Source organism: Streptomyces sp. NPDC013157, assembly GCF_042899865.1.
Lineage (GTDB): Bacteria > Actinomycetota > Actinomycetes > Streptomycetales > Streptomycetaceae > Streptomyces.
The window spans coordinates 283,174-339,112 of record NZ_JBIBAK010000003.1; the positions used below are offsets into that span (position 1 = coordinate 283,174).

Annotated in this window: 50 protein-coding genes and 4 pseudogenes (2 of these 54 running past the window's edge); 20 read left to right on the top strand and 34 right to left on the bottom strand. The window is 71.6% G+C overall.

Features of this window, described 5'->3' with window-relative positions; all coding sequences use genetic code 11:
• The 13 genes and pseudogenes from shc to ACFY6U_RS11490 all read right to left on the bottom strand — a co-directional run.
• Positions 1-1,641, bottom strand: partial view of a squalene--hopene cyclase gene (gene shc, locus ACFY6U_RS11430; protein WP_390036995.1) — the 5' portion only. 351 nt of this gene lie to the left of the window's left edge; 1,641 of the gene's 1,992 nt are visible here — the first part of the coding sequence; its start codon is at positions 1,639-1,641; its stop codon lies off the left edge, out of view.
• Positions 1,642-1,758: 117 nt separating this feature from the next.
• Positions 1,759-2,832 (bottom strand): polyprenyl synthetase family protein, encoded by a 1,074-nt coding sequence (locus tag ACFY6U_RS11435; RefSeq protein ID WP_351490679.1) that lies wholly within the window; start codon positions 2,830-2,832, stop codon positions 1,759-1,761.
• Between the two features lie 59 nt (positions 2,833-2,891).
• Positions 2,892-4,430 (bottom strand): annotated as a pseudogene (gene hpnE, locus ACFY6U_RS11440) (hydroxysqualene dehydroxylase HpnE); the annotation flags it as partial.
• Positions 4,421-4,498 (bottom strand): annotated as a pseudogene (locus ACFY6U_RS11445) (DUF6380 family protein); the annotation flags it as partial. The pseudogenes hpnE and ACFY6U_RS11445, both read right to left, overlap by 10 nt.
• Positions 4,498-5,451 carry a presqualene diphosphate synthase HpnD gene (gene hpnD / locus ACFY6U_RS11450; RefSeq protein WP_390036997.1) on the bottom strand — a complete coding sequence of 318 codons (954 nt, stop codon included), beginning with the start codon at positions 5,449-5,451 and terminating at the stop codon, positions 4,498-4,500. The pseudogene ACFY6U_RS11445 and the gene hpnD, both read right to left, overlap by 1 nt.
• On the bottom strand, positions 5,448-6,350 hold the full coding sequence (gene hpnC / locus ACFY6U_RS11455; protein WP_390036999.1) for a squalene synthase HpnC: 903 nt from the start codon (positions 6,348-6,350) through the stop codon (positions 5,448-5,450). Before hpnC ends, hpnD begins: the two co-directional genes overlap by 4 nt.
• Positions 6,351-6,708: 358 nt before the next feature.
• Positions 6,709-7,488, bottom strand: a complete 780-nt coding sequence (locus tag ACFY6U_RS11460) for an ABC transporter ATP-binding protein (RefSeq protein WP_390037001.1) — start codon at positions 7,486-7,488, stop codon at positions 6,709-6,711.
• Positions 7,481-8,410, bottom strand: a complete 930-nt coding sequence (locus tag ACFY6U_RS11465; protein WP_390037003.1) for an ABC transporter permease — start codon at positions 8,408-8,410, stop codon at positions 7,481-7,483. The genes ACFY6U_RS11460 and ACFY6U_RS11465 overlap by 8 nt, the downstream gene beginning before the upstream one ends.
• A 139-nt stretch (positions 8,411-8,549) precedes the next feature.
• Positions 8,550-9,422 (bottom strand): glycosyltransferase, encoded by an 873-nt coding sequence (locus ACFY6U_RS11470; protein WP_351490793.1) that lies wholly within the window; start codon positions 9,420-9,422, stop codon positions 8,550-8,552.
• Positions 9,423-9,430: 8 nt separating this feature from the next.
• Entirely contained in the window at positions 9,431-10,174 is a 744-nt protein-coding gene (locus ACFY6U_RS11475) for a CDP-alcohol phosphatidyltransferase family protein (protein ID WP_351490693.1), read from the bottom strand.
• Positions 10,175-10,187: 13 nt separating this feature from the next.
• Positions 10,188-11,249 (bottom strand): iron-containing alcohol dehydrogenase family protein, encoded by a 1,062-nt coding sequence (locus ACFY6U_RS11480; RefSeq protein ID WP_390037005.1) that lies wholly within the window; start codon positions 11,247-11,249, stop codon positions 10,188-10,190.
• Entirely contained in the window at positions 11,237-11,989 is a 753-nt protein-coding gene (locus ACFY6U_RS11485) for a sugar phosphate nucleotidyltransferase (protein ID WP_390037007.1), read from the bottom strand. The genes ACFY6U_RS11480 and ACFY6U_RS11485 overlap by 13 nt, the downstream gene beginning before the upstream one ends.
• Positions 11,986-13,755, bottom strand: coding sequence for a DUF5941 domain-containing protein (locus ACFY6U_RS11490; protein WP_390037009.1), 1,770 nt, complete (start codon positions 13,753-13,755; stop codon positions 11,986-11,988). The genes ACFY6U_RS11485 and ACFY6U_RS11490 overlap by 4 nt, the downstream gene beginning before the upstream one ends.
• Positions 13,756-14,180: 425 nt before the next feature.
• Between ACFY6U_RS11490 and ACFY6U_RS11495 the strand changes: the two genes are divergently transcribed.
• Complete coding sequence (locus ACFY6U_RS11495) at positions 14,181-15,122, top strand: cation diffusion facilitator family transporter (RefSeq protein ID WP_390037011.1); 942 nt, start codon at positions 14,181-14,183, stop codon at positions 15,120-15,122.
• Between the two features lie 204 nt (positions 15,123-15,326).
• Positions 15,327-15,920, top strand: coding sequence for an isopentenyl-diphosphate Delta-isomerase (idi, locus tag ACFY6U_RS11500; protein WP_351714331.1), 594 nt, complete (start codon positions 15,327-15,329; stop codon positions 15,918-15,920).
• A 27-nt stretch (positions 15,921-15,947) separates the two neighbouring features.
• On the opposite strand, the gene ACFY6U_RS11505 is transcribed toward idi, so the two are convergent.
• Positions 15,948-16,442 (bottom strand): ATP-binding protein, encoded by a 495-nt coding sequence (locus tag ACFY6U_RS11505; RefSeq protein ID WP_390037622.1) that lies wholly within the window; start codon positions 16,440-16,442, stop codon positions 15,948-15,950.
• A gap of 245 nt (positions 16,443-16,687) precedes the next feature.
• Here ACFY6U_RS11505 and ACFY6U_RS11510 point away from each other — a divergent pair, with 245 nt between their 5' ends.
• Positions 16,688-17,443 carry an enoyl-CoA hydratase/isomerase family protein gene (locus tag ACFY6U_RS11510; protein WP_390037013.1) on the top strand — a complete coding sequence of 252 codons (756 nt, stop codon included), beginning with the start codon at positions 16,688-16,690 and terminating at the stop codon, positions 17,441-17,443.
• Here the strand turns inward: ACFY6U_RS11510 and ACFY6U_RS11515 are convergent.
• A pseudogene (locus tag ACFY6U_RS11515) lies at positions 17,415-18,058 on the bottom strand (DJ-1/PfpI family protein). The gene ACFY6U_RS11510 and the pseudogene ACFY6U_RS11515 overlap by 29 nt on opposite strands.
• A 28-nt stretch (positions 18,059-18,086) precedes the next feature.
• Positions 18,087-18,355 (bottom strand): annotated as a pseudogene (locus ACFY6U_RS11520) (helix-turn-helix domain-containing protein); the annotation flags it as partial.
• Between the two features lie 282 nt (positions 18,356-18,637).
• Here ACFY6U_RS11520 and ACFY6U_RS11525 point away from each other — a divergent pair.
• The 4 genes from ACFY6U_RS11525 to ACFY6U_RS11540 all read left to right on the top strand — a co-directional run bounded on the left by ACFY6U_RS11525 (position 18,638) and on the right by ACFY6U_RS11540 (position 23,183).
• Positions 18,638-19,507 carry a hypothetical protein gene (locus ACFY6U_RS11525; RefSeq protein WP_390037015.1) on the top strand — a complete coding sequence of 290 codons (870 nt, stop codon included), beginning with the start codon at positions 18,638-18,640 and terminating at the stop codon, positions 19,505-19,507.
• A 201-nt stretch (positions 19,508-19,708) separates the two neighbouring features.
• Positions 19,709-22,087: a Tex family protein gene (locus ACFY6U_RS11530; protein WP_390037017.1), complete on the top strand. Its 2,379-nt coding sequence runs from the start codon at positions 19,709-19,711 to the stop codon at positions 22,085-22,087.
• Positions 22,088-22,265: 178 nt separating this feature from the next.
• On the top strand, positions 22,266-22,856 hold the full coding sequence (locus tag ACFY6U_RS11535; protein WP_390037019.1) for a DinB family protein: 591 nt from the start codon (positions 22,266-22,268) through the stop codon (positions 22,854-22,856).
• Positions 22,857-22,931: 75 nt separating this feature from the next.
• A complete protein-coding gene (locus ACFY6U_RS11540; protein ID WP_390037021.1) occupies positions 22,932-23,183 on the top strand; it encodes a hypothetical protein in 252 nt (83 codons plus the stop codon).
• Between the two features lie 13 nt (positions 23,184-23,196).
• Here the strand turns inward: ACFY6U_RS11540 and ACFY6U_RS11545 are convergent, their stop codons facing one another.
• The 3 genes from ACFY6U_RS11545 to ACFY6U_RS11555 all read right to left on the bottom strand — a co-directional run bounded on the left by ACFY6U_RS11545 (position 23,197) and on the right by ACFY6U_RS11555 (position 26,490).
• The gene (locus tag ACFY6U_RS11545; protein WP_390037022.1) at positions 23,197-23,670 is read right to left on the bottom strand and encodes a DUF1003 domain-containing protein; all 474 of its coding nucleotides are present in this window, start codon (positions 23,668-23,670) and stop codon (positions 23,197-23,199) included.
• A gap of 100 nt (positions 23,671-23,770) precedes the next feature.
• Positions 23,771-25,411: an ABC-F family ATP-binding cassette domain-containing protein gene (locus ACFY6U_RS11550; protein WP_390037024.1), complete on the bottom strand. Its 1,641-nt coding sequence runs from the start codon at positions 25,409-25,411 to the stop codon at positions 23,771-23,773.
• 56 nt (positions 25,412-25,467) lie between these two features.
• A complete protein-coding gene (locus tag ACFY6U_RS11555) occupies positions 25,468-26,490 on the bottom strand; it encodes an oxidoreductase (RefSeq protein WP_390037026.1) in 1,023 nt (340 codons plus the stop codon).
• Between the two features lie 65 nt (positions 26,491-26,555).
• On the opposite strand from ACFY6U_RS11555, the gene ACFY6U_RS11560 reads away from it, so the two are divergent.
• Complete coding sequence (locus tag ACFY6U_RS11560; protein ID WP_390037028.1) at positions 26,556-27,500, top strand: FAD-dependent oxidoreductase; 945 nt, start codon at positions 26,556-26,558, stop codon at positions 27,498-27,500.
• A gap of 4 nt (positions 27,501-27,504) precedes the next feature.
• On the opposite strand, the gene ACFY6U_RS11565 is transcribed toward ACFY6U_RS11560, so the two are convergent.
• Positions 27,505-29,475, bottom strand: a complete 1,971-nt coding sequence (locus ACFY6U_RS11565; RefSeq protein ID WP_390037030.1) for a Xaa-Pro dipeptidyl-peptidase — start codon at positions 29,473-29,475, stop codon at positions 27,505-27,507.
• Between the two features lie 223 nt (positions 29,476-29,698).
• On the opposite strand from ACFY6U_RS11565, the gene ACFY6U_RS11570 reads away from it, so the two are divergent.
• A complete protein-coding gene (locus ACFY6U_RS11570) occupies positions 29,699-31,177 on the top strand; it encodes a M1 family metallopeptidase (RefSeq protein ID WP_390037032.1) in 1,479 nt (492 codons plus the stop codon).
• Positions 31,178-31,274: 97 nt separating this feature from the next.
• On the opposite strand, the gene ACFY6U_RS11575 is transcribed toward ACFY6U_RS11570, so the two are convergent.
• The gene (locus tag ACFY6U_RS11575) at positions 31,275-31,766 is read right to left on the bottom strand and encodes a macro domain-containing protein (protein WP_390037034.1); all 492 of its coding nucleotides are present in this window, start codon (positions 31,764-31,766) and stop codon (positions 31,275-31,277) included.
• 42 nt (positions 31,767-31,808) lie between these two features.
• Positions 31,809-33,278 carry an amino acid permease gene (locus tag ACFY6U_RS11580; protein ID WP_390037036.1) on the bottom strand — a complete coding sequence of 490 codons (1,470 nt, stop codon included), beginning with the start codon at positions 33,276-33,278 and terminating at the stop codon, positions 31,809-31,811.
• A 252-nt stretch (positions 33,279-33,530) separates the two neighbouring features.
• Here ACFY6U_RS11580 and ACFY6U_RS11585 point away from each other — a divergent pair, with 252 nt between their 5' ends.
• Entirely contained in the window at positions 33,531-34,238 is a 708-nt protein-coding gene (locus ACFY6U_RS11585; RefSeq protein WP_390037038.1) for a MerR family transcriptional regulator, read from the top strand.
• 36 nt (positions 34,239-34,274) lie between these two features.
• On the opposite strand, the gene ACFY6U_RS11590 is transcribed toward ACFY6U_RS11585, so the two are convergent.
• From ACFY6U_RS11590 to ACFY6U_RS11605, 4 genes are read right to left on the bottom strand one after another with little or no spacing between them, the layout of a single operon-like run.
• Positions 34,275-36,452, bottom strand: a complete 2,178-nt coding sequence (locus tag ACFY6U_RS11590; RefSeq protein ID WP_390037040.1) for a 3-hydroxyacyl-CoA dehydrogenase NAD-binding domain-containing protein — start codon at positions 36,450-36,452, stop codon at positions 34,275-34,277.
• 40 nt (positions 36,453-36,492) lie between these two features.
• Positions 36,493-37,707 (bottom strand): acetyl-CoA C-acetyltransferase, encoded by a 1,215-nt coding sequence (locus ACFY6U_RS11595; protein ID WP_390037042.1) that lies wholly within the window; start codon positions 37,705-37,707, stop codon positions 36,493-36,495.
• Positions 37,708-37,757: 50 nt separating this feature from the next.
• Positions 37,758-38,771: an LLM class F420-dependent oxidoreductase gene (locus ACFY6U_RS11600; protein WP_390037044.1), complete on the bottom strand. Its 1,014-nt coding sequence runs from the start codon at positions 38,769-38,771 to the stop codon at positions 37,758-37,760.
• A complete protein-coding gene (locus tag ACFY6U_RS11605; RefSeq protein ID WP_390037046.1) occupies positions 38,771-39,922 on the bottom strand; it encodes a CaiB/BaiF CoA transferase family protein in 1,152 nt (383 codons plus the stop codon). Before ACFY6U_RS11605 ends, ACFY6U_RS11600 begins: the two co-directional genes overlap by 1 nt.
• 179 nt (positions 39,923-40,101) lie before the next feature.
• Here ACFY6U_RS11605 and ACFY6U_RS11610 point away from each other — a divergent pair, with 179 nt between their 5' ends.
• A complete protein-coding gene (locus ACFY6U_RS11610) occupies positions 40,102-41,280 on the top strand; it encodes a saccharopine dehydrogenase family protein (protein WP_390037048.1) in 1,179 nt (392 codons plus the stop codon).
• Positions 41,281-41,284: 4 nt separating this feature from the next.
• On the opposite strand, the gene mmpA is transcribed toward ACFY6U_RS11610, so the two are convergent.
• The 4 genes from mmpA to ACFY6U_RS11630 all read right to left on the bottom strand — a co-directional run bounded on the left by mmpA (position 41,285) and on the right by ACFY6U_RS11630 (position 43,752).
• Complete coding sequence (gene mmpA / locus ACFY6U_RS11615; RefSeq protein ID WP_390037050.1) at positions 41,285-41,431, bottom strand: morphogenic membrane protein MmpA; 147 nt, start codon at positions 41,429-41,431, stop codon at positions 41,285-41,287.
• A 60-nt stretch (positions 41,432-41,491) separates the two neighbouring features.
• The gene (locus ACFY6U_RS11620) at positions 41,492-42,184 is read right to left on the bottom strand and encodes an endonuclease V (RefSeq protein ID WP_390037052.1); all 693 of its coding nucleotides are present in this window, start codon (positions 42,182-42,184) and stop codon (positions 41,492-41,494) included.
• Between the two features lie 85 nt (positions 42,185-42,269).
• Positions 42,270-42,602 (bottom strand): plasmid stabilization protein, encoded by a 333-nt coding sequence (locus ACFY6U_RS11625; protein WP_351490758.1) that lies wholly within the window; start codon positions 42,600-42,602, stop codon positions 42,270-42,272.
• 46 nt (positions 42,603-42,648) lie between these two features.
• Positions 42,649-43,752: a WD40/YVTN/BNR-like repeat-containing protein gene (locus ACFY6U_RS11630; RefSeq protein WP_390037054.1), complete on the bottom strand. Its 1,104-nt coding sequence runs from the start codon at positions 43,750-43,752 to the stop codon at positions 42,649-42,651.
• A gap of 203 nt (positions 43,753-43,955) precedes the next feature.
• Between ACFY6U_RS11630 and ACFY6U_RS11635 the strand changes: the two genes are divergently transcribed.
• The 4 genes from ACFY6U_RS11635 (at position 43,956) to ACFY6U_RS11650 (ending at position 48,356) form a co-directional block, all read left to right on the top strand.
• Entirely contained in the window at positions 43,956-44,372 is a 417-nt protein-coding gene (locus ACFY6U_RS11635; RefSeq protein ID WP_351490762.1) for an SsgA family sporulation/cell division regulator, read from the top strand.
• Positions 44,373-44,641: 269 nt separating this feature from the next.
• Positions 44,642-46,279: an ABC-F family ATP-binding cassette domain-containing protein gene (locus ACFY6U_RS11640; RefSeq protein WP_390037056.1), complete on the top strand. Its 1,638-nt coding sequence runs from the start codon at positions 44,642-44,644 to the stop codon at positions 46,277-46,279.
• Between the two features lie 98 nt (positions 46,280-46,377).
• A complete protein-coding gene (gene ddaH, locus ACFY6U_RS11645) occupies positions 46,378-47,154 on the top strand; it encodes a dimethylargininase (RefSeq protein ID WP_390037058.1) in 777 nt (258 codons plus the stop codon).
• 227 nt (positions 47,155-47,381) lie between these two features.
• A complete protein-coding gene (locus ACFY6U_RS11650; protein ID WP_390037060.1) occupies positions 47,382-48,356 on the top strand; it encodes an acyl-ACP desaturase in 975 nt (324 codons plus the stop codon).
• Between the two features lie 121 nt (positions 48,357-48,477).
• Here the strand turns inward: ACFY6U_RS11650 and ACFY6U_RS11655 are convergent, their stop codons facing one another.
• A complete protein-coding gene (locus ACFY6U_RS11655) occupies positions 48,478-48,732 on the bottom strand; it encodes a WhiB family transcriptional regulator (RefSeq protein ID WP_174856072.1) in 255 nt (84 codons plus the stop codon).
• Between the two features lie 259 nt (positions 48,733-48,991).
• Between ACFY6U_RS11655 and ACFY6U_RS11660 the strand changes: the two genes are divergently transcribed.
• On the top strand, positions 48,992-49,783 hold the full coding sequence (locus tag ACFY6U_RS11660) for a VOC family protein (RefSeq protein WP_390037624.1): 792 nt from the start codon (positions 48,992-48,994) through the stop codon (positions 49,781-49,783).
• An 18-nt stretch (positions 49,784-49,801) separates the two neighbouring features.
• Here the strand turns inward: ACFY6U_RS11660 and ACFY6U_RS11665 are convergent, their stop codons facing one another.
• Positions 49,802-50,830: a LacI family DNA-binding transcriptional regulator gene (locus ACFY6U_RS11665; protein ID WP_390037062.1), complete on the bottom strand. Its 1,029-nt coding sequence runs from the start codon at positions 50,828-50,830 to the stop codon at positions 49,802-49,804.
• A gap of 98 nt (positions 50,831-50,928) precedes the next feature.
• The gene (ligD, locus tag ACFY6U_RS11670) at positions 50,929-51,948 is read right to left on the bottom strand and encodes a non-homologous end-joining DNA ligase (protein ID WP_390037064.1); all 1,020 of its coding nucleotides are present in this window, start codon (positions 51,946-51,948) and stop codon (positions 50,929-50,931) included.
• Positions 51,949-52,066: 118 nt separating this feature from the next.
• Between ligD and ACFY6U_RS11675 the strand changes: the two genes are divergently transcribed.
• Positions 52,067-53,131, top strand: coding sequence for an ATP-dependent DNA ligase (locus ACFY6U_RS11675; RefSeq protein WP_390037066.1), 1,065 nt, complete (start codon positions 52,067-52,069; stop codon positions 53,129-53,131).
• A gap of 108 nt (positions 53,132-53,239) precedes the next feature.
• Complete coding sequence (locus tag ACFY6U_RS11680; protein ID WP_390037626.1) at positions 53,240-54,232, top strand: DUF3048 domain-containing protein; 993 nt, start codon at positions 53,240-53,242, stop codon at positions 54,230-54,232.
• Here ACFY6U_RS11680 and ACFY6U_RS11685 read toward each other — a convergent pair.
• On the bottom strand, positions 54,229-54,693 hold the full coding sequence (locus ACFY6U_RS11685; RefSeq protein WP_390037068.1) for a MarR family winged helix-turn-helix transcriptional regulator: 465 nt from the start codon (positions 54,691-54,693) through the stop codon (positions 54,229-54,231). The two genes, ACFY6U_RS11680 and ACFY6U_RS11685, sit on opposite strands and share 4 nt — an antisense overlap.
• Positions 54,694-54,878: 185 nt before the next feature.
• Between ACFY6U_RS11685 and ACFY6U_RS11690 the strand changes: the two genes are divergently transcribed.
• Complete coding sequence (locus ACFY6U_RS11690) at positions 54,879-55,634, top strand: CoA transferase subunit A (protein ID WP_390037070.1); 756 nt, start codon at positions 54,879-54,881, stop codon at positions 55,632-55,634.
• Positions 55,634-55,939, top strand: partial view of a CoA transferase subunit B gene (locus ACFY6U_RS11695; protein WP_390037072.1) — the start only. The gene runs 339 nt beyond the window's last position; 306 of the gene's 645 nt are visible here — the first part of the coding sequence; the start codon lies at positions 55,634-55,636; the stop codon falls past the right edge of the window. The genes ACFY6U_RS11690 and ACFY6U_RS11695 overlap by 1 nt, the downstream gene beginning before the upstream one ends.

The following is a 55,939-nucleotide window of genomic DNA, read 5'->3' on the forward strand; positions in this document are numbered from 1 at the left end:
GGTCACCGCGCGCCGGATCGCCGGGTGCGAGACGGGCAGCCCGGCGGCGGTGAGCGCGGGTACCACGGACCCTGTGCCGTAGACGTAGTTGACGCCCCAGCGCCCGAACCAGGCGCCGTTCGGCTCCTGTTCGGCGAGCAGCCACTCGATGCCGCGCCGGGTGCGCGGGTCGTGGGACATGCCCTCGAAGGCGAGCATCTCCACGACGTGCGCGGTGACGTCGGCCGACGGCGGGTCGATGACCTCGCCGAAGTCGCAGAACGGCAGCCGGTTGGGGAACGGACTGGTGTTGTCGACGTCGAAGGCGCCCCAGGCCCCGTTCTTCGACTGCATGCCGAGGTTCCAGCGCACCCCGCGTCCGATCGCCTTCTCCATCCGCTCCGGGTCGTGGTGCCTGACCCGGCGCAGCGCGAGGACGACCTCGGCGGTGTCGTCGATGTCGGGGTAGTTGTCGTTGTGGAACTCGAACGCCCAGCCGCCCGGCGGGAGCTGGGGCCGTTTGACCGCCCAGTCGCCGGGGCGGACGATCTGCTCGCCGAGCATCCAGTCGGCGGCCTTGACCAGCTGCGGGTGGTCGGCGGGGAGTCCGGCGTCGGCGAGGGCGATGGTGGCCAGACAGGTGTCCCACACCGGGGACTGACAGGCCTCGATCATCCGGGCGCCGTCCTCGCGCCACACGGCGTAACGATCCAGCGATTCCAGCCCCGCGCGCATCACGGGGTGTTCGAGGTCGTACCCGAGCAGGTACAGCGCGATCACCGAGTAGACGGCCGGTGGCTGGATGCCGCCCCAGGCGCCGTCGTTCTCCTGGCGCTCGACGATCCAGCGGGCGGCGGACTTCAGGGCGGAGCTGCGCAGCCGTCCCAGCGCAACCTTGCGGTAGCCGCGGACAACCTTGTCGAGCCGCTGGAAGACGCCCTCCCAGCTCACCACCGGGGCAAGGGGCTGGGGCGGGTTGGGGTCGGCCGGGTCGGTGTGGAGCTCGTCCAGCGGGAAGGGGGCCGGGCGCACCGGGCGCTTGGCCGAGACCACGGTGAGCGGCACGATGGTCTGGCGGGCCCACTGGCCGAAGTTGTAGATGCTGAGCGGGAACCACTTGGGGAAGTACAGGAGTTCCGGCGGGAGTTCGGGCAGGTCCTCCCATTTCCACCAGCCGAACAGGGCCAGCCAGATCCGGGTGAAGACCCTGGCTGCGGCGATCCCGCCGCGCTCGCGGATCCAGGCCGACGCCTTCGCCATGTGGGGCGCGTCGGGCGCGTCCCCGGCCAGCCGCAGGGCGACGTACGCCTCGATGGTGGTGGAGAGTTCGCCGGGGCCGCCGTAGAAGGTGGCCCAGGTGCCGTCCTCGCGCTGCTCGCCGCGGATGAAGAGGGCGGCCGCGGCGGTCGTGGACTCGTCGCGGATCCCCAGGAACTGGCGGAGCAGCAGGTCCTCGGCGTCCATGGTGACGTTGGTCTCCAGGTCGCCCTTCCACCAGCCCTGCGCGTCCTGCTGGGCGAGCAGATGGTCGGTGGCACGCCGTACCGCGCGTTCGGCGGCTTCTTGTACCCCGGCCGCCACGGGGGTGGTGAGTTCGGTGCTGGCCGAGTCGGCCCGGGGCGGCAGGGTGGCCCCGGTGCTTCCGTCGGTCGTCGCTGTCATGGCTTCCCCTTCGTGCAGTCGTGCGAAATCGTTCTGCTGTGGGTCCGCCGTCGGCCGGTGCTGGCTGCGCGTTCGCACCGACCGGCGACTACGCGAGGACTATTCGACCGATAATGATCATCTCTTCCGTACGACGACGAAGTCCGCGAGCGCCGTGAACTGTGCCCGTACCCGGTCGGGCATGTCGACGGCGTGCAGGGCCTCGATGGCGATGGTGTGCTGACGGCGCGCCTCTTCGGCGGTCCACTCGCGGCCGCCGGCCTCCTCGATGAGGGCGGCACGGGCGGCGAACTCCTCCTCGGAGAAGTTCTCGAAGTCGCTGCTCTTGGCGTCGGCGGCGAGGATCTCGCCGAGCCGCTCGGAGGCGGGCCCGCCCGCGGCGAGCGCGGCGACGACCGGCAGGGACTTCTTGCGCTGGCGCAGGTCGCTCCAGGTCTGCTTGCCGGTGGACTCCGGGTCGCCCCAGATGCCGAGCAGGTCGTCGACGGCCTGGAAGGCGAGGCCGAGGTGGTAGCCGTACTTCTCCAGGGTGTCGGCGGTGCGGTCGTCGGCACCGCCGAGCACGGCGCCGATGGAGCTGGAGGCGGCGAGCAGGGCGCCGGTCTTGTTGCCCTCCATCTCCAGGCACTCCTCGACGCTGACCCGGTCGCGGTGTTCGTAGGAGATGTCCTGGGCCTGGCCGTCGATCAGGGCGCGGGTGGCGGTGGTGATCCGGCGGGTGGCGCGGCCGGCCTCGACGGTGCCGAGCTCGAGCAGGATCTCGTTGGCGAGGGCGAACAGGGCGTCGCCGACCAGGATGGCCTGGGCGGGGCCGTGCACCTTCCAGACGGTGTCGCGGTGCCGGCGCTGTTCGTCGCCGTCCATCAGGTCGTCGTGCAGCAGGGAGAAGTTGTGGACGAGCTCGACGGCGACGGCACCCGGGATGCCGACCTCGGGGGCGGCGCCGGTGACCTCGGCGGAGAGCACGGCGAGCGCGGGGCGCACGGCCTTGCCGCCGTCGCCGTCGGCGGGGTTGCCCTCGGCGTCGATCCAGCCGAAGTGGTAGGCGGCTACGGTGTCCATGGGGGAGGCCAGGCGGTCGACGGCCGCCCGCAGTACCGGTGTGGCAAGGGTCCGGCCGCGCTCCAGAAGCGCGGTCACGTCCACTGCGGTCTCTCGGGCGCCCTTCGAGGCCGGGGGCACAGTGGGCACAGTTTCTCCTCTTGTTGCGGTACCGGGGGTGCGGAGGCCTGCCGCCTGCTGATCGAGCGTCACGCCGCCTCCTCGACATCGAAGAGGTGACGGGGGCGGGGCCGGCCCAGAGTGCGCAACGCGGCATCGGCCGCGCTGACACCGCTGCGGACCGCACTCTCCATGGTCGCGGGCCACCCGGTGGCGGTCCACGCTCCGGCCAGGTAGAGGCCGGGTGCCTTGGTGCGGGCGCCGGGCCGCAGCCGCCCGACGCCGGGGGTGGGGGCGAACGTCGCGGTGCGCTCCCGGGTCACGAAGAAGTCCTGCACCCCGGCGCCGCGCGCACCGGGCAACAGCCGTTCCAGCTCGGGCAGATAGCGCTCGCGCAGGTCGGCCACGGGCATGTCGATCTCGTCCTGGGCGGCCGACTGGGACAGCGCGAGGTACTGTCCCGCGCGTCGCCCGCCGCCACCCTTATACGGAGGCCCTTCGGGCCCGCCTTTCAACAGCCCGGAGGCGTGGGTGCGGTCGAACACCCACTGGACGGGGGTGCCGAGAGCCGCGAAGAACGGCTTGGTGAGCACCGTACGGTCGTACACCACGTGGACGTTGAGGATCGGCGCGGTGCCGATCTCCAGCAGGTTCTCCGGGGCGTCCAGGGCACCGGAAGGCAGCAGGTCGTAGGCCTCGCGCTGGGCGACGGCCAGCACGACGGCGTCGGCGGTGAGCGTCTCGCCGGGAACCTGAACGCTCCACGTCCCGTTCTCGTTAGTGGAGACGGAGGTGACGCGTGTACGGACCTCGGTACGCACGCCCGCGGAGTCGAGCGCCTTGCGGGCCAGCCGGTCGTGCAGTTCTCCCAGCGGCACATGGGCCCAGCCGATGTCGGCCGCGCCCGGGTCGGACAGCAGACCGGTCTTGAACACCATCGCGGCGAGCCCCAGCGAGGCGTCGCCCGCGACCGCGTTGAGGGTGGCGACCCCGACCAGGTCCCACAGGGCCTCGACGGCACGCGCCGACTGGCCGTGGGCGGCCAGCCAGCTGCCGAAGTCCTGTGCGTCCAGGCTCGGATCGGCGAGGTCGAGCCCCTTGAGCGCGAGCGCGGCACGCCCCACCGCGGCCCGCTCGGCGAGCGAGAGGTGCGGATAGGCGGCCAGGCTGCGCCCCAGATGCAGGGGCACGGGCAGCGGGTCGCGACGGAGCCTGCCCAGGCGCCGCCCCTCGGGCTTGTCGAGATCGAGCACGGGCACGTCGAGGCGGTCCTGCAGCGGTGCCAGCGCCGTGCCCTCGATGCGGTCGAGGAACCAGCGGTAGGCGGTGCAGCAACGCAGGTACACGTGCTGGCCGTTGTCCACGGTCAGGTCGCCGCGCTGGAAGGAGAAGGCGAGCCCGCCGAGCCTCGGCCTGCCTTCGAGGAGGGTGACGCGTACGCCCGCGTCGGCGAGCGCGAGCGCGGCCGTGACACCCGCGAGGCCGCCGCCGATCACGACGGCGGTGCGCCCGGACGCGGTGTCGTCGTGCGTCCGCTCGGATCGCGTGCCGTCGGTCATCGTGCTTCCTCCCCTGCCCGCCCGCCGTGCCGGTGGAACGGGGCAGGTCGGGCCGTCGCAGTCAGGGACGCCACGCCGTGCCGGAGGGTTGCCTGCCGTTTTTCTCCGGTGGAGTCACCTTGACCCACTCTGTCCATCAGGCGCGCCTCCTGACGGTCAGGCGGGAGGTGTGGCGCCGGGTGTCGAGCCCGGACAGACCACGCACGGCGACGTACGCCTTCTCGCGTCCGGGCAGCGAGACCCGGCCGCGCAGTACCGCCTCCGGCTCGCGCTCGATGCGGTCGAGGAGGCGGCGGTAGATCCCCGCCATGGCGGCGACACAGGCGCCGCTGCGCCGGTCGAGCATGGGCAGCAGCCGGTAGCCCTCGGCGAAAAGGGCACGGGCGCGCCGTACTTCGAAGTGCACGAGCCCCGCGAAGTCCGAGCCCTCCGGCGGCGTCGGCCCGTGGAACCCGGCCGAGCAGCCGAACTTGGCGAGGTCGTCGGAGGGCAGGTAGGTACGGCCGTTGCCGGCGTCCTCGCGGACGTCCCTGAGGATGTTGGTGAGCTGGAGCGCGAGCCCGAGTGTGTCGGCATACTCCGGCGCACGCTCGGCGCCGCGCGCCCCCGGTTCCGTACCGAACACGCCGAGCGAGAGCCGGCCGATGGCGCCGGCCACACACCGGCAGTAGACCTTGAGGTCGTCCCAGGTCTCGTAGGTCTCGCCGCGGACGTCCATCAGGACGCCGTCGATCAGCTCGTCCAGGCCGCCCAGCGGGATCGGGAAGACCTGGGCGGCATGGGCGAGGGCGACCGCGACCGGGTCGGTGTCGTCCTCGGCGACCGCACCGTCCTGGACCCGGGCGAGCAGCGCCCGGGTGTCCTCCAGGCGGGCCGCCTTCACGTCGCCCGCCAGCTCGCCGTCGCCGATGTCGTCGACACGCCGGGAGAAGGCGTAGAGCGCCGACATGGCGCGCCGCTTGGGCGCCGGGAGCAGCCGGATGCCGTAGGCGAAGTTCCGTGCCTGCTGTCCGGTGACCGTCTCGCAGTAGCTGTAGGCGGCGAGTACCGGTGCGGACACGTGTGTGGGAGAGTCCACGGTCCGGATCACCCCTCTCCTCGCAGAGTCACGCCCACCTCACGCAGCAACCGGCCCTTGCCGGGCTTGGGCGGGCCGGGAAGTACGTCGTATTCGGCGGCGGCGATCGCGTGGACCGCTGCCCTTCCCCCCGCCACGAACCCCGCAAGCAGCAGCTTCAACCTGCCGTGGACGCTACCCACAAGGGGGGCGCCTTCATTCAGGAGATCGCGGGCGCGTTGTGCTTCGTATGCAACCAGTGCACGCACCGATGCGCCCGCGGTTTTCCTGGCGAGATCCGCCTCCTGGACGTGAAAGCGCTTCATGTCCTCGGCGGGCAGATAGATCCGGTCGCGGCCGAGGTCCTCGGCCACGTCCTGGAGGTGTTCGACGATCTGGAGTGCGGTGCAGATCGAGTCGGAGAGCCGGATCCGCCCGGGGGTCGAGGTACCGGTGACGGCGAGGACCAGGCGGCCGACGGGGTTGGCGGACAGCTCGCAGTAGGCGAGGAGGTCGTCATAGGTCTCGTACCGCTTGACGAGCTGGTCCTGGCGGTTGGCCGCGATCAGTCCGAGAAACGGCTCGGGGGCCAGTCCGCAGCGACGGACCGTGGGCTGGAGACGGCGCAGCAGGGGGTGGCGCGGGGTGGCGTCGAAGACGCGGCGCAGGTCGACCTCGAAGGCGTCGAGCAGGACCAGGCGGTCCTCGGCCTGCGCCGGGGAGACCCCGAGGAGGCGGGCGTCGGCGCCGCCGGGGGCCAGGTCGCCGTCGCCGATGTCGTCGACGAGGCGGGCGAAGCCGTACACCGCCATCAGGTCGGCGCGCCAGGCTTTCGGCAGGAAGAAGGGGGCCACGGGGAAGTTCTCGTCCGCGGCCTTGTCCAGGGTGCCGCGCTCCGGGGCTCCGGTGCGCGCCGGGCCGGTTGCCGTCACCGTTCGCTGCCCGGGGCGGGGACGGCGCGGCCTGCGTTGAGCTGGGGAGTTTCCGTAGCCATTGCCGTCACATCTCCCGTTCTACACTGCCGACCCAATACACACTATTTCGGACACGCCGCCCAGCAGCCCGCGGGGCGGCCCGGCGGAGGGTGTCGCGCATTATCGCCCCACTTGCCGCTTTCCGGGACCGGTACAGCTTACGTTGTACAACGCATCGAGGTTCGTCGGGGTGTCCCGCAGATCACAACAACACACCGATTGGCGTCAAGATTCCTAAGGAAAGCCCGAGTTGACGTTTCCTTTGCAGACGCGGGCCCCGCCGGAAAGGTTCCGGCGGGGCCTGGGCCGGACGGGGCTACTTGCCCGTGAACTTCTCGTACTCCTTGAGCACCTCTTCGGTCGGGCCGTCCATGCGCAGCTCACCGCGCTCCAGCCACAGGACCCGGTCGCAGGTGTCGCGGATCGACTTGTTGTTGTGACTGACCAGAAACACCGTGCCGGCGTGCTCGCGCAGTTCGCGGATCCGGTCCTCGGAGCGCTTGCGGAAGGCCGCGTCACCGGTGGCCAGCGCCTCGTCGATCATGAGGACGTCGTGGTCCTTGGCGGCGGCGATGGAGAAGCGGAGGCGGGCCGCCATGCCGGAGGAGTAGGTGCGCATCGGCAGGGTGATGAAGTCGCCCTTGTCGTTGATGCCGGAGAACTCGACGATCTCCTGGTAGCGGGCCCTGATGTCCTCGCGGGACATGCCCATCGCCAGGCCGCCCAGGATGACGTTGCGCTCGCCTGTGAGGTCGTTCATCAGGGCCGCGTTGACGCCGAGCAGCGAGGGCTGGCCGTTGGTGTAGACCCTGCCCTTCTCCGCGGGCAGCAGGCCGGCGATGGCGCGCAGCAGGGTGGACTTGCCGGAGCCGTTGGAGCCGATCAGGCCGATGGCCTCGCCGCGGTAGGCGACGAAGGAGACGCCGCGGACCGCGTGCACCTTGCGGACGCCCCGCTCGTCGCCGCGCTTGAAGATGCGGCTGAGGGCGGCCGTCGCGCTGCCCTTGCCGGTCTTGGCGCCGTGGACGCGGTAGACGATGTGCACGTCCTCCGCGATGACGGTGGGGATCCGCTCCCCTGTGGTCTGCTCAGCCACGGCCGTACCGCTCCTCCGCCTTCCAGAAGTACACGAAACCGCCGGCGGACACGACCACCGCCCAGGACAGCGCGACGGCCCAGACGTGCGGCGGCAGGTTCGAGGCGCCGTAGCCGTCGATGAGGGCGAAGCGCATCAGGTCCATGAAGACGGTGGCGGGGTTCACCTGGAGGAGCGTGCGCGCCCACTCCGGCCGGCCCTCCATCATCTTGGTGATCGAGAACATCACACCCGACATGTACATCCAGGTGCGCAGTATGAACGGCAGCAGCTGGGCGAGGTCCGGCGTCTTGGCACCCAGCCGGGCCACGACCAGGGCCAGGCCGGTGTTGAAGAGGAACAGCAGGAACAGGATCGGGACGACCAGCACCCAGGACAGGCCCGGCGGGCTGCCGAACCCGACCACCACTGCGACCATGACGATCATCGAGAACAGCAGCTGCTGGAGCTGCTGGAGCGCGAAGGAGATCGGCAGCGAGGCGCGCGGGAAGTGCAGCGCGCGCACCAGACCGAGGTTTCCCGAGATCGCCCGCACGCCCGTCATGATCGAGCTCTGGGTGAACGTGAAGGTGAACACGCCGGTGACCAGGAACGGGATGTAGACGTCCTGCGACATGCCCCGGCTGGCGTGCAGGATGACGCCGAAGATGAAGTAGTACACGGCCGCGTTCAGCAGCGGCGTGGCCACCTGCCACAGCTGGCCGAGCTTGGCCTGGCTGTACTGGGCTGTGAGCTTCGCCTGCGAGAAGGCCAGGATGAAGTGGCGCCGCCCCCAGAGCTGGCGTACGTACTCGGCCAGCGAGGGGCGTGCGCCGCTCACCGCGAGCCCGTACCTGGCGGCGAGCTGCGCCGCCGTGAGGCCTTCGTCGGGCGACGGCACCGCGCTCACCGCGATCCCGCCGTCATGCGTTGTCTCACTCAAGGGTCGGAGCCTTCGTCCTCAGATTCGTCTTACGTTCGTCTTACGGAATTGTGCTACTGGGCGCGACACGTATCCGCCGTCGGACACGATCCCGGGGGTGTCCGCACGCCGTACGCGCGGACACGCACCTCCGAGCTTGTCAGATCACCGGGGGACGGCCCAGTCGCGTGAGTTTCCACACGGTCCGCCAGCGCATCGGGCGGCGGGGCCCGCACGGGGTGGTCCAGCCCTCCCGGAAGCCGGCGAACCAGGCGTGCAGGGCCGGGCGAGAGGGGCGGCGCACCAGGGTCAGCAGCATCCACACCCCGAGGTAGACCGGGACCAGGAGGGCGGGCAGGTTGCGGCGGGCCAGCCAGACCCGGTTGCGGGCGACCATCCGGTGGTAGACCGCGTGCCGGGAGGGTGCGGTCGTGGGGTGGTTGAGGACCATGTCGGAGCGGTAGTCGATCATCCAGCCGGCGTCCAGGGCCCGCCAGGCCAGGTCGGTCTCCTCATGGGCGTAGAAGAACTCGTCCGGCAGGCCGCCGACCTCGGCGAGGACCTGGGTGCGGACGGCGTTGGCGCCGCCGAGGAAGGTGGTGACCCGGGAGGAGCGCATCGGGTCGGAGGCCCGGAGCCTGGGCACGTGCCGGCGCTGCGTCTGCCCGGTGTCCGGGTCGGCGATGCGGAAGCTGATGATGCCGAGCCGCTGGTCGGCGGCGAAGGCCTGGCGGCACAGCTCGGCGGTGTCGTGCTCGGCGAGCAGCCCGTCGTCGTCGAGGAAGAGCAGTATGTCGACATCGCGGCCGCTGGGGCCGAAGGCCTCTATGCCGACGTTGCGGCCGCCGGGGATCCCGAGGTTCTCGGGCAGTTCCAGGGTGCGGACGCCGTCCGGCACGTCCGGGACCGGCGAGCCGTTGCCGACGACGACCACCTCGACCCGGTCGCCGTCCTGCTTGGCGACGGAGTCGAGGAGGGCGCGCAGTTCGTCGGGGCGGTTGCCCATGGTGATGACGACCGCGCCGACCTTCAGCCCGGCGCTCACCGCAGCCTGCTCGACGCGAGGACCGAGACCAGGTGCAGCAGGGTCTGCAGCAGCGCGATGCCGGCCAGCACGGCGGTGCCGAGCCGGGTCCAGAAGAGGTCGCCGTGGAAGTGGTCGGCGACGGCGAGCAGCAGGATCAGCAGCGAGGCCTCGATGCCGAGGATCAGCCGGTGGAACCGGAACAGGGCGGCGGCCCGGCGGGCCAGTGCCATCCCGGAGGAGCGCATCTCGGCGGCGGCCTCCTTGACCACCGGCAGGCCGGCCTGGTGCCGGGCGACGCCGACCAGGTCGGTCTCGGCCTTGATCAGGATGGCGCCGAGCGCGGCCAGGGTGCCAAGGAAGGCCCACAGCCAGTCGATGCGGCCGCTGCCGAACAGGTCGGCGGCGCGCAGCCCGAGCCCGACCAGGACGGCCGCGTCGGTCAGGTACGCCCCGACCCGGTCGAGGTAGACGCCGCCCAGCGAGTACTGCTGCTTCCAGCGGGCGACCTCGCCGTCGACGCAGTCGAGCAGCAGGTACATCTGGACGCACACCACACCGAGCACGGCGCCCCAGATGCCCGGCACCAGCAGGGCCGGGCACGCGAGCACGCCGAAGACGGTCATCAGGTACGTGAGCTGGTTGGGCGTGACCCTGGTGTTCACCAGGTAGCGGTCGACCCGCAGGGACACCTCACGCATGTAGAGGCGCCCCATCCAGTGCTCACCGCTGCGCCGGTCCTTGACCCCAGCGGGGTGCACGACCGGACGGAGTTCAGCTACCGATGGCCTTGACATAGTCGACGTAGAAGTCCTTGATCTGGTGGGTCTTGAGGTCGAGGTGTTCGAGGATGGTGTAGCGGCCGGGCCGGGTCTCCGGGGCGAACTCGACGACCCGGACGAACTCGTCCACGGTGAAGCCGATCTCCTCCGGCAGCACCGGCAGTCCGTGCCGGCGCAGCACATCGGCCATGTACACGGACTCCTCGTGGGCTCCGCGCAGGTACATCGCGAAGGCCGCGCCGAGCCCGCACTGCTCGCCGTGGCTGGCGGCACGCCTCGGGAAGAGCAGGTCGAAGGCGTGGTTGATCTCGTGGCAGGCGCCGGAGGACGGGCGGGAGTCGCCCGACACCGACATGGCGATCCCGCTGAGCACCAGCGCCTCGGCGAGCACCTGGAGGAAGTCGTTCTCGCCGATGCCGCCGGGGTGGCGCAGCACCGCCTCGCCGGCCTGGCGGGCCATGGCGGCCGCCAGACCGTCGATCTTCTCGCCGGTGACACGGTGGGACAGCTCCCAGTCCGCGATCGCCGAGATGTTGGAGACGGCGTCGCCGATCCCGGAGCGCACGAACCGCGCCGGGGCCTCCCGGACGACGTCGAGGTCGATGACGACCGCGATCGGGTTCGGCACCCCGTAGGAACCGCGGCCCGCGTCGTTGTCGAGGGTGGCGACGGGCGAGCACAGGCCGTCGTGCGCGAGGTTCGTCGGTACGGCGACCAGCGGCAGGCCCACCCGGGCCGCCGCGAACTTGGCGCAGTCGATGATCTTGCCGCCGCCGAGGCCGACGACCGCGTCGTAGTGGCCGGCCTTGATGTCGCCGGCCAGCCGGATCGCGTCGTCGAGCGTGCCGCCGCCGACCTCGTACCAGGTGGCGCCGGGCAGGCTCGGCGTGACGCGCTCGCGCAGCTTCGAACCGGAGCCGCCGCTGACGGCGACGGCGAGCCGGCCGGAGTGCGAGATGCGTTCGTCGGCGAGCACGCCGGCGAGGTCGTCGAGGGCACCCGGGCGGATGTCGACGACGACCGGCGAGGGGATCAGCCGGGTCAGTACTGGCACGCGATCTCCCGACCCCTGGCGAGGTCGTCGTGGTTGTCGATCTCGACCCACCGGACGTCCCCGATGGGCGCGACGTCGATCCGGAAGCCGCGGTTGACCAGCTCCTGGTAGCCGTGCTCGTAGAACTGCTGCGGATCGGTCTCCCAGACCGCCTTCAGCGCGTCGGCCAGCTCGGGCGCGGCGTCGCCCTCGATGAGGGTGACGCCGATGTACTCGCCGGTGGCCTCGGCCGGGTCCATCAGCTTGGTGATCTTCGTCATGCCCTTGTCGGCGTCGACGACGACCTTCATCTCCTCGTCCGCGAGGGACTTCACGGTGTCCAGGGCCAGGATGATCCGCCTGCCCTCGCCGCGGGCGGCGAGCAGCGTCTTCTCGACGGAGACCGGGTGCACGGTGTCGCCGTTGGCGAGGATCACGCCGTCCTTGAGGGCGTCACGGCCGCACCACAGGGAGTAGGCGTTGTTCCACTCCTCGGCCTTGTCGTTGTCGATGAGGGTGAGCTCGAGACCGTACTTGGCCTCCAGGGCGGCCTTGCGCTCGTAGACGGCCTCCTTGCGGTAGCCGACGATGATCGCGACCTCGGTCAGGCCGATCTCGGCGAAGTTGCCGAGGGTCAGGTCGAGCACCGTGATCGAGTCCTCTATCCCGGCAGGCCCCACCGGCACCAGCGCCTTGGGCAGGCTGTCGGTGTAGGGGCGCAGACGCCGGCCGGCGCCGGCCGCCAGCACGAGGCCGATCATGCGGGTTCTCCTTCGTCGTGTACGGCGGGCGCCCCTGCGGACACCCAGAAGCGGATGCTCTCGACGAGCACCAGCCCGGCCACGACCACGGCGAGGACCGTGAGCGCGACCTTGAACTGCGCGGCCGTGAGCAGCGCGGCCAGGACGGTGACGAGCAGCGTTCGCCCTTCCTGCCCCCCGATGGCACGTACCAGCCAGGCCGGCGGCGCCCCGGCGTCGCCGCGGATGCGGTACACCGTGTCGTAGTGATGGTAGGCGACGGCGGCCACCAGACCGAAAGCCGCGGGAAGGGCTCCGTTCACCCCGGATTTGCTTGCGAGGACGAGGACGGTGCCGTACTCGGCGGCCCGGAAAAGCGGCGGGACCAGCCAGTCGAGGGCTCCCTTGAGCGGGCCGGCCAGGGCCCGGCCGGAGGCGACGGCGTAGACGCAGGCGCCCACGACCGGCGCCCAGGTCGCCCCGGAGAGAAGAGAGGCGGTGAGAACCGCCACTCCGGCGAGCGCCAGGACGAGCGGTTGGCCGATCGGGGTACGCCCGCCGGTGCGGGACACGTATCCCGCGAGGGGGCCGTTGTCCGCCAGGTCGGCCAGTGCCTGCGCCGCCCGGTCCGTTCGCTTCGCCTTCCGGGTCAGCGACCGCAGCACCCGCCCGGCGGTGGTGTACGTGGCGGCGAAGGCGCAGCCGGCCAGCAGCACGTAGAAGGTGATGCGCGGGGTGGTGGCGGCCGTGAGGACGGCTATCAGTGCCCATCGTTCGCCGATGGGCAGGACTATCATCCGGCGCACCCAGACCGTCCAGCCGACGCTGTCGAGGCGGCCGGAGAGCGCGGCGGTGGGGCTGGTGTTGGCGGTGGCGTCGTGGTTGGCCTCGTTGAAGGAGAAGTCGACCACGTGCCGGCAGGTCTGCAGGATCATCGCGCCCAGGGCGAGGGCCCACACGTCGTCGCCGCCCCGCGCGGCGCCCAGCGCCAGGCCGGCGTAGTAGGCGTACTCCTTGGCCCGGTCGAAGGTGGCGTCGAGCCAGGCGCCGAGGGTGGAGTACTGGAGGGAGTAGCGGGCGAGCTGGCCGTCGGTGCAGTCCAGGACGAAGGACGCGATGAGCAGGACGCCGGCGGCGACGAACCCCGCGCGCGTGCCCGTCGCCGCGCAGCTCGCGGCGATCAGGGCGGTGAGCAGCGAGGCGGTGGTGACCTGGTTGGGGGTCAGTCCGCGCCGGGCGCACCAGCGGGCGAGGTAGCGGGAGTACGGGCTGACGAAGAAGGTGGTGAAGAAGCCGTCCCGGGACTTCACGGCCGACTTCAGGCGTACGGCCTCGTCGTCCACGGCGGCGACGGCCTGCCGGGCCTCGTTGCGGGCCTGCGGGTCGGCGGGGACGGCGGCGACCAGGCTGCCCAGCTCGGGGCGGTGGACGTCGGCGTCCAGGGCGGTGACCAGGCCGTCGACGGCGAGGTCGGTGGCGCCGCCCGTGGCGGCCTCCCGGGCCAGCGCCCGGGACAGGGCCAAACGGGCGGCCGGCTGGGCGGTCACGGCGCCGGGGATCGCGGCGAGCGGGAAGCGGGGGTCGGTGAGGCCCAGGCGCAGGGCGTGCACATGGCCGACGAAGCGGGCGTCGACGACGGCGACCCGCCGGTCGGCGGGTACGGCCGTGAGCAGGGCCTCGGCCTCGGCGGTGTCCGACGCCGCCCGCACCTCGAAGCCGAGTGCCCGCAGATCGCTCTCCAGTGACGATCCGGGGACCGGCGGACCGGTGACGATGGCGGTCGACAACCGAACTCACTCCCTGGGTGCCGGCGTCCGGGCGCCGGTCTACTGCGTGGTGGGGCGGGGTGTGCCTGGTGGCCCCCGGACGGCATTCGGCAGAGGTTATCGGATGGTGAGGACTGCTTGTTCACCGGCCGTTCACGGCACGGTCGGCCTGCCCTGCCCCTGCCTTTGCCGAGATCATCATCCGCGATCCGGGCCCCGACCCACAAATGGCGCTCGCAGAACGGGCATTGGGGACACCCGTCCAGGGTGGGTCAGCCGGCCACCAGCGGGTCCCGGTGCAGCACGGAAGGTAACTGAGGGTGCCCTGACCTGGGGTTCGTTTCCGCAGGTCAGGGCACATGACAACGGTGTTCAATGCCGCGTTGCCGGATACCCCCCACCCGTAGTTCACTGTCATCCCGGGCGAACATCAGGAGGCGTATCTCATGGGGGCAGGGCACGACCACGGCCACGGGCACAGCCACGCGCCGCCCACCGGTACGGCCGCGGCGGCGTACCGCGGCCGGCTCCGGGTGGCGCTCGCCATCACCCTCGGGGTGATGGTGGTCGAGATCGCCGGCGGCCTCGTGGCCGACTCGCTCGCGCTGATCGCGGACGCGGCCCACATGGCGACCGACGCGCTGGGCCTCGGCATGGCCCTGCTGGCGATCCACTTCGCCAACCGCCCGCCGAGCACCAACCGCACCTTCGGCCTCGCGCGGGCGGAGATCCTCGCCGCCCTGGCGAACTGCCTGCTGCTGCTCGTGGTCGGCGGCTACGTGCTGTACGAGGCGGTCCAGCGGTTCCTCACGCCCGCGGAAACGCACGGCGGCCAGATGATCGTGTTCGGTCTGATCGGCCTGGTCGCCAACATGATCTCGCTCACGCTGCTGGTGCGCGGCCAGCAGGAGAGCCTGAACGTGCGCGGCGCCTTCCTGGAGGTGGCGGCCGACGCGCTGGGCTCGCTCGCGGTGCTGATCTCGGCCGTGGTGATCCTGACCACCGGCTGGCAGGCGGCCGACCCGATCGCCTCGCTGGTCATCGGCCTGATGATCGTGCCGAGGACGCTGAAGCTGCTGCGGGAGACCCTGGACGTCCTGCTGGAGGCGGCGCCGCGGGGTGTCGACATGGCGGAGGTGCGGTCGCACATCCTGGCCCTTGACGGCGTGGAGGACGTCCACGATCTGCACGCCTGGACGATCACCTCGGGGATGCCGGTGCTGTCGGCGCACGTCGTGGTCCGCTCGGACGTGCTGAGCGCCATCGGCCACGAGAAGATGCTGCACGAGCTGCAGGGGTGCCTGGGCCACCACTTCGACGTGGAGCACTGCACCTTCCAGCTGGAGCCGAGCGGGCATGCGGAGCACGAGGCCCGGCTCTGCCACTGACCCGGTACCGCACGGGGTCCCGGAACGCAGCGCTCCGCACTCCCCCGGCGTCCTTGTGTTCGAGACCCCCGGACGGTTCCCTCCCGCACCCGTAGGGCACGATCAAGTACCGGGTCCCTCTTCCGGCGTGCCCGCGCCGGGAAGTGCCGGGAGTGTCGGATTCGTACGGCAGACTTGGTGCGAAGACCGAGGCGAAGGATGGGTATGCCGATCACACCTGCCACCGCGACGCACAGCACGTCGGAAGGGACCGCAGACGCGATTTTCCTTGAACTCGTCGACGAGAAGGGTGTGACCATCGGCACCGCGGAGAAGCTGGCCGCGCATCAGCCCCCCGGACAGCTGCACCGGGCGTTCTCCGTCTTCCTCTTCGACGAACACGGCAGGCTGCTGCTCCAGCAGCGGGCCCTGGGCAAGTACCACTCCCCCGGAGTGTGGTCCAACACCTGCTGCGGCCACCCCTACCCCGGCGAGGCGCCCTTCGCGGCGGCGGCCCGGCGGACCTTCGAGGAGCTGGGGGTCTCCCCGTCGCTGCTCGCCGAGGCGGGCACGGTCCGCTACAACCACCCGGACCCGGCCTCCGGCCTGGTCGAGCAGGAGTTCAACCACCTGTTCGTCGGCATGGTGCAGGCGCCGCTCGCGCCGGACCCGGAAGAGGTCGAGGCGACCGTCTTCGTGACGGCCGCCGAGCTGACCGAGCGGCACGCCCAGGACCCCTTCTCGTCCTGGTTCATGACCGTGCTGGACGCGGCCCGCCCGGCGATCAGGGAGCTGACGGGCCCGTCCGCCGGCTGGTGAGAATCCTCACGAGGCCCTCACGGGGCCTCACGGCAGCGTCGCGGGTTTGAGCGGCAGGGCGGCCCAGATCACCTTGCCGCCACTCGACGTGTGCTCCACGTCCACGACCCCGCCCGCCTCCCGGGCCACCTCCCGCACCAGCAGCAGTCCCCGGCCGCCGGTCTGGCCGTGGTCGGCCTCCAGGGCGGTCGGCCGGTAGGGGTGGTTGTCCTCCACGGACACCCGCACCCACTCGGCGCCGACGGCGACCTCGACGGCGAGCACCGGCGACAGCAGCGCCGCGTGCTTGACCGCGTTGGTGACCAGCTCGGAGACGATCAGCAGCAGCCCGTACACCAGGTCCTCCGAGACCGGGACGCCCTGGCGCTGGAGCAGGTCCCGTACGGCGCGCCGGGCCTGCGGGACCGAGGCGTCCACGGCGGCGGCGGTGAACCGCCAGACTCCTTCGTACGGCAGCGGATCCGGCGGCGGAGCGCCGCCTCCCTCTGGACGCGGGTCGTGCCCGCGCCCGTGGTTCTCCATCGTCCGGTCGCCACCCTCGCGCTCGATTGTCACCACACGTCGAGTGTTGGTAACGCCCCCCTCCACTCCGGAGGACTGAACACAAGTCAGCAAAAATCGAGCGGATCTGACCGTTGGCGTATGACAAGGTCAGTTGTGGAACGACTCTTGCCCTCCTCGGTGCCGACTTCGCGAACTATTCGGGTTGTACGGGTATGAGAACTTTCCGAGGTGGATGCGGGCGGGCGCGGATAGCATCACGCACCATGGAGTCCCGTCTCGACCACCAGGTCAGCAGCGCCGTTGCCACGGTAGTCATCGGCAACCCCGCCAAACGCAACGCGATGACCGCGGAGATGTGGCGCGCCCTCCCGCCGCTCCTCGACGGTCTCGCGGCCGACCCCGCCGTGCGGGTCCTGGTGCTCACCGGCGAGGGCGGCACCTTCTGCGCCGGTGCCGACATCTCCACCCTCCAGGGCTCCCCCGCCGAGGCGCAGTCCCTCGCCGTCGCCGCCGAAGAGGCCCTGGCCGCCTTCCCCAAGCCGACCCTCGCCGCGGTGCGCGGCCACTGTGTCGGCGGCGGCTCGCAGCTCGCCGCCGCCTGCGACCTGCGGTTCGCCGAGGAGGGCGCGCTGTTCGGGGTGACACCGGCCAAGCTCGGCATCGTCTACCCGGCCGCCTCCACCCGCCGCCTGGTCTCCCTCGTCGGCCCGGCCGCCACCAAGTACCTGCTCTTCTCGGGCGAGTTGATCGCCGCGGAGCGCGCGCTGCGCACCGGGCTGGTCGACGAGGTGCTGCCGGAGGGCGAACTGGACAAGCGGGTGGCCGAGTTCACCCGGATCCTGGCCGCCCGCTCGCAGCTGACGCAGGCCGCCGCGAAGGAGTTCGCGAACGGCCGCACGGACCGGGACGGGCACTGGGCGGAGCAGGCCCGCGGCAGCGGCGACACCGCCGAGGGCGTCGCCGCGTTCCTGGAGCGTCGCCGGCCGCGGTTCACGTGGGCAGTTCCGCCCCGAGGATGAACCGGCTCATCGAGCGGAGCAGGCCGACGACCTCGGCGGGCGCCTTCTGCGGGGAGCCCGCGTCGTAGGGCGGCTGCGGGTCGTACTCGATCCCGAGCTGTACGGTCTGGGCGACCGCGTCCCCGGAGATCCGGCCGATCAGGGTGAGGCCCATGTCGATGCCGGCGGAGACGCCGGCCGCGGTGACGTACTTGCCGTCGGCGACCACCCGCTCCCCCGTCGGCTCGGCGCCGAACCCGCGCAGTTCGTCGAGGGCCAGCCAGTGCGAGGTGCCGCGGCGCCCTTCGAGGAGGCCGGCGGCGGCGAGCAGCAGGGAGCCGGTGCACACGGAGGTCGTCCAGGTGCTGGTGGCGTCCGCGGCGCGGATCCAGTCGAGGAGGGCCCGGTCCGTCATCTGCGCCGACTGGCCGGGGCCGCCCGGGACGACCACGACATCGGGGTGCGGCACCTCGGCGAGGGTCTTCCCCGCGGCCAGGGCGAGCTGCCCGTTGTCGGTGCGGACGGGGCCGGCCTCCTCGGCGACGAAGACGATCTCGGAGTCCGGGATCCGGCCCAGGGTCTCGTAGGGCCCACGGCGTCGAGGGCGGTGAAGCGGTCGTAGAGGGCGATCGCGATCTGCCTGGCCCTCCCAACGGGGTGGGCCGGCGGTCGCCGGGCTGGACCTGCGCCGGTATTCGACGGGGTCGTGCCGAGGGCCCTCAGGAAGGCGCGGCGCATCGCCTCGGGCGTGCCGTAGCCGCCGGCGCGGGAGACCTCCTCGACGCCGTCGCCGGTGTCCTCCAGGAGTCGGCGGGCGTGTTCCAGCCGGACCCGGTCGACGTAGCGGCCGGGCGTGGTCCCCGTCCCGGCCTGGAAGGCGCGGGCGAAGTGGCGGGGCGAGAGCGCGGCGCGGGCGGCCAGGGCCTCGACGGTGCGCACGGGAGCGCCGTCCAGGGAGGCGGTACGGATCCGGTAGCTGCCGGGGCGTGGGCCTCGGCGCCCGTGAAGACCTCCGGGCCGGTGACGTCGAGGCTCTGGACGCCGTCGAAGAGGACGACGAGAACGGTTCGGTGCGCCATGCCCTCGATTGTTGGCCGGTCCGGCGATGGCCGCAATGACGAGCAGCCCACCTTTCCTGCCATGCCGGACGGAGTGTCGGGCCGGTATCCGGCCGGATACTGGAAGTCCGTACCAACCAGTAAGTAGCGTGCCGCCATGACAACCGCCGTCCTGGAGCCGCGCGCCGGCCGCCGCTGCCACAACCTGCTCAATTCCCTGCACGCGACCCACTTCTTCAGCCCCGAGCTGGCCGAGGAACTGGCCGCGCTCGGGGTCACCCATCCGCGGGCCGTCAACTTCGCGGTGCGGGCGGCCGCGTTGGGGCCGGTCGGGGCCGGCACGGTGACGGCGACGTTCTACAACTACAAGTACGACCTTGTGGCCCGGCACGTGCCGGCCGTCTGGGAGACCGCGTCCCCGAAGGACGTCCTCGCCGCACGCGCGCGTGCGGTCGACGCGTCGATGCGGCGGCTGCTCGGCGCGGACGCGGTGGTCTCCGACCGGATGGCCGAGGCCGCGCGGCTCGCGCTGCGCGCCACCGAGGCCTGCTCGCGCTCCGGCCGCCCGCTGTACGCCGCCCACGCCGACCTGCCGGTGCCGCAGGAGCCCCACCTCGCTTACTGGTACGCGGGCACGCTGCTGCGCGAGCACCGCGGCGACGGGCACCTCGCGGCGCTGCTGGCCGCCGGTCTCGACGGGCTGGAGGCGGTGGTGACGCACACGGCGACCGGCAAGGGCATGGCCCCGAAGTGGGTGTTCGCCACGCGCGGCTGGAGCCAGGACGACTGGGACGCGGCGGTGGAACGGCTGCGGGAGCGCGGCCTGCTCGACGCGGCGGGCGAGCTGACCGAGGCGGGGGTGGCCCTGCGGGCGGAGATCGAGACGGAGACGGACCGCCTGGACCGGGCACCGTACGAGCACCTGGGCGCCGACGGAGTGACCCGGCTGACAGAACTGGCGGCGGGCTTCGCGAGGGCGGCGGTGGCCGCGGGGGCGTTTCCCGCGGATCTCCTCGGCAAGGGGTGACGCAGCGGGGGCAGCGTCGGCGGCGGGCCATCGGGACGGGGCGATCCCTTCGCCTGATTCATTCAGGTGTGCGACCGGATCCCCGGGTGTGCGAGGGATTCGTGGTGAGTCCGTGTCGCGTAACGGCGCCCTGGCGCCCGGTTGTCGGTGTCACCTGCCACAATTGCGGCGCAACCTCAGTGGAGAAGGCGGTACGGGATCGTGACGACACCCGGGTCCCTGGTTCCAGGGTCCATCGAAGGCAGGATCGCCGAGGAGCTCGGCGTACGGGAGCGGCAGGTCAAGGCTGCCGTGGAGCTGCTCGACGGCGGTTCGACGGTGCCCTTCATCGCCCGCTACCGCAAGGAAGCGACCGAGATGCTCGACGACGCGCAGCTGCGCACGATCGAGGAGCGGCTGCGCTACCTGCGGGAGCTGGAGGAGCGGCGGACCGCGATCCTGGAGTCGGTGCGGGAGCAGGGCAAGCTCACCGCCGAGCTGGAGGCGCAGATCCGGGGCGCCGAGACCAAGGCCCGGCTCGAGGACATCTACCTGCCGTACAAGCCGAAGCGGCGGACCAAGGCGCAGATCGCGCGGGAGGCCGGTCTCGAACCGCTGGCCGACGGGCTGCTCGGGGATCCGGGGGTGGAGCCGCTGGCGGCCGCCGCCGCCTTCGTCGACGCCGACAAGGGTGTCGCCGATCCGCAGGCCGCCCTGGACGGTGCCCGCGCGATCCTCACCGAGCGCTTCTCGGAGGACGCCGACCTGATCGGCGAGCTGCGCGAGCGCATGTGGGTGCGCGGCCGGCTCGCCGCGAAGGTGAAGGACGGCAAGGAGGAGGCCGGCGCGAAGTTCGCCGACTACTTCGAGTTCGCCGAGCCGTTCACCGAACTGCCCTCGCACCGCATCCTGGCGATGCTGCGCGGCGAGAAGGAGGAGGTCCTCGACCTCGTCCTGGAGCCGGAGGAGCCGACCGAGGGCCCGTCCTCGTTCGAGGGGATCGTCGCCCACAGGTTCGGGATCGCCGACCGGGGCCGGCCGGCCGACAAGTGGCTGTCGGACACGGTCCGCTGGGCCTGGCGCACCCGGATCCTCGTCCACCTCGGCATCGACCTGCGGCTGCGGCTGCGCACGGCCGCCGAGGACGAGGCGGTCAACGTGTTCGCGGCGAACCTGCGCGACCTGCTGCTCGCCGCCCCGGCCGGCACCCGGGCGACGCTGGGCCTGGACCCCGGTTTCCGGACCGGCGTGAAGGTCGCCGTCGTGGACGCCACGGGCAAGGTGGTCGCCACCGACGTCATCTACCCGCACGTCCCGGCCAACAAGTGGGACGAGGCGATCGCCAAGCTGGCCCGGCTCGCCAAGGAGCACGCGGTCGACCTGGTCGCGATCGGCAACGGCACGGCGTCGCGCGAGACCGACAAGCTCGCCGGTGAGCTCATCACCAGGCACCCGGACCTGAAGCTCACCAAGGTGATGGTGTCCGAGGCCGGCGCGTCCGTGTACTCGGCCTCCGCCTTCGCCTCCCAGGAGCTGCCCGACATGGACGTGTCGCTGCGCGGCGCCGTCTCCATCGCCCGCCGGCTCCAGGACCCCCTCGCGGAGCTGGTGAAGATCGACCCCAAGTCGATCGGCGTCGGCCAGTACCAGCACGACCTGTCCGAGGTGAAGCTGTCGCGGTCGCTGGACGCGGTGGTCGAGGACTGTGTGAACGGCGTGGGCGTGGACGTCAACACGGCGTCGGCCCCGCTCCTCGCCCGGGTCTCCGGCATCACCTCCGGGCTCGCCGAGAACATCGTGGCCCACCGCGACGCCAACGGCCCCTTCACCTCCCGCGGCCAGCTGAAGAACGTGGCCCGGCTCGGCCCCAAGGCGTACGAGCAGTGCGCGGGCTTCCTGCGCATCCGCGGCGGCGACGACCCGCTGGACGCGTCGAGCGTCCACCCCGAGGCGTATCCCGTCGTACGGCGGATGGTGAAGACGTCGGGCCAGGAGGTGGCCGCGCTCATCGGCAACACGGGGGCGCTGCGCTCGCTGCGGCCGTCGGACTTCGTGGACGAGACGTTCGGTCTGCCGACCGTCACCGACATCCTCAAGGAGCTGGAGAAGCCGGGGCGCGACCCGCGTCCGGCCTTCAAGACGGCCACCTTCAAGGAGGGCGTCGAGAAGATCTCCGATTTGTCCTCCGGGATGGTCCTGGAGGGGGTCGTGACGAACGTGGCGGCCTTCGGTGCGTTCGTCGACGTCGGTGTGCACCAGGACGGCCTGGTCCATGTCTCTGCGATGTCCAAGACGTTCGTCAAGGACCCGCGGGACGTGGTGAAGCCCGGTGACATCGTCAAGGTGAAGGTCCTCGACGTGGACATCCCGCGCAAGCGGATCTCGCTGACGCTGCGGCTGGACGACGAGGCCGTGCCGGCCTCCGGCGGTGAGCGCCGACAGCAGCAGCGGAGTGGCAACGGGCGTCCGCCGCAGCAGCGACAGCAGCAGCGGCAGGGGGGCGGCGCCCGTCAGGCGTCGGCGCCTGCGCCCGCGAACAGTGCGATGGCCGATGCTCTGCGCCGGGCCGGCTTGCTGGGCGGGAAGGACGGCAAGCGCTGACGACGCCTTCCGGGGGCGGTGGGGAGCTGCGGGTCGGTTGTGGCTGGTCGCGCAGTTCCTCCCCAGCCTTCGGCCGGGGGTGCCCCCAGCGCCCCTGACGGGGCGCGGTTCGCCTGCCGGTGTGTTCCGGTGCGCCTAATGCGGTGGACGAAGATCCGTCGGTCCGGACACTGGGCCCATGACTGGATCAGACTTCAAAACCGATCTCCAGACGTATCTCCAGGACGCCCGTGACGTGCTGTTGTGGAAGCTGGAGGGGTTGTCCGAGTACGACATCCGGCGGCCGCTGACTCCCACCGGTACGAATCTGCTGGGGCTGGTCAAGCATCTCGCCGGTGCCGAGGCCTGGTACTTCGGGGCGACGTTCGGGCGGCCCTTCGACGGGGCACCGAGGTTGTGGTTCACCGGAGACACGGAACCCAACGGAGATCTGTGGGCGCGGGCCGACGAGACGCGTGCGGAGATGGTCGGCGTGTACCGGCGGATCTGGACCCACTCGGACGAGACGATCACCGCTCTGCCGCTCGACGCGGTCGGGCGGCTGCCGGCCGACCCGCCGAAGGACATCACCCTCCACCGCGTCCTCACGCACATGGCCGCCGAGACCCAACGGCACGCCGGTCACGCCGACATCGTGCGTGAGCTCGTCGACGGGGCGACGGGGCAGCGGGCGGACGGCGCCAACATGGCGCCCGGCGACGCGGCGGCCTGGGCCGGGCACCGGGACCGGGTGGAGCGGGCGGCCGAGGAGGCCGGGCGGGGTGGGTGAACGTCAGACGAAAGGGGCATGTCAACTCGGCGTCGTATCTGTGGGCGCCCCGTGACCGTGCACAGCGTTCCGGTCATGCGCACACGGGGTGGAGGACAGGTTCTGGTGGCCGGCCTGCTGAGCGCCCCGCCCGCCGTCCTGCTCGCCCCGGGTCACACCACGTCGTTCGTGCTGCACGCGGACGATGCGTGCCCGGGGGTGGGCGCCCGCTACGGCGTGGACATCCGCCTGCCCGGCGGCTCCCGGCCGCTGACCCTGGTGGCCGGTCCGAACCTCTCCCCGTGCGACGAAAAGCTCGACGTCACCACGTTTGGCTCCGCTGCCTGACCCGGACCGCAGATCATTTCCCCTGCGGAGGCTGGGCGGTGCCGTTCATCCGGGCGCGGTTCTCCGCGAGCACTTCCTGGACGTGCCGCTCGACCTCCACGGGGTCGACGCCGAGGGCCCGGCCCATGTGGATGGACCACACCTCCGAGCGCACGTTGGTCTCGAAGTCCAGGTCGGCGCGGACGTTCTCGCGGGCGGCCTGGCGGTTCTGGCTCACCATCACGAAGGTGGACAGGAAGATCGCCTCCAGGCTGACGATCATGGTGAGCAGGCCGAAGGGGAACGGATCCCAGATCGCGCCCTCGCCGAACACGCCCTCGTTGCAGACGATCCAGACCGCGAACCACAGGGCATGCAGATAGACGAACGTCATGGTGCCCGCGAAGGCGGTGATCGCGTCCGCGATGCGGTCCTGGGTGCCGCGCAACTGCGCGAGGACGTCCTGTTCGTTCACGATCCGCAAGGCCGGGCGCTTCGGTGTGCCCATGGTCCCTCCCTGCCGTTGTACGTGCCTCGATGGGTTGTGTGGCGAGTGCGGGCCGGGGGTGGTTGCTCGCGCAGTTCCCCGCGCCCCTTCGGGGGCGCTCTCAGCGTTCCGTCACCTTGCCCGCCGCAACCTCCAGGCGGCGGGTGACACGGACCGCGTCCAGCATGCGGCGGTCGTGGGTGACGAGGAGGAGGGTGCCCTCGTAGGCGTCGAGGGCCGACTCGAGTTGTTCGATGGCGGGCAGGTCGAGGTGGTTGGTCGGCTCGTCCAGGACGAGGAGGTTGACGCCCCGGCCCTGGAGGAGGGCCAGGGCGGCGCGGGTGCGTTCACCCGGGGAGAGGGTGGCCGCCGACCGGAGTACGTGGTCCTGTTTGAGGCCGAACTTGGCCAGCAGGGTGCGTACTTCGACCGGTTCGGTGTCCGGTACGGCCGCGCAGAAGGCGTCCAGCAGGGACTCGGTGCCGTGGAAGAGCTTGCGGACCTGGTCGACCTCGCCGACCAGGACGCCCGGGCCGAGGGCCGCGTGCCCGCCGTCCAGCGGCACCCGGCCCAGCAGCGCGGCGAGCAGCGTCGACTTGCCCGCGCCGTTCGCGCCGGTCACCGCGACCCGGTCCGCCCAGTCGATCTGGAGGGACACCGGGCCGAAGGTGAAGTCGCCGCGCCGTACCTCCGCGTCCCGCAGGGTGGCGACGACGGCGCCGGAGCGCGGGGCAGCCGCGATCTCCATGCGCAGTTCCCACTCCTTGCGGGGCTCCTCGACGACATCCAGGCGCTCGATCATGCGCTGGGTCTGGCGGGCCTTCGCGGCCTGCTTCTCGCTGGCCTCGCTGCGGAACTTGCGGCCGATCTTGTCGTTGTCGTTCGACGCCTTGCGCCGGGCGTTCTTGACGCCCTTGTCCATCCAGGAACGCTGCATCTGGGCCCGGTCCTGGAGGGCGGCCCTCTTGTCGGCGTACTCCTCGTAGCCCTCGCGGGCGTGCCGGCGGGCCACGTCGCGTTCCTCCAGGTAGGCGTCGTAGCCGCCGCCGTAGAGGTGGATCTGCTGCTGGGCGAGGTCGAGTTCGAGCACCTTGGTGACCGTGCGGGTGAGGAACTCGCGGTCGTGGCTGACGACGACCGTGCCGGCGCGCAGGCCGGTCACGAACCGTTCGAGGCGTTCCAGGCCGTCCAGGTCGAGGTCGTTGGTGGGCTCGTCGAGGAGGAAGACGTCGTAGCGGGAGAGGAGGAGGGAGGCGAGGCCGGCGCGGGCGGCCTGGCCGCCGGAGAGGGCGGTCATCGGCTGGTCGAGGTCGACGGCCAGGCCGAGGGAGTCGGCGACCTCCTCGGCCCGCTCCTCCAGGTCGGCGCCGCCGAGGTCGAGCCAGCGCTCCAGGGCGGTGGCGTAGGCGTCGTCGGCGCCCGGTGCACCGTCGACCAGGGCCTGGGTCGTCTCGTCCATCACGCGCTGCGCCTCGGCGACCCCGGTGCGCCGGGCGAGGAAGGCGCGCACGGTCTCGCCCGGCCGGCGCTCCGGCTCCTGGGGCAGGTGGCCGACGGTCGCGGTCGGCGGGGAGAGGCGCAGTTCGCCCTGGTCGGGGGCGGTGAGCCCGGCGAGCAGCCGGAGCAGGGTGGACTTGCCCGCGCCGTTGGCACCGACCAGCCCGATCACGTCACCGGGCGCGACGACGAGGTCGAGCCCGGAGAAGAGCGAGCGGTCGCCGTGCCCGGCGGCGAGGTTCTTGGCGACGAGGGTGGCAGTCATCAGAACGCCGATCCTAATGTGCCGGGCTGCCCGTCCTCAGCCCCGTTCTTCCCCGGTCAGCGCTCCAGCGCCGCCACCAGCACGCTCCCGGAGGTGCGGGCCACGACGAAGGAGCCGCCCTTGGCCGCCCTGTCGTCCAGCGGGATGCGGTGGCGGCCGGGTTCCAGGACGCCGTCGAAGACTTCGTGGGTGCGGGGCCGCGCGAGACGGTCGAGGCGGTACGCCGTGAGCCGCACCCGGCAGGGTGAGGTGACCTCGATGCCGGCGGTGCCGTCGGCGGCGGCCAGCCCGGCCAGCCGGCGCTGCGGGAGCGGGCTGCGGTCGAGGGCGTGCTCGATCTGGGCGACGAGGAGCGGGACGATCGGGGCGAGTCCGTCGACGTGGGCCACCGCCACGCCCGCCCGCTCGAACGCCCGGCGTACGGCGGTCCGCTCGGCCTCGCCGACCGCGGGGCCGAAGACGACGGCCGCGTAACCGCGGAGTTCCTCGGCGGGGACACCGTCGGCGTCGCGGGTGATGTCGGCTCCGATGCCGATGGTGCGCAGGGCGGCGGCCAGCTTGGCGAGGAGGGCGACGCGGGCGCCGATCAGCAGCACCCGGCGGCCGGGCGGCGGGCCGGAGTCCGCCAGGAGCGCGCCGAGGGCTTCGCGGTACTCGGGGCCGTGGAAGCGGAACGGACCGATGCCGTGGTAGCCGTTGAGCTCCAGGTCGGCGTGTTCGGAGGTCTGCCAGGCGAAGTCACGCCAGACGTAGTCGTCGCCGTCGCGCTCGATGACCGCGGTGACCGCGCCGCAGGCCAGGTCCTCGCACTCGGGGCAGCCGTAGACGACGTACCGGCCGTCGGGCAGCGGGGCCTCGGACTCCAGTAAGAGGCTGCGGACCTGGGCGGTGAAGATCGCGGGCGGGACGTCGGAGGCGAGCGGTGAGACGGCGTCCAGGTCGGAGAGCTGGAACAGCAGCGGGTGACCGTCGACGACGAAGTCCACGAAGTCCCGGTGGAGCTGGTAGCCGCCGTCGGCGAGGACACCGCCGGCGCGCATCGCCGGGGCCAGGCCGAAGGTCGCGTATGCGGCAGACATGCTGTGAGTATCCCCAGAGCGGGACGATCTGAGCGCGGCATGACATATTCCGCTAACGTCACGGTGTGCAGCCTGAGCTGAGTGACGAGGTGATCGTGGTCGGCGGCGGGGTCGTCGGACTGACCACGGCGGTGGTGCTGGCCGAGAGCGGGCGCCGGGTGCGGGTGTGGGCCCGGGAGACCGGCGGGCGTACGACCTCGGCGGTCGCCGGCGCGCTGTGGTGGCCGTACCGCATCGAGCCGGAGGCGCTGGTCGGGGAATGGGCGCTCGCCTCCCTCGTCGTGTACGGGGAGTTGGCGACTCGGCCGGAGGAGACGGGCGTACGCCTGGTCGAGGGCGTACACGACGGCATGCGGCTGGACGGGCTGGGCGCGTGGGCGGCGGAGGTTCCCGGGCTGGCCGAGACGGGTGAAGGTGTGACGGCCCGGCTGCCGTTGATCGACATGCCGGTCCATCTGGCGTGGCTGCGTGGGCGGTTGGAGCGGGCGGGCGGGACGGTCGAGGAGCGGGTGGTGGCGGCGCTGGGCGAGGTGCCCGCGCCGGTCGTGGTCAACTGCACCGGGCTCGGGGCCCGTTCGCTCGTCCCGGATCCGGCGGTGCGTCCGGTGCGTGGGCAGCTGGTCGTGGTGGAGAACCCCGGGATCACCACCTGGTACACGTCCGACGAGGTGGCGGGGGGCGCGTCCGCCTACTTCTTCCCGCAGCCCGGCGGGCTGCTGCTCGGGGGTACGGCGGAGGAGGACGCCTGGTCGCTGGAGCCGGATCCGAAGGTCGCGGCCGGGATCGTGGCGCGCTGCGCGGCGGTGCGGCCGGAGATCGCCGGGGCGCGGGTGCTGGCGCACCGGGTGGGGCTGCGGCCGTACCGGTCGGCGGTCCGCCTGGAGCACGAGCTCCGGCCGGACGGCGGAGTGCTGATCCACAACTACGGGCACGGCGGGGCCGGGGTCACGGTCGCCTGGGGATGTGCGCGGGAGGCGGCCGGGCTGGTGGACACCGGCCCGGCCGCCTGAGCGGTCAGCTCGCGGGGACGCGCTGGACGGTGCGCGGGGCGCGGACGCCGCGCAGGGCGGTCTTCTCGGGGGCGGTCCAACGGGCGGCGGTCGCGCGGGTGAACGCGGCCGCGCCGCCGACCAGCGGGACCCTGGCCGTCGTACGGGACAGGTCCACGGTGAGCGTCGGGGTGGTGGACGGCGGATCGATGAGGTCCTTGTCCGTGCCGGCGACGATCAGTGCCAGGCGGTGGCCCTTGGGTACGACGTGGTCGGTGGCGGCCAGGTCGAGTGTGATCGTGTAGGCCCTGCCCGGGGTGAGCGGGACGCCCTTGCCGGGGTCGGCGTAGGTGCCGAGGTCGGCCCAGCCGCGGCTGAAGACGGTGTAGTCGACGGCCTTGGTCTTTGCCGCGGTCTTCAGGAAGCAGGCGCTGTCACCGGCGGTGCTCTCGCCCCAGCAGGTGCGGTCGGTGAGCGTGGTGATGCCCTCGGCCGCGTCGGCGTAGTCCCGGACGGTGTCCGGGCCGAGGTCGACCAGGACGGCCGTCAGGTGGGCCGTCGAGGTGGTCGGGGTGGCGGTGACGGTCACCTTCGACGAGCCGGACAGCCGCAGGTCCCGGGTGAGCGGCGCGGTGAGGAAGCCGGCCTTGTCCGAGGTCGGGGTGGCGAGTTGGGCGGCCCAGTCGGTCTCGCTCTGCTGCGGGTCGTCCGTGAAGGTCTCGGTGCCGGATCCCTTGCGCAGGCCCAGGGTGCCGACGCCGGGCCGGGTGCCGGTGGCGGGGCGCAGGGTGGTGGTCCCGGTACCGCGCGGCGGCCAGACGGACGAGGTCACCCACTGGTCGGGGTGGCGCTCGATGTCGGCCGTCGGCTCGCGGTCGATGCCGTTGTCGTAGCCGAGGAGCTCGTGGTCGAACCAGCGGTGCAGGGTGTCCACCCAGGCGCCGCGCCGGTAGTCGAAGGGGTCGACGTGCCCGGTCTGGGAGAGCCAGATCTTGCGCTCGACGCCGTTCTTCGCGAGGGCGTCCCACCACTGGCCGAAGTGCTTGGTGCGGACGTTGAGGTCCTGCATGCCGTGCACCAGGAACACGCTGGCCTTCACCTTGGCGGCGTCCTTGACGTAGTCCCGCTCGGTCCACAGGCTGGTCCAGTCGCCGCTGCGCGGGGCGCCGTCGACCAGCTTCTGCTGGACGGCACCGCAGTTGGCGTAGGCCGCGTCGCTCTCCACCGCGCCTGCCAGCCAGTCCGGCCCCGAGTCGTACAGCGGGGCGCCCTGGGCGAAGTAGTAGTCGTACCAGGAGGAGATGGCGCTGATCGGGACGATCGTTTTGAGCCCCTTGACGCCGGTGGCGGCCACGCCGTTGGCGATGGTGCCGTCCCAGCTCTTGCCGATCATGCCGGTCTTCCCGTTGGTCCAGGCCGCCTTGACCGTGGTGGTGCCGGTGCGGCTGCTGTAGGCCTTCGCCCGGCCGTTCAGCCAGTCGATGACGGCCTTCGCGGACTGGATGTCGGAGCGGCCGCCGACGTCCACACAGCCGTCGGAGCGGTTGGTGCCGGCCAGGTCGACGCCTACGAAGGCGTAGCCGCGGGGCACGAAGTAGTTGTCGTAGAAGAGCGGCATCTGGACGACGTTCCCGTTGGCGTCGTACGTCTTCAGCTGGCTCTCGTTGCCGCGTCCGCAGCAGGAGTAGTAGGGGCTGGCGTCCATGATGACCGGCACCTTGCGGCCCTGTGCTGCGGGTTCGGCGGGCCGGACGATGTCGGCGGCGACCCGGTCGGTCTTCCCGTCGCCGTCGGAGTCGAGGCCGGTGTCCACCCAGACGGCCTCGCGGATGGCGTTCGCGTACGAGTAGACCGGCCGGCTCTCGCGCGGGGCGCCGGCGGCCTGGGCCGCGGCCGGGGTGAGGAAGGCGGCGATCAGGGCTGCGACGGCCGCGACGGCCGCGACGGCCGCGACGGCGAACGGTCTCCAGATCGTGAAGCGCGTGCGTTTCGGCATGCGGCGGACGCTACCCCGGTCAACTCCTGTGCAGAAGGGGGCATCTGGGGGACCGTCAGGACTGGTTGCGGCCGAATGGCGATCGTGTGACAGCAGGTGCCATGGACAGGCCAGAGGACACAGGGACTGAATAGGATCCGAACAGTTTCGTGCTCCATCGACTTGGCGCGGGCCGCCGCGGTGTGGCGGACGCGCCTCGGCCCCCTACCGACCTGGAGTTCTCGTGCACCGCAGAATCCTCGCGCCGGGCGCCCTCGCGGCGGCCTCCCTGCTGCTGGCGATCCCGGCATCGGCCGCGAGCTACAGCCCCGGCGCGCCGGGCATCGGCGACCCCTACTACCCGTACTACGGCAACGGCGGTTACGACGTCTCCCACTACGACCTCCGGTTGCAGTACCAGCCGGCCACGGACGAGCTGGCCGGTACGGCGACGATCCTGGCGCGCACCACGCAGGACCTGTCCAGCTTCGACCTGGACTTCCTGCTGGACGTGAGCGAGGTGCGCGTCAACGGGGTGAAGGCGGACTTCGCCACGTCCGGTCAGCACGAACTGGTCGTCACCCCCAGGTCGCCGCTGGCGAAGGACACGCCGATCACCGTGGTGGTCCGCTACAGCGGGGTGCCGTCGACCAAGAGCGCGTACGGCTTCAACACGTGGCACCGCACGCCGGACGGCGCGGTCGCGGCGGACGAGCCCGAGGCCGCCTGGTGGTGGTACCCGAGCAACGACCACCCGCTGGACAAGGCGACCTACGACGTGTCGGTGGCCGTCCCCGACGGTACCCAGGTCATCTCCAACGGCCAGCTCCAGTCGACGAGTTCGAAGCTCGGCTGGACCCGGTACAACTGGCGGCAGAACAAGCCGCAGGCGACCTACCTGACCACCCTGGCGGTCGGGAAGTTCGACATCACGACGAGCACCTCCGAGGGCGGGGTGCCGGTCGTCAACGCCTACAGCAAGGACCTCGGCGACAACGACGGGGCGGCCCGGGCGAGCGTGGAGCGCACCGGGGAGCTCGTCGACTGGCTCTCCGGCTACTTCGGGCCGTATCCCTTCGGCTCGGCCGGCGGGTACGTGCCGAACACCACCACCGGGTACGCGCTGGAGACGCAGACCCGCGTCTACTACAGCCCGAAGCAGTTCGCGAACGGTTCCAACACGTCGGTGGTCGTGCACGAGCTGGCCCACCAGTGGTACGGCGACGACGTCTCCCTCAAGGGCTGGAAGGACATCTGGCTCAACGAGGGCTTCGCCCGGTACGCGCAGTGGCTGTGGTCCGAGCACGAGGGCGAGGGCACGACGCAGGAACTCGCCGACTACGTGTACGCGTCGCATCCGGCCGACGACGCGTTCTGGACGGTGAAGCCGGGGGATCCCGGTCCCGACGACCAGTTCGACATCGCTGTCTACGACCGGGGGGCGCTGGCGGTCCAGGCGTTGCGGAACGCGGTCGGGGACGACGCGTTCTTCGCGATTCTGAAGGGGTGGCCGAAGGAGCACGCGTACGGGAACGCGTCCGTGGCCGACTTCGAGGCGTATGCGGAGAAGGTGTCGGGGAAGTCGCTGGGTTCGTTGTTCGACGCGTGGCTGTTCGAGCCGACGAAGCCGGTGTCGCCTGCGGTGTCTGCGGTGAAGGCCGTGGGGGCGGTTGCTCAGCCGAAATCTTGGAAGCAGATCGAGGCTACGAACTACGTGCACTGAGCATGTGCCGGGTGCGGTGAGTGGGGGGCTGCGGGCCGGTTGTGGCTGGTCGCGCAGTTCCTCCCCCAGCCTTCGGCCGGGGGTACCCCCAGCGCCCCTAGAGGGGCGCTTCATCGCCGTAGTCGTAGACAGTGACCGGGATTCCCCTGGACACCAGGCGCTCATGTATCAGCGGCTCGATTCGCGACCATTTACCCCCGGCCAACCCACAACCGATCCGCGGCATGTGCACCGATGCGCCGCGCTCGATCACCTCGTCGGCCAGCTTGCCCAGCGCCGTGTCGATCGCCTCGTAGCGGACCGGCACGCCCTTGCTGCCGGTTCTGGTGCCCCGTTGGCCGATCATGTTGGCCACCCAGATGTAGCGCTCGACGCGGACCAGCTGGACCGCGCCCAGGGCGAAGTCGTTGTTCGCGCGGTCGCGGTGCCAGGCGCGGTACGCCTTCTCGGGCTCCGGCCAGCGGCGGGAGAGGGCCAGGACGAAGCCCTTTCCCCAGCCCCCCAGGTCGTTGCAGACGTGGGCGATGACCTTGACGCCCTTGCCCGACGGTGTGGTGGCGTCGCCCCGGATGTATGTGATCTCCCCCATGACGCCACCGTAGGCGATGCCACTGACAACGGCTCTGAGCCGCTACTTCCCGAGCTGTGAGAGCTCCCTGTCGGCCGTCCGGGAGACCCGGCGGCGGACGCCGAACCAGCCGGCCACCAGCAGGGCGGCGATCACCGGGATGAGCAGGAGGGTCTTGCGGCCGACCTCGGGGTCGTTCCCCATCATGCCGAGGCAGACCAGCAGGAAGGCGATCGTGGCGATCTCGGTCGCCGGGCTGAAGCGGAGGCGGAACGCCGGGCGGTCGACCAGGCCCGCCTTCGCGCGGCGGACGAAGATCAGGTGGCAGAGCATGATGATCACCCAGGTGCTGATGATGCCGAGGGAGGCGACGTTCAGCACGATCTCGAAGGCCTGGCTGGGCACCAGGTAGTTCAGGCCGACGCCGAGCACGCAGACCGCGCAGGTCAGCAGGATGCCGCCGTAGGGCACCTGGCTGCGGTTCATGCGGGCGGTGAACTTCGGGGCCGAGCCGGCCACCGCCATGGAGCGCAGGATGCGGCCCGTGGAGTAGAGGCCGGAGTTGAGGGAGGACATCGCCGCGGTGAGGACCACCAGGTTCATCACGTCACCGGCGCCCGCGACGCCGATCTTGGAGAGGACGGTGACGAAGGGGCTCTCGTCGGCCGAGTAGACCGAGCCGGGGAGCAGGAGGGCCAGGAGGACGACCGAGCCGACGTAGAAGAGGCCGACACGCCACATGATCGAGTTCACCGCGCGCGGGACGACCTTCTCGGGCTCGGCGGTCTCGCCCGCCGCTACACCGACCAGCTCCAGGGCCGCGTACGCGAAGATCACGCCCTGCATGACCAGGACGACCGGCATCAGGCCGTGCGGCAGGACACCGCCGTGGTCGCTGATGACGCTCACGCCCGGGGTCTGCCCGTCGACCTTGTGCTGGGTGGCGAGCAGGAAGATGCCGATCAGCATGAAGCCGACGAGGGTGGCGACCTTGATGATCGCGAACCAGAACTCCATCTCGCCGAAGATCTTCACCGAGATCAGGTTCACCGCCAGGACCACGGCGAGGGCGATCAGCGCGAGCGTCCACTGGGGGATGCTCGTGAACATGCTCCAGTAGTGGGTGTAGAGCGCGATCGCGGTGATGTCGGCGATGCCGGTGGTCGACCAGTTCAGGAAGTACATCCAGCCGGCGACGTACGCGCCCTTCTCGCCGAGGAACTCGCGCGCGTACGACACGAAGGAACCGGAGGAGGGGCGGTAGAGGACCAGCTCGCCCAGGGCGCGGACCACGAAGAAGGCGAAGACCCCGCAGACCAGGTAGGCGAGGGCGAGGGCCGGGCCCGCGTTGTGGAGGCGGCCGCCGGCGCCCAGGAAGAGGCCGGTGCCGATCGCGCCGCCGATGGCGATCATGTTGACGTGGCGGGCCTTGAGGTCCTTGCTGTAGCCGGCGTCGCCCGCGTCCGCGGGCGCCTGGGCCACGTCGGTCCGGGTGGCGGCAGCCTGGGCCGTGTCCACGGCGTCCTTGCTCACAGGTGGTTCCACTCTCTGGTGCGCCCGAGCGGGTCGCGCTCGGGTGTCCGGACGTAGTCGGTCGGCGCGCTCGGTGGAGTGCACAGACCAAGGCGCCACCTTCCCCGGGCAACAGTGCGCATGCGATGACGTGGATCACAGAGCGGAACTTCTCACAAGATGATGACCTTGTCGTGAAGATGAACATCTGGCGAACACAACGTATGTGCCGCCAGGTGTCACAGTGCCGGTGTGACAGCGATACTGCTCCACATGACGACCGACACCGACGGCGACTCCGGGGAGCCGGCGCTCACCATCGACGAGCTGGCCGCGCGGGCCGGCACCACGGTCCGCACGGTCCGCTTCTACGGCACCAAGGGGCTGCTCCCGCCGCCGGTGATCGGTCCGCGCCGGGTGGGCCACTACGGGCGGGATCACCTGGCCCGGCTGGCGCTGATCGAGGAGTTGCAGCACCAGGGCATGACGCTGGCGGCGATCGAGCGCTACGTGCGGCAGCTGCCGCCCGGTCTCAGCCACCACGACCTGGCCATCCACCGGGCCGTGGTGGCCTCCTGGGCCCCGGACACCGAGGAGACCGTGACGGCCGGGGAGCTGCGGCGGCGGGCCGGGCGGCCGCTGGACGAGGAGGACGTCGAACGGCTCGTCGCCATGGACGTCGTACGGCCCGACGGGGACGGCTACCGCATCGACCCCGGCCTGCTCCGGCTCGCCGTGCAGCTCCTCGACGTACCGCTGTCCGAGAAGGCCATCCTGGCCGCGCGCACGGTCCTGGCCGAGCACGCGCGGGCGGCTGCGCACGAGCTGTCCCTGCTGTTCCGGGCCGAGGTGGCGGAGCGGACCGAGGCGGACGTGAAGTCCCTGTCCGCCCACATGCAGCCGCTGGTGGTCCAGGCGCTGCTGACCGCCTTCCAGCGGTCGCTCAGCGCGGAGGTGCACCAGTGGCTCGACGGCTCCTGAGGAGGATCCGCTCCGCGCACCCGGCTCGGCGTCGGCTCAGCGGCCGTCCGTGAAGGTCTCCCCCTTCTCCGCCTTCGCCACCAGCAGCGCGGGCGGGACGAACCGCTCTCCGTAGGTCTCGGCGAGCTCACGCGCGCGTGCCACGAAGCCCGGCAGGCCTCCCTCGTATCCGTTGATGTACTGCAGGACGCCGCCGGTCCAGCCGGGGAAGCCGATACCGAAGAGCGAGCCGATGTTGGCGTCGGCGACCGAGGTGAGGACGCCTTCCTCCACGAGGCGGACCGTGTCGAGGGCCTCGGAGAAGAGCATGCGCTCCTGCATGTCCCGGAACGGGATCTCGTGGCCGGGCTTGGTGAAGTGTTCGCGCAGACCGGGCCAGAGCGCGGCCCGGCTGCCGTCCTCGGCGTAGTCGTAGAAGCCCGCTCCCCCGCTGCGGCCGGGGCGGCCGAACTCGTCGACCATGCGGTCGATGACCGCCTCGGCGGGATGTGCGGTCCAGGTGCCGCCGGCCTCCTCGACGGCCAGCTTCGACTCGCGGCGGATCTTCTGCGGGAGGGTCAGGGTCAGCTCGTCCATCAGGGAGAGCACCTTGGCCGGGTAGCCGGCCTGGGCCGCCGCCTGCTCGACGGAGGCGGGCTCGATGCCCTCGCCGACCATGGCGACGCCCTCGTTGATGAAGTGGCCGATGACGCGGGAGGTGAAGAAGCCGCGCGAGTCGTTGACGACGATCGGCGTCTTGTTGATCTGCCGGACCAGGTCGAAGGCGCGGGACAGGGCCTCGTCGCCGGTCCGCTCGCCCTTGATGATCTCGACGAGCGGCATCTTGTCGACGGGCGAGAAGAAGTGCAGGCCGATGAAGTCGGCCTGGCGCTCGACTCCCTCGGCGAGGGCGGTGATGGGGAGCGTGGAGGTGTTGGAGCAGAGCAGGGCGTCGGGGGCGACGACGGACTCGATCTCCTGGAAGACCTTGTGCTTGAGGGCGGTGTCCTCGAAGACGGCCTCGATGACCGCGTCGCAGCCGTCCAGGTCCTGCGGGTCGGCGGTGGGCGTGATCCGGGCGAGCAGCGCGTCCGCCTTCTCCTGGCTGGTGCGGCCCTTGGCGACGGCCTTGGCGCAGAGCTTCTCGGAGTAGCCCTTGCCCTTGAGGGCGGCCTCCGCCGACACGTCCTTGAGGACGACGTCGATGCCCGCGCGGGCGCACGAGTAGGCGATGCCGGCGCCCATCATGCCCGCGCCGAGCACGGCGACCTTGGTGACCTTGCGGGGTTCGATGCCCTTGGGACGGTTGGCGCCGGAGTTGACGGCCTGGAGGTCGAAGAAGAAAGCCTGGATCATGTTCTTCGAGATCTGCCCGGCGGCCAGCTCCACGAAGTAGCGGGCCTCGATGACCTGGGCGGTCTCGAAGTCGACCTGGCTGCCCTCGACGGCGGCGGCGAGGATGCGGCGCGGCGCCGGGTAGGGGGCGTTGTTGGTCTGCTTGCGCAGGCTGGCTGGGAAGGCCGGCAGGTTGGCGGCGAACTTGGGGTTGGCGGGCGTGCCGCCGGGGATCCGGTAGCCCGGCTTGTCCCAGGGCTGCTGGGACTCGGGGTTCGCGTCGATGAAAGCGCGGGCCTTGGCGAGGAGGTCCTCGGGACTGTCGGCGACCTCGTGGATCAGGCCGTTCTCCTGGGCCCGGCGGGCGTTGTACTGGGTGCCCTGGAGGAGGACCTTCAGCAGGGCGTCGGCGATGCCGAGGAGGCGGACCGTGCGGACGACCCCGCCGCCGCCCGGGAGCAGGCCGAGGGTGACCTCGGGGCAGCCGATCTTGGTGCCGGGGGTGTCGAGGGCGACGCGGTGGTGGCAGGCGAGGGTGAGTTCGAAACCGCCGCCGAGGGCCGCGCCGTTGATGGCGGCGACGACCGGCTTGCCGAGGGTCTCGATGCGGCGCAGGTTGCGCTTGACGGCGAGGCCGCCGTCGAAGAGGTCCTGGGCGGTCTCGGGGGTGACCCGGATGAGGTCGCGCAGGTCGCCGCCGGCGAAGAAGGTCTTCTTGGCTGAGGTGAAGACGACGCCCCGGATCGAGTCCTGCTCGGCCTCCAGTCGGTCGGCGACCGCGGCGAGGGACTCGGCGAAGGCCGCGTTCATGGTGTTGGCGGACTGGTTGGGGTCGTCCAGGACGAGGGTGACGACGCCGGTGTCGTCCTGTTCCCAGCGGATGGTGGTGCTCTCGGTCATGGCTCGTGTCTCCGTGAAGTCTCTTGGTTCCGCGGGGATTTCAGACGCGCTCGACGATGGTGGCGATGCCCATGCCGCCGCCCACGCACAGGGTGGCGAGGCCGTAGCGCTTGTCCTGGCGCTCCAGTTCGTCGACGAGGGAGCCGAGGATCATCGCGCCGGTGGCGCCGAGGGGGTGGCCTAGTGCGATGGCGCCGCCGTTGACGTTGACCTTGTCCAGGGACAGGCCCATGTCCTTCACGAAGCGCAGGACGACCGCCGCGAACGCCTCGTTGATCTCGACCAGGTCGATGTCGTCGATGGTGAGGCCGGCCTTGGCGAGGGCCTTGCGGGTGGCGGGCGCGGGGCCGGTGAGCATGATGGTCGGCTCGGAGCCGGAGACGGCGGCCGAGACGATGCGGGCGCGCGGGGTGAGGCCGTAGCGCTCGCCGATCTCCTTCGAGCCGATGGCGACCAGGGAGGCGCCGTCGACGATGCCGGAGGAGTTGCCCGCGTGGTGGACGTGGTCGATCTTCTCGACCCAGTGGTACTTCTGCAGGGCGACCGCGTCGAAACCGCCCAGTTCGCCGATGTCGGCGAAGGAGGGCTTCAGCTTGGCGAGGGAGTCGGCGGTGGTGCCGGGCCGCAGGTGCTCGTCGTGGTCGAGGACGACAAGACCGGCGCGGTCCTTCACGGGGACCACGGAGCGGTCGTATCGGCCCTCCTTCACAGCCGTCGCCGCCCGCTCCTGAGAGAGCGCCGCGTACTCGTCGACGTCCCGGCGGGAGAAGCCCTCGATGGTGGCGATCAGGTCGGCGCCGATGCCCTGCGGCACGAAGTTGACGGCCAGGTTGGTCATCGGGTCGTTGAACCATGCGCCGCCGTCCGAGGCCATCGGCACCCGGGACATCGACTCGACGCCGCCCGCGAGGACCAGGTCCTCGAAGCCGGCGCGGACCTTGGCTGCGGCCATGTTGACGGCCTCCAGCCCGGAGGCACAGAAGCGGTTCTCCTGGACGCCGGCGACCGTGTCCGGCAGTCCGGCGGCGATCGCGGCGATCCGCGCGATGTCGGAGCCCTGGTCGCCGACCGGGCCGACGACACCGAGTACGACGTCGTCGATGGCGGCCGGGTCGAGGTCGGGGAAGCGGTCCCGGATCTCGTGGATGAGTCCGACGACCAGGTCGATGGGCTTCGTGCCGTGCAGGGCGCCGTTCGCCTTGCCGCGGCCGCGCGGGGTGCGGATCGCGTCGTACACGTACGCTTCGGTGCTCACTGACAAGCCTTTCAACGAGGGTTTTTGCGCGGTGGAGGTCAGCGGGGGGCTCAGAGCCAGTTCTTGACGGTCTCGACCAGGCGGGCCGGGTCCGGGCCGACGGGGGTGATGTCCAGCATGGTCACGCCGGCCTCGCGGTAGGCGGCGATGCGGTCGCGGACGTAGCCCTCCGGGCCGCACAGGGATATGAGCTCGCAGAACTCGTCCGGTACGGCCGCCGCGGCGTCCCGGTGCCGGCCGTCGAGGTACAGCTCCTGGATGAGCCGGGCCTCCTTCTCGTAGCCGTAGGCGACGGCGAGGTCGTTGTAGAAGTTCTTGCCGGGCGCTCCCATGCCGCCGACGTACAGGGCGATCCGGGGGCGGACCTGGTCGCGTACGGCGGCCGCGTCCTCGCCGATGGAGAGCAGCCCGCCGGCGACGATCTGGAGGGGGCCGAGGGCCGGGTCACGGCGGGCGGCGCCCTCCGTCAGGGGGGTGCCCCAGACCTGGTGGGCCTTCTCGGGAATGAACAGGGTGGGCAGCCAGCCGTCGGCGATCTCGGCGGTCATCCGGACGTTGGCGGGGCCGAGGGAGGCCACGTAGAGCGGGACGTCGGGGCGGACCGGCTTGGTGAGGATCTTCAGGGGCTTGCCGAAGCCGCCGGGGCGGGGCATGTCGGTGATGCCGTGGTGGTCGATGGTCTCGCGGCGCAGGATCCGCCGGGTCAGCTCGATGGTCTCGCGGGTACGGCCGAGCGGCTTGTCGTAGGCCCTGCCGTGCCAGCCCTCGACCACCTGCGGGCCGGAGGCGCCGAGTCCGATGATCGCGCGGCCGCCGGAGACGGCGTCCAGCCCGGCGGCCGTCTGGGCGATGAGGGCGGGGGTGCGGGAGTAGACGTTGAGGATCGCGGAGCCGATCTTCATCCGTTCGGTGCGGGCGGCCAGGTAGCCCATGATCGTGGGCGAGTCGAAGCCGTAGGCCTCCGCGACCCAGACCGCGTCGAGGCCCGCCGACTCCAGCGCGGCCGCCCGGTCCGCCGCCGCGCGCGGGTCGCCCGCGTAGTCGAGGAAGGTCGAGAGCTCCATCAGGTGCCGTCCTTGTCATGGTCGTCGAGGAGTGCCGGTACGTCCCAGTCGCCGGCCACCGCGGCGGTGTCGGCGCCGGGCCGGGCGGGAGGGGTGCGCACGGCCGTGGGGGTCGCGGAGAAGCGCGGGGCGGGGGCGGGCTGGGTGATGCCGCCGTGGTCGGTGAAAGTGCCGCGGACTGCCAGATGGGGGTGGTGCGGGGCCTCCCGGAGGGAGAGGACGGGGGCCACGCAGGCGTCGGAGCCCTCGAAGACGGCCGTCCACTCGTCACGGGTGCGGGACTTGAAGCGGGCGGCGACCCGCTCGCGCAGCTCGCCCCAGCGGGTCCAGTCCTTGCGGGCGTCGGCCAGGTCGTCGAGGCCGCCGAGCAGCCGGAGGAACTCGGCGTAGAACTGGGGCTCCAGGGCGCCGACCGCCATGTACCCGCCGTCGGCGGTCTCGTAGGTGCCGTAGTACGGGCAGCCGCCGTCCAGCAGGTTGGCGCCGCGCCGGTCGTGCCAGCCGCCGGCGGCCACCATGCCGTGGATCATCGCGGCCAGGTGCGCGGTGCCGTCCACGATGGCCGCGTCCACGACCTGGCCGGTGCCGGTCGCGCGCGCGTGGTGCAGGGCCGCCAGGACGCCGACGACGAGGTAGAGGGAGCCGCCCGCGTAGTCGCCGAGCAGGTTGGCGGGGACGGCCGGGGGTTCGTCGGGGCGGCCGATCATGCCGAGGGTGCCGGTGAGGGCGATGTAGGCGATGTCGTGGCCCGCTCGGTGCGCGAGGGGCCCCTCCTGGCCCCAGCCGGTCATCCGGCCGTAGACCAGGCGGGGGTTGCGGGCGTGGCAGTCTCCGGGGCCGACTCCGAGCCGCTCGGCGACGCCGGGGCGGTAGCCCTCGATGAGGATGTCGGCGTGTGCGGCGAGGTCGAGGACGCGGGCGGGGCCGTCCGGGGACTTCAGGTCGACGAGCACCGAGCGCTTGTTGCGGTTGGTGACGTCGTACGCCGGGTCGACCGCGAGCCCGGGGCCGCCGGGCCGGTCGACGCGGACCACGTCGGCGCCCAGGTCGGCCAGGAGCATGGCGGCGAACGGGCCCGGTCCGATGCCGGCCAGCTCGACCACGCGCACGCCGGAGAGCGGGCCGTGTCCTGGCGTCCCTGCCGTGGTCATGCCGCCCCCAGTCATGTGACACAACTGATGTAACACCGACGATGCTAAGAACACGTTCCACTGGGCACAAGAGTGGACGAGCAAGCGCTTAGTCAAGATACCCGGTGGGGGTGCGTCCGCACTCCTCACGCTAGCCTCAGCCACCCACAACGGCACGGGTTGCGCGACCGAGAGGTGTCATGAGCAGGATGAAGACGACGGACCGTCCCTACGACCTCGTGCTCTTCGGAGCCACCGGCTTCGTGGGCGAGCTCACCGCCGAGTACCTCGCCGCGCACGCGCCCGAGGGCCTGCGCTGGGCGCTCGCGGCCCGGGACGAGCGCAGGCTGCAGGCCTTGCGCGAGCGGCTGCCGGGCGGCACGGCGGTCGGGGTGCTGCGCGCCGACGTCACGGAGCCCGCCACGGTCCGAGCCCTCGCCGAGCACGCGCGCGTGGTGGCCACGACGGTCGGTCCCTACGGCCGTTACGGCGAGGACCTGGTTGCGGCGTGCGCGGACACCGGCGCCGACTACCTGGACCTGTGCGGCGAGCCGGAGTTCGTGGACCTGATGTACGTCCGGCACGACGCACGCGCGCGTGAGACGGGTGCCCGCCTGGTGCACGCGTGCGGCTTCGACTCGGTCCCGCACGACCTGGGCGCGTACTTCACGGTCCGGCAGCTGCCGGAGGGCGTGCCGCTGACCGTGGACGGGTTCGTGACCGCGGACGCGACCTTCTCCGGCGGCACCTTCGCCTCCGCCCTGGACCAGTTCGCGCGCCCCCGGCAGCTGCTCGCCGCCGCGCGGGACCGCGCCCGGCACGAGCCCCGGCTGATGAACCGCCGGACGAGCGCGCCGACGGGTGCCCCTCGGTTCGCGTCCGAGGTCGGCGCCTGGGCGCTGCCGCTGCCCACCATCGACGCCCAGATCGTGCGCCGTTCGGCGAAGGCCCTGGACCGCTACGGCCCCGACTTCCGCTACCGGCACTACGCGGCCGTCAGGCACCTGCCGATGGCGCTCGGCGGGGTGGCGGCCGTCGGCGCGGTCGCCGCGGCGGCCCAGCTGCCGCCCGCCCGGCGCTGGCTGTCGGACCGGCTCAGGCCCGGGGAGGGGCCGGACGCCCAGAAGCGGGCCCGCAGCTGGTTCACGGTCCGGTTCGTCGGCGAGGGCGGCGGACGGCGGGTGTTCACGGAGGTCTCGGGAGGGGATCCCGGCTACGGCGAGACGGCGAAGATGTTCGCCGAGGCCGCCCTCTCCCTCGCCTTCGACGAGCTGCCGCCGACGGCCGGCCAGGTCACCACCGCGCAGGCGATGGGCGACGCGCTGACCGAGCGGTTGCGCGCGGCCGGGATCGGCTTCCGGGTGGCGGCGACCCGCTGACCCCCTAGGACTGCCACTGGATCACGGTGTAGACCATCCCGGCCATCCACCCGAACCCCACCACCACGGCGAGGACCAGGGCGGCCGTCACCGTGCGCTCGACGGGCCGGGCGGAGGCGGCGACGGACTGGGGGGCACGGTGTGTGGTCATGCGGCCAGCCTGCCGCCGGACTGTAACGGCGGCATCCGTACTCGTACTCAGAATCGCTACTCAGGCCTGAGCTTCACGCAGCGCGCTGCGGCACAGCGCGTCCGCGCGGCGGGTGGTCTCCGGCAGGCGGTACTTCGGGGTGAGCGCGAGCGTGTGGGCGCAGGCGTTGTCCAGACTCACCCGGTGGCCGACGGAGACGAACACCGGCTTGACGGCGTCCCGGGTGCGCAGGGCGCGGCCGACCTCCTCGGCGCGTGCGAGCAGCGGCGCATCGCTGCCGCGCGGGGTGTCCGGGTCGTCGTACGCGAAGGTGAACGGGTTCTTGGCGACGCCGATGGTGGGCAGGCCGGTGAGGACGCCCAGGTGGCTGGCGAGGCCGAAGCGGCGCGGGTGGGCGAGGCCGTAGCCGTCGCAGACGACCAGGCCCGGCGGGCAGGGCAGGGCGTCCAGGGCGGCCCGGACGGTCGGGATCTCACGGAAGGCGAGCAGTCCGGGCACGTACGGGAAGGACACCCGGCCGACGGCGGTCGCCTCCGCGACCACCTCCAGGGTCGCCGCGTCCAGGACGACGGCCGCCGCGGCGACCAGGTCGCGCTCGTCGTCGTAGGCCACGTCGACGCCGGTGACCTGCCCGGTGCCGGGCGCCGGGCCCGGCTCGTCGAGGACCACCCTCCCGCGCAGCTCGTCCTGCACGGCCAGGGCCTGTTCCTCGGTCGCGGGCCAGCCCGCGGGTACGCGTACGGTCGTCGTCATGGTGGGCACGAGCGTACGGCGTGCCACGCGCGCGTGCGGTGACGGGCGTGACGGAACCCGGCCTACGGCCCTCCTGTCGGCCGGGTCAGCCCTTCTTGGCGTTCAGAGCGCGTTGCAGCTGCGCCTTGTTCATGTCCGAACGGCCCTCGATGCCGCGCTGCTTGGCCTCCTCGTAGAGCTGGTCGTAGGTCGGGCCGCCGGAGCCGCTGTGGGACCGCTTCCCGCCGCGCCGGCCGGACGACATGTCCTGGGTGGAGGTACGGCTGGCGGTCTCGGACTCGCCGGACCGGGCGCGCTCCTTGTTGACGGTCCGGGCGGCGATCTCCTCGGCGCGCCCCTTGCTCTCGCCCCGGTCGAGCGCGCTCTCCTTGATGTGCTCGTACTGGCGTTCCCGCTTCGGGCTGGATCCACGTGGCATGACCACCGCTCCCTTCGTGGGTGTGCCGTCAACGGGTACCCCCGGGTCAGTTCTCCAGGCGTGCCGCCCGCCCCTGCTCGCCGGCCGCCCAGCAGCTCAGGTCCGGTGTGCAGGCCACGGTGTCGTACGAGCCGGTGTCGACGGTGCGCCAGGTGCGGCCGCCGTCGGTGGTCAGGTCGGTGCCGGTGGGGCCGACCGCGAGGGCCGTGGTGCGGCTGTGCGGGAGCCACGCGACGCCGGAGCGGTAGGCGGGCGGCGGGGTGGCGGCGGACCGCCAGCTGCGGCCGCCGTCCGGGGTGACCGCGGCCGCCTGCGGCGAGGCCTGGTCGGCGCGGTAGTCGCCGCCGACCGCGAGGCCGTGGCCGCGGTCTCGGAAGGCGACGGCGAAGACGCCCTTGGCCGGGTCGCCGGCCGGGATCGTGGTGTCGGCGGCGGTCCAGGTCAGGCCGCGGTCGGCGGAGTGCAGCACGCGCGCGTGGGTGCCGCCGCCGGTGGCCAGCCAGGCGTCCTTCGGCCCGGAGGTGACCAGGCACTGACCGCTCGCCGCGAAGCCCGCCTCGCCCGCCAGCGCGGTCGGCATGCCGTCGTCCGGCAGCACGCGCCAGGAACGGCCGCCGTCACCCGTCGACAGGATGCGGAACTTCCCGTCGACCGGGTCGCTCATGGCGAGGCCGTGGCGGCGGTCGAAGAAGGCCATGCAGTCGTAGAAGGCGGCGGGGTCGGTGTTGCGGAAGGACTCCGTCCAGGTCCGGCCGCCGTCGTCGGTGCGGTAGACCCGGGACGCCTCGCCCTCGCCGATGGCCAGCACCACCGCGCGGCGCGCGTCGAACGCCTCGACGTCCCGGAACTGGAGGTCGCCCGCGCCCGGCGGGGAGACGTTCCGCCAGCTCGTCCCGCCGTCCGTGGTGCGCAGCACGGTGCCGCCGGTACCGGCCAGCCAGGCGGTGTGCCGGTCGACGGCGGCCAGGCCGCGGAACCGCACGTCCGGGGCGCCGGTGTCCTTGAGCGCCCAGTGCGGTGCCCGTGCGGTGGCCTGCGCGGGACCGGCGGTCAGCGCGGCCAGCGCCGCCGTGCACGCCACCCCCACCGCGACCGCTCGGCCGGTACGTCGGGCTCGTCCTGTGCGTCGCGTGCTCCCCAAGCGCCTCATGGCGCGCGAAGCTAGCCGACCGCCGCGCCGCCGTCCAGAGGGCCCCGTGGCCCCAGGCGACAGGTAAGCCCCAGGTGTGAATAAGGCCGGTGACAGAGGTCACTCGCCCTTCGCGTGCACGGATCGGCCACTTCCTTCGTCTCTTCCAGTGCCAGGTCTCACACGCCCGGAAATTCGTACCACCGTCACGAGGGAGCAAGGCGTTGTCCATCGTCATCGAGCAGCCCGTAGAGGCTCGACTGGTCGCCGCGTCACCGCGCATGCCGAGCATTCCCGCCACCCTGCGCTACGACCGCGAGGACCCCTTCGCCGTGCGCATGACCTTCCCGGCCCCGGCCACCCTGGAGGGGGTCGACGTCTGCTGGACGTTCTCCCGCGAGCTGCTCGCCGCCGGACTCCACGCGCCGGAGGGCAACGGGGACGTCCGGGTGCGGCCGTACGGCTACGACCGGACCGTGCTGGAGTTCCACGCCCCCGAGGGCACCGCCGTCATCCATGTGCGCACCGGCGAGATACGCCGCTTCCTGGAGGCGACCGGCGACCTGGTCCCCACCGGTCTCGAACACCTCCAGCTGGACCTCGACCACGACCTGGCCGAGCTGATGCGGGACGCCTGCTGACCTGGTGCTCCCGCCGCGGTTAATTGCGTTGACACCCCATGTGACCCCTTCTAGCGTGTACGACGGTTCTGTTGCCGTCGATTGGAGAAGGACGTTGCTCGTCTGAGGTCCTGAGACACCGCGTCACACCCGTGAGGTGTGTCTGTGGCGTTCGACCTCGGCGTGTGAGCCGTCCTCCCGGCGCAGGATCTCCTCCTGGCCCTTTCGGCTTCTGCCTCGCGGTGTCTCGACACGCGTCCCCCGACACCGCAAGCAACCGCGAGGCGCCCATGTCTGCATCCGTCACCGTCACCTCCCTGTCCTTCGCCTGGCCCGACGGCTCCCCCGTCTTCGACGGCCTGGACATCTCCTTCGGTCCCGGCCGCACCGGCCTGGTCGGTGTCAACGGATCGGGGAAGTCGACCTTGTTGAAGCTCGTCGCCGGCGAGCTCACCCCGGCCGACGGCTCCGTGAAGGCGGCCGGTGAGGTCGGCCACCTCCCGCAGAACGTCACGCTCGACACCGCGCTGTGCGTCGAGGAGGTGCTCGGCATCGCTTCCCGGTGGGCCGCGCTGCACGCCATCGAGGCGGGTGACGTGTCCGAGCGGCACTTCGAGGCGCTCGGCGACGACTGGGACGTCGAGGAGCGCGCCCTGGTCACCCTCGGCGAACTCGGGCTGGGCCACATCGGCCTGGACCGGACCGTCGGCGAGGTGTCCGGCGGCGAGTCGGTGCTGCTGCGGCTGGCCGCGCTGCTCCTGCGGCGGCCGGACGTGCTGCTGCTCGACGAACCCACCAACAACCTCGACCTGTACGCCCGCAAGCGGCTGTACGGGGCCGTCGCCTCCTGGCCGGGCGTGCTGATCGTGGTCAGCCACGACCGCGAACTCCTCGACCTGGTCGACCAGATCGCCGACCTGCGCGCCGGTGAGGTCACCTGGTACGGCGGCAACTTCTCGGCGTACGAGGAGGCGCTCGCCGTCGAACAGGAGGCGGCCGAGCGCATGGTGCGGGTCGCCGAGGCCGATGTCCGCAAGCAGAAGCGCGAACTGTCCGACGCCCAGGTCAAACTGGCCCGCCGCAAGCGGTACGGGCAGAAGATGTTCGAGCAGAAGCGCGAGCCGAAGATCGTCATGGGGGCGCGCAGGCGGGCGGCGCAGGAGTCCGCGGGCAAGCACCGCATCATGCACGAGGAACGGCTCGCCGAGGCGAAGGAGCGGCTGGACGAGGCGGTGGAGGCGGTACGGGACGACGACGAGATCCGCGTCGAGCTGCCGTACACCACTGTTCCGCCGGGCCGGAGGGTGCTGACGCTGGAGAACCTGGAACTCGCGCACGGCTCGCGGGTGAAGGGGATCCTCGACCTGCGCGGGCCCGAGCGGATCGCGCTGGTCGGACGCAACGGCGCGGGCAAGACGACGCTGCTGCGGACGGTCGCCGGGGAGCTGGCGCCGGTCGCGGGCGAGGCGCACACGCACGTGCCGATGCGCTTCCTGCCCCAGCGGCTGGACGTTCTCGACGACGAGCTGACCGTCGCCGAGAACGTGGCCCGGTTCGCACCGGACGCCGGCAACAACCGCATCCGGGCGCGACTGGCCCGCTTCCTGTTCCGGGGCGCCCGCGCCGACCAGAAGGCGGGGACGCTCTCCGGCGGCGAGCGCTTCCGGGCGGCGCTGGCCGCGCTGCTGCTGGCGGAGCCCGCGCCCCAACTGCTGATGCTGGACGAGCCGACGAACAACCTCGACATGGCGAGCGTCCGGCAGCTCACCACGGCCCTGGAGTCGTACGCGGGCGCCCTGGTCGTCGCCAGTCACGACCTGCCGTTCCTGGAGTCGATCGGGATCACGCGGTGGCTGCTGATGGCGGACGGGGAGCTGACCGGCACAACTCCGGACGAGGTGGCGCGTCTCGGTGAGGGCACAGCCTGACAACAGGGGTTTTGTCGACACCGATCCGCCCTGCATGATGGCGGTCCGGCGCCCCCACAATGGGCGCCGGACCGAATCACCGACCCCGGAGACCCGTCGTGCCCAGCAAGAAGGCCCTCATCCGCCGCCCCAGCCCGCGCCTCGCCGAAGGCCTGGTGACGCACATCGAGCGGGAGAAGGTCGACGTCGAGCTCGCCCAGGAGCAGTGGGAGGCGTACGCCGAGACGCTGCGCGCGCACGGCTGGGAGACCGTCGAGGTGGACCCGGAGGACGACTGCCCGGACTCGGTGTTCGTCGAGGACACGGTCGTCATGTACAAGAACGTCGCGCTGATCACCCGGCCCGGCGCCGAGTCCCGGCGCGAGGAGACGGCCGGCGTCGAGGAGGCGGTGGCCCGCCTCGGCTGCTCGGTGAACTGGGTCTGGGAGCCGGGCACCCTGGACGGCGGTGACGTCCTCAAGGTCGGCGACACCGTCTACGTCGGCCGCGGCGGGCGGACCAACGCGGCCGGGGTGCAGCAGTTGCGGGCCGCGTTCGAGCCGCTGGGCGCGCGGGTGGTCGCCGTACCCGTCAGCAAGGTGCTGCACCTGAAGTCGGCGGTGACCGCGCTGCCCGACGGAACGATTCTGGGACACATCCCGAACGTGGACCGGCCGTCGCTGTTCCCGGGCTTCCTGGCGGTGCCCGAGGACGCGGGCGCCCATGTGGTGCTGCTCGGCGGCGGCAAGCTGCTGATGTCGGAGAGCGCCCCGAAGACCGCGGAGTTGCTCGCCGACCTCGGCCACGAGGTGGTCACGGTCGACATCTCCGAGTTCGAGAAACTTGAGGGATGTGTGACGTGCCTCTCGGTGCGGCTGCGGGAGCTGTACGCCTGACGGGTGATCGCTTCACCTCTTCAGCCCCGGGACCTGCGGGTCCCGGGGCCGCTTGGCATGTCACGATTCGCCGTGTGCACCGGGCCTGATCAGCAGTCTTTACAGCACACTTAACCTACGGCTTCGTAACCTACGGCTTCGTAGCCTACGATCACGTAGGTTTCCGGCCCCGCTCGCCGGTCTTCTCCCGTTCATCCGCTCTTGTTCGGCGTCCCCCTGGAGTTCTCGTGACGATCACTTCTCCCCACCTCGGCAGCCCGTCCGTGTGGACCGACGCGCGGCTGCTGTACGCCCTGGAGGAAGTGGTCGAGAAGGAGCTGAACCGCCATCTGAAGGTCGCCAAGGACTGGATGCCGCACGAGTACGTCCCCTGGAGCGACGCCCGTAACTTCCCCGGTTTCTTCGAGGACGGCGAGGCCTGGGGCAAGGAGCAGTCCAAGGTCACCGAGATCGGCCGGATCGCCCTGGTGGTGAACCTCCTCACCGAGGACAACCTGCCCAGCTACCACCACGAGATCGCCTCGCTGTTCGGCCGCGACGGCGCCTGGGGCACCTGGGTGCACCGCTGGACCGCCGAGGAGGGCCGGCACGGCATCGTGATGCGCGACTACCTGCTCGCCTCCCGCGCGGTCGACCCGGACAAGCTCGAAGCGTTCCGGATGTCGCACATGAGCGAGGGCTTCGAGTCCGACAACCGGCACTCGATGCTGCACTCGGTCGCCTACGTCGCGTTCCAGGAGCTCGCGACCCGGATCTCACACCGCAACACCGGTCACCAGTCCGGCGACCCGGTCTGCGACCGCATGCTGTCCCGCATCGCGACCGACGAGAACCTGCACATGGTCTTCTACCGCAACCTCCTGAAGGCCGCGTTCGAACTGGCCCCCGACCTGACCATGCAGGCGGTGCGGGACGTCGTGGTCAACTTCCGCATGCCCGGCCACGGGATCCCCGGCTTCGAGCGGGCCGCCGCGCAGATGGCGATCGGCGAGGTCTACAACCTGCGCATCCACCACGACGACGTGCTCCAGCCGGTGCTCCGCCACCTGAAGGTCCTGGAGATCGACGGTCTCGGCCCGGAGGGCCTGCAGGCGCAGGAGGAACTCGGCCTGTTCATGGGCGGGCTGAACGCTGAGGCGTCGAAGTTCGACGAGAAGCTGGCCGCGCGCAAGGCCCGGATGGCGACGCGCGCCGGCGCGTGACACCACGCCGGACGGGCGCCCGGATCTCCCGGTGCGCCCTCTGCGCTACGTCAGGCCGCGTCCCCGGAGGGTAGCCGGGCCGGGGTCTGCGGTCGTACCGCATTTTCCGGCGCGTGCGGGTTCAGCGGGAGGCGCGGCGCAGTTCCAGGCGTTCCTTCTCGGACAGGCCGCCCCAGACGCCGAAGCGTTCGTCGTTGTCGAGCGCGTACTCCAGGCAGGCCGAGCGCATCTCGCACATACCGCAGATGCGCTTGGCCTCGCGTACCGAGCTGCCGGGCTCGGGAAAGAAGAAGTCCGCCCCGGTCTGCGCGCACAACGCCTGCGCCTGCCAGGCCGGGACGGGCGTGCGGGGCGGGGTGATGGTGTCGAAGTGCATGGCCAGGATCGTGCCGGGCGACGAAAAACGTTCGCTCAACGCCCGCTCAACGTCCCGGCGACGGAGCGCTTCAGCCTCGATCCTGCTCCTGCGCGCCACGCCCGCGCACGGCGGCGCGCGGAACGGATCCGAAACTCGGCGATTGCGTCGGGTGACCCACGGTAACCGGGCTGCGGTGGGCGTGGTCGGGCAGCGATTGTCAGTGGGCGGTGGAAGACTCGGCGCAGCAGAGGACAGGACCCTTCCGAGGAGGGCGATGATGCTCACCACCCGTTTCGTCAACGGCGCTCCCAACTGGATCGACCTCGGCACGCCCGAGATCGAGGGCGCCGTCTCCTTCTACAACGGTCTCTTCGGCTGGCAGTTCCGGTCGGCGGGTCCCGACGCCGGCGGTTACGGTTTCTTCCAGCTGGACGGCAAGACCGTCGCCGGCGGTATGCAGACCACCCCGGAGCAGGGTCCGCCGTCCTGGACGGTGTACTTCCAGAGCGAGGACGCGCAGGCCACCGCGAAGGCGGCCGAGCAGGCGCACGGCAGCGTCCTCGCCCAGCCGATGGACGTGCTGGGCCGGGGCCACCTGGCGATCCTCGCCGACCAGGCAGGCGTTCCCTACGGCATCTGGCAGCCGGCGCTCACCAAGGGCGTCGACGTGGCGGGCGATCCGGGCTCGCTGTGCTGGGTCGAGCTGTACACCCCGGACATCGCGGCCGCCGCGGCCTACTACCACAAGGTGCTCGGCCTGGAGACCTCCGGCGTGCCCTTCCCCGGCGGCACCTACACCTGTGTCAACCCGGCGGGCGGTGACGACGCGTCGATGTTCGGCGGGATGGTGCCGCTGGCCGAGGACCCGGCCGAGGCGCAGGCCGGCGCGTACTGGCTGCCGTACTTCGAGGTCGAGGACCCGGACGCGGTGGTGGAGAAGGCCCAGCAGACGGGCGGCAGGGTGCGGATGCCGGCGACCACGCTGGAGGGAGTGGGCCGGATGGCCAAGCTGGCCGACCCGTACGGCGCCCGCTTCGCGGTGATCAAGGGCGAACCGCAGGAGAGCTGAGGCGGGAGCCGGGACCCGTCAGGCGGTCGCGCGCCGTATCAGCGTCGTGGGCAGGACGACGCTGGACGGCGCGCCGCTCGCCGACTCGTCGCCGGTCAGCGTGGCCAGCAGCAGGCGGGTCATCAACCGGCCCATCTCCTCGATGTCCTGACGGACCGTCGTCAGCGGCGGCTCGGTCTGTTCGGCGACGGGCAGCACGTCGTCGAAGCCGATCACGGCGACGTCCTCGGGCACCCGGCGGCCACGCTCGCGCAGGACGCGCAGGGCACCGAGGGCGGTGAGGTCGTTGGCGGCGAACACGGCGTCCACGTCGGGGCAGTGGTCGAGGAGTTGGCTCATGGCCCGCTCGCCGCCGGAGGGGGTGAAGTCGCTGGCGACGACCAGCCGTGGATCGGTCTCCCCCATGACGTCCCGGTATCCCTGGAGACGGTCGGCCGCCGACGTCTGGTCCAGCGGTCCGGTGATGTGCGCGATCCGGCTCCGGCCGAGGCCGACGAGATGGCGTACCGCGTCCTCGGCACCGCCCCGGTTGTCGCAGTCGACGTACACGGCGCTGTTCGTGCCGTCGCTCCAGCCGGGCCGGCCGCCGAACACGGTGGGGACGCCGGCGCCCTCGATCAGACCGGGCAGCGGGTCGTCGAGGTGGAGGGAGAAGACCAGTGCGCCGTCGACATGGCCGCCGGCCAGATAGCGGGCCACCCGGGCGTGGTCGTCCCGACCCTCGGTGAGCAGGAGGACGAGCTGGTTGTCGTGGGCGGTCAGTTCCTTGCTGATGCCGCGCAGCTGGAGGGCGAAGAAGGGGTCGGTGAAGATCCGGGTCTCCGGTTCGGCGATGACCACGGCGACGGCGTCGTGCCGTTTGGTGACGAGGCTGCGGGCCGCCTGGTTGGGGACGTAACCGAGTTCCTCGACCGCCCGCCGCACCCGTTCGACGAGGGGCTCGCGCACGCCGTCCCCGCCGTTGACGACCCGTGACACGGTGGCCCGGGACACTCCGGCCCGCGCGGCCACGGCCTCCAACGTGGGGCGCGACACTGCCTCGGACACCTCGGCCCTCCTCCTCGGCGGCTGGCGATCAGCATAGTCCCGACCGCAGACCGCAGACCGACCGGCGGCCACCGGCGAGGGCGTCCCGACTCCCGCCGTCAGGAAGGCCGTTCGGGCCGTGCCCGGCTCGGCTGGACGCGCTTGGGCTCGCCCGGCATCTTCGGGTACTCCGGCGGATAGGGCAGGTCGCCGAGGCCGTGCTCGTCCTCGTCGCGGCGGGCGAGTTCCAGGAGGGCGTCGAGGGAGTAGGCGTGGTCGTCCATGTCGGCGTGCACGTCGCCGACTTCGGCGAACCGGACCGGCATCGTGACCAGGTCGAAGTCCGCGGGCTGCACGTGGTCGACCTCCTCCCAGCGCAGCGGCGCGGAGACGGGGGCGTTCGGGCGGGGCCGCAGGGAGTAGGCGGAGGCGATGGTGCGGTCGCGGGCCGTCTGGTTGTAGTCGACGAAAATACGCTCGCCGCGCTCCTCCTTCCACCACTTGATGGTCACCCGGTCCGGCATCCGGCGTTCCAGCTCGCGGCCCACGGCGATCGCCGCGCGCCGGACCTGGGTGAAGGTCCAGCGGGGTTCGATGGGCACGAAGACGTGCAGCCCGCGGCCGCCGGAGGTCTTGGGCCAGCCCCGCAGTCCGCCGAACTCGTCCAGGACGGCGCGCAGTTCGTGAGCCGCGCGGACCGCGTCGGCGAAGTCGGTGCCGGGCTGCGGGTCGAGGTCGATACGGAGTTCGTCGGGACGGTCGACGTCACCGCGCCGCACCGGCCAGGGGTGGAAGGTGAGCGTGCCGTACTGCGCGGCCCACACCACGGCGGCCTCCTCCGTGGGGCACATCTCGTCGGCGGTGCGGCCGCTGGGGAAGGTGATGTGGGCGGTGGGGATCCACTCGGGCATGCCCTTGGGAGCGCGCTTCTGGTAGAACCACTCGCCGGTCACGCCGTCGGGATAGCGCTGGAGGGTGGTGGGGCGGTCGCGCAGGGCGCGCAGGATGCCGGGGGCGACGGCCGCGTAGTAGCGGGCGACGTCGAGCTTGGTGAAACCGCGCTCCGGGAAGAACACCTTGTCCGGGCTGGACAGCCGTACGGTCCGGCCGGCCACCTCCAGTTGCACCGCATCGCCCATGCGGCCACGGTAGGCGCACCACCCCCACCCCGCATATCGGCTCGACACGGTCGCCGGGTCCGTACCGAAGCGTGCCGTGTGACGAGCGGACGCCGGGGAGCGCTCGTAGAGTCGTGGCATGGATCTGCCGGTGATGCCACCCGTGAAGCCGATGCTCGCCAAGTCGGTGGCGACGATCCCGCCGGACATGCAGTACGAGGCGAAGTGGGACGGCTTCCGCGCGATCGTGTTCCGGGACGGTGCCGAGGTGGAGTTGGGCAGTCGTACCGGGAAGCCGTTGACCAGGTACTTCCCCGAGCTGGTGGCGGCGCTGAAGGAGCGGGTGCCCGAGCGGTGCGTGCTGGACGGGGAGATCGTGATCGCGCGGGAGGGCCGGCTGGACTTCGACGCGCTGACCGAGCGCATCCATCCGGCGGACTCCAGGGTGCGCACGCTGGCGGAGCGGACGCCCGCCTCCTTCGTCGCCTTCGACCTGCTGGCGCTGGACGACGAGTCCCTCCTCGACGTCCCGCTCACCGACCGCCGCGCCCTGCTCACCCGAGCCCTGGCCGACGTGACGCCTCCGGTGCATCTGGCGCCTGCCACGACCGATGTCGAGGTGGCCCGGCAGTGGTTCGAGCGGTACGAGGGGGCCGGCCTCGACGGGGTCGTCGCCAAGCCGCTCACCCTGCGCTACCGGCAGGACGAGCGTGCCATGTTCAAGGTCAAGCACGAGCGGACGGCCGACGTCGTGGTGGCCGGTTACCGCTTCCACAAGAGCGGCCCCGTGGTGGGTTCGCTGCTGCTGGGCCTGTACGACGACCGGGGCGCCCTCCAGCACGTGGGCGTGTCGGCCGCGTTCCCGATGAAGCGGCGGGCCGAGCTGGTCGAGGAGCTGGAGCCGCTGCGCATGGAGGACGTCTCCGGGCACCCGTGGGCGGCCTGGGCGGAGGAGGCCGCCCACGAGTCGGCCCGGCTGCCCGGCGCGCCGAGCCGCTGGTCGGGCAAGAAGGACCTGTCCTGGGTGCCGGTGCGGCCGGAGCGGGTGGCCGAGGTGGCGTACGACCACATGGAGAACGGGGCCCGCTTCCGGCACACGGCCCGGTTCCGCCGCTGGCGCCCGGACCGCACGCCGGAGAGCTGCACCTACGCGCAGCTGGAGGAGCCGGTGCGCTACGACCTCACGGAGATCCTGGGGTCCTGACCGGTCCCGATCTGGTTCGACCGGGTATGGCCACCGATGACCTGTTGAGCACACAATCAAGCAAGAGCGTGAACGGGGTGGGACGAACGCGGGGGGGCCGCGGTGGACATGCGACACGAGGCGCCGACACGCCGGACCGTACTGACGGCAGCACTGGCGGCGGTCGCGACGGCGGCTTCCCTCACGGCGGGCTGCACCCGGCACAACCCGGCGGACAACGGCCGCGCACCACAGGCCACCGCGACGCCGGGCGAGGGCACCCCCGCACCGAGCGGACAGCAGGCCACCGGATCCGTCCTGGTCGTGAAGATCGACAACGTGGCCGCGGCCCGCCCGCAGACCGGACTGGACTCGGCGGACGTGGTGTACGCCGAGCAGGTGGAGGGCGGGCTCAGCCGGCTCATGGCGGTGTACGCCACCGAGTTCCCCGCGGTCGTCGGCCCGGTCCGCAGCGCCCGCGAGTCCGACCTGGAACTGCTGCGCCAGTTCGACCGGCCGACGCTCGCCTTCTCCGGCGCCCAGAAGAAGCTGCTCCCCCTGATCGGCCGGGCACCCCTGCGGCCGGAGTCGCCCGCGGAGGCGTCCGGCGCCTACTTCCGGGGCGGCGGCAGACCGGCCCCGCACAACCTGTACCTCCGTCCGGCCGAGGTGATGCCGGACGGGGCGCCCGGCAGGGCGGCGCTCACCACCGGCTTCCGCTACGGGCCGACCCCGGCCGGCGGCACGGTCACCGCCGCACGCACCGTGCGGTACCCGGCGGCCCGCTTCACCTTCACCTGGTCCGGCGACCGGAACCGCTGGCTGGTGTCGATGGACGGCACACCGGCCCGGACGACGGCGGGGAAGCGGCTGGCGGCCCCGACGGTCGTGGTGCAGTACGTCAAGGTGACCACGTCCCGGTATCACGATGTGCTCGGCAACTACACGCCGTACACCGAGACGGTCGGGTCGGGAAAGGCCGACGTGCTGCGGGACGGACGATCGTTCAAGGCCACCTGGTCCCGGCCTGCGGCCACGGACGGCACGACGTTCACGGGGGCCGACGGTGCTCCGGTGAACTTCGCCGACGGACCGGTGTGGGTGGTGCTGGTGAAGGCCTAGGGCCTGGAGACGAGCGGTTCCGTGGGATTGCGCAGGCTCTCCGCCGCGTCCGAGACCCGGCGGATCAGATCGAAGAACTGCGTCTGTTCCTCGGCCGAGAGCGGGGCCAGGAAGACCTGGTTCATCCGGGCGGTGCGCACGCTGAGCTTGCGGTGGGTGCGCCGGCCGTCGTCGGTGAGGCGCAGCAGGAAGCGGCGGCCGTCCTGCGCGTCGCGCACCTTGTCGAGGAGCCCGCGCCGGCCCAGCCGGCTGATGACCTCGGCGATGGTCGACCGGTCCAGGCCCACCCGCTCCCCCACGGTCCGCTGGTCCAGTCCCGGCTCGGCGACCAGCGCGTTCAGTACGGCGAACTGCGGCGAGGTGATCTCTTCCGAGACCATCGTGTTCCACAGCAGGTAGTGGGCCTGCTGAAGCCGCCGGGCCAGGTGCCCGGGGTGGGTGGTGAGGTCCACCGCGGCCATATGCGCTCCCGTGGTCCGAATTCGTTGGTGCACTGAACGATACCCGCGGTCATCCGTCCTGTCTGTACACCCGACTGCCATCAGCCGAGGTCTTGACTGGTGCGGACGCCAGTGGCAGCGTGGCAGGCATCTCGCTGAAATACTCAGTGCCCTGATTAATTCGCCTGAGAGATGAGGCTGCACGGATGGACAAGGTGGTCGCCACCGCCGCGGAGGCGGTGGCCGATGTGCCGGAGGGCGCGTCGCTGGCGGTGGGCGGGTTCGGGCTGAGCGGTGTCCCGAGCGTGTTGATCGAGGCGTTGTACCAGCGGGGGGTGGGTGGCCTGGCGGTGGTCTCGAACAACTGCGGGGCGATGGAGACGGGTCTTGCCGTCCTGCTCGCCGCCGGGCGGATCACCCGGGTGACCGGTTCCTACATCGGGGGGAACAAGGAGTTCGCGCGCCAGTATCTGGCGGGTGAGCTGGAGCTGGAGCTGATCCCGCAGGGCACCCTGGCCGAGCGGCTGCGGGCGGGCGGTGCCGGGATCCCGGCGTTCTACACCCCGGCAGGGGTGGGCACGCAGGTGGCGGACGGCGGGCTGCCGTGGCGTTACGACGGCTCCGGTGGGGTCGCCCTGGCGTCGCCCGCGAAGGAGGTGCGGGAGTTCGACGGCACCGAGTACGTCCTGGAGCGGGGCATCCGTACCGACTTCGCCCTGGTCCGGGCGGCGAAGGGCGACCGGCACGGGAACCTGGTCTTCAACAAGTCCACCCGCAACTTCAACCCGCTTGCGGCGATGGCCGGCAAGGTCACGATCGCCGAGGTGGAGGAGCTGGTGGAACCCGGCGAGATCGACCCGGACGCGGTGCATCTGCCGGGCATCTTCGTGCAGCGGTTGGTGGCCCTCACCCCCGAGCAGGCGGCGGACAAGAAGATCGAGCAGCGGACGGTGAGCAGCTGATGGCCTGGACGCGCCAGGAGATGGCCGCGCGGGCGGCCCGTGAACTGGAAGACGGGCAGTACGTGAACCTGGGGATCGGGCTGCCGACGCTGATCCCGAACTACCTGCCCCCGGGGGTGGAGGTGGTCCTGGAGTCGGAGAACGGCATCCTCGGGACCGGCCCCTACCCGGCCGAGGACGCGGTCGACCCGGACCTGATCAACGCCGGGAAGGAGACCGTCACGGTCCTGCCCGGTGCCTCGTTCTTCGACTCGGCGCTGTCCTTCTCGATGATCCGCGGCGGCCACATCGACGTCGCCGTGCTG

What these genes read in the sequence shown, in the direction of transcription:
- ACFY6U_RS11485 (WP_390037007.1), bottom strand. Translation starts at nt 11,989, where the DNA reads ATGATCGGCCTCGTGCTGGCGGCCGGCGCCGGCCGGCGTCTGCGCCCC.
- ACFY6U_RS11495 (WP_390037011.1), top strand. Translation starts at nt 14,181, where the DNA reads ATGGGGGCAGGGCACGACCACGGCCACGGGCACAGCCACGCGCCGCCC.
- idi (WP_351714331.1), top strand. Translation starts at nt 15,327, where the DNA reads ATGCCGATCACACCTGCCACCGCGACGCACAGCACGTCGGAAGGGACC.
- ACFY6U_RS11505 (WP_390037622.1), bottom strand. Translation starts at nt 16,442, where the DNA reads ATGGAGAACCACGGGCGCGGGCACGACCCGCGTCCAGAGGGAGGCGGC.
- ACFY6U_RS11510 (WP_390037013.1), top strand. Translation starts at nt 16,688, where the DNA reads ATGGAGTCCCGTCTCGACCACCAGGTCAGCAGCGCCGTTGCCACGGTA.
- ACFY6U_RS11525 (WP_390037015.1), top strand. Translation starts at nt 18,638, where the DNA reads ATGACAACCGCCGTCCTGGAGCCGCGCGCCGGCCGCCGCTGCCACAAC.
- ACFY6U_RS11535 (WP_390037019.1), top strand. Translation starts at nt 22,266, where the DNA reads ATGACTGGATCAGACTTCAAAACCGATCTCCAGACGTATCTCCAGGAC.
- ACFY6U_RS11540 (WP_390037021.1), top strand. Translation starts at nt 22,932, where the DNA reads ATGCGCACACGGGGTGGAGGACAGGTTCTGGTGGCCGGCCTGCTGAGC.
- ACFY6U_RS11545 (WP_390037022.1), bottom strand. Translation starts at nt 23,670, where the DNA reads ATGGGCACACCGAAGCGCCCGGCCTTGCGGATCGTGAACGAACAGGAC.
- ACFY6U_RS11550 (WP_390037024.1), bottom strand. Translation starts at nt 25,411, where the DNA reads ATGACTGCCACCCTCGTCGCCAAGAACCTCGCCGCCGGGCACGGCGAC.
- ACFY6U_RS11555 (WP_390037026.1), bottom strand. Translation starts at nt 26,490, where the DNA reads ATGTCTGCCGCATACGCGACCTTCGGCCTGGCCCCGGCGATGCGCGCC.
- ACFY6U_RS11565 (WP_390037030.1), bottom strand. Translation starts at nt 29,475, where the DNA reads ATGCCGAAACGCACGCGCTTCACGATCTGGAGACCGTTCGCCGTCGCG.
- ACFY6U_RS11575 (WP_390037034.1), bottom strand. Translation starts at nt 31,766, where the DNA reads ATGGGGGAGATCACATACATCCGGGGCGACGCCACCACACCGTCGGGC.
- ACFY6U_RS11585 (WP_390037038.1), top strand. Translation starts at nt 33,531, where the DNA reads ATGACGACCGACACCGACGGCGACTCCGGGGAGCCGGCGCTCACCATC.
- ACFY6U_RS11590 (WP_390037040.1), bottom strand. Translation starts at nt 36,452, where the DNA reads ATGACCGAGAGCACCACCATCCGCTGGGAACAGGACGACACCGGCGTC.
- ACFY6U_RS11600 (WP_390037044.1), bottom strand. Translation starts at nt 38,771, where the DNA reads ATGGAGCTCTCGACCTTCCTCGACTACGCGGGCGACCCGCGCGCGGCG.
- ACFY6U_RS11605 (WP_390037046.1), bottom strand. Translation starts at nt 39,922, where the DNA reads ATGACCACGGCAGGGACGCCAGGACACGGCCCGCTCTCCGGCGTGCGC.
- ACFY6U_RS11610 (WP_390037048.1), top strand. Translation starts at nt 40,102, where the DNA reads ATGAGCAGGATGAAGACGACGGACCGTCCCTACGACCTCGTGCTCTTC.
- mmpA (WP_390037050.1), bottom strand. Translation starts at nt 41,431, where the DNA reads ATGACCACACACCGTGCCCCCCAGTCCGTCGCCGCCTCCGCCCGGCCC.
- ACFY6U_RS11620 (WP_390037052.1), bottom strand. Translation starts at nt 42,184, where the DNA reads ATGACGACGACCGTACGCGTACCCGCGGGCTGGCCCGCGACCGAGGAA.
- ACFY6U_RS11625 (WP_351490758.1), bottom strand. Translation starts at nt 42,602, where the DNA reads ATGCCACGTGGATCCAGCCCGAAGCGGGAACGCCAGTACGAGCACATC.
- ACFY6U_RS11630 (WP_390037054.1), bottom strand. Translation starts at nt 43,752, where the DNA reads ATGAGGCGCTTGGGGAGCACGCGACGCACAGGACGAGCCCGACGTACC.
- ACFY6U_RS11640 (WP_390037056.1), top strand. Translation starts at nt 44,642, where the DNA reads ATGTCTGCATCCGTCACCGTCACCTCCCTGTCCTTCGCCTGGCCCGAC.
- ACFY6U_RS11655 (WP_174856072.1), bottom strand. Translation starts at nt 48,732, where the DNA reads ATGCACTTCGACACCATCACCCCGCCCCGCACGCCCGTCCCGGCCTGG.
- ACFY6U_RS11660 (WP_390037624.1), top strand. Translation starts at nt 48,992, where the DNA reads ATGCTCACCACCCGTTTCGTCAACGGCGCTCCCAACTGGATCGACCTC.
- ligD (WP_390037064.1), bottom strand. Translation starts at nt 51,948, where the DNA reads ATGGGCGATGCGGTGCAACTGGAGGTGGCCGGCCGGACCGTACGGCTG.
- ACFY6U_RS11675 (WP_390037066.1), top strand. Translation starts at nt 52,067, where the DNA reads ATGGATCTGCCGGTGATGCCACCCGTGAAGCCGATGCTCGCCAAGTCG.
- ACFY6U_RS11680 (WP_390037626.1), top strand. Translation starts at nt 53,240, where the DNA reads ATGCGACACGAGGCGCCGACACGCCGGACCGTACTGACGGCAGCACTG.
- ACFY6U_RS11685 (WP_390037068.1), bottom strand. Translation starts at nt 54,693, where the DNA reads ATGGCCGCGGTGGACCTCACCACCCACCCCGGGCACCTGGCCCGGCGG.
- ACFY6U_RS11690 (WP_390037070.1), top strand. Translation starts at nt 54,879, where the DNA reads ATGGACAAGGTGGTCGCCACCGCCGCGGAGGCGGTGGCCGATGTGCCG.